This is a genomic window from Acidimicrobiia bacterium (genome assembly GCA_035651955.1).
In the GTDB taxonomy this organism is placed as follows: Bacteria; Actinomycetota; Acidimicrobiia; order IMCC26256; family JAMXLJ01; genus JAMXLJ01.
The window spans coordinates 1-47,474 of sequence record DASRES010000004.1; the positions used below are offsets into that span (position 1 = coordinate 1).

General features: G+C 71.8%; 48 protein-coding genes. 26 read left to right on the forward strand and 22 right to left on the reverse strand.

Translation table 11 applies throughout. From position 1 onward, the window contains the following. Positions 1–186 precede the first annotated feature (186 nt). Both VFC33_01295 and VFC33_01300 read right to left on the reverse strand, forming a co-directional pair. The gene (locus VFC33_01295) at positions 187–702 is read right to left on the reverse strand and encodes a helix-turn-helix transcriptional regulator (GenBank protein ID HZR11859.1); all 516 of its coding nucleotides are present in this window, start codon (positions 700–702) and stop codon (positions 187–189) included. Next, positions 692–1,429, reverse strand: a complete 738-nt coding sequence (locus tag VFC33_01300; GenBank protein HZR11860.1) for a DUF4115 domain-containing protein — start codon at positions 1,427–1,429, stop codon at positions 692–694. Before VFC33_01300 ends, VFC33_01295 begins: the two co-directional genes overlap by 11 nt. Before the next feature lie 94 nt (positions 1,430–1,523). On the opposite strand from VFC33_01300, the gene VFC33_01305 reads away from it, so the two are divergent. The 6 genes from VFC33_01305 (at position 1,524) to VFC33_01330 (ending at position 8,930) form a co-directional block, all read left to right on the forward strand. Then, entirely contained in the window at positions 1,524–3,947 is a 2,424-nt protein-coding gene (locus VFC33_01305) for a CoA transferase (GenBank protein ID HZR11861.1), read from the forward strand. 79 nt (positions 3,948–4,026) lie between these two features. Then, the gene (locus VFC33_01310; protein ID HZR11862.1) at positions 4,027–5,211 is read left to right on the forward strand and encodes an acyl-CoA dehydrogenase family protein; all 1,185 of its coding nucleotides are present in this window, start codon (positions 4,027–4,029) and stop codon (positions 5,209–5,211) included. Positions 5,212–5,219: 8 nt separating this feature from the next. Continuing rightward, complete coding sequence (locus VFC33_01315) at positions 5,220–6,182, forward strand: bifunctional MaoC family dehydratase N-terminal/OB-fold nucleic acid binding domain-containing protein (GenBank protein ID HZR11863.1); 963 nt, start codon at positions 5,220–5,222, stop codon at positions 6,180–6,182. A gap of 2 nt (positions 6,183–6,184) precedes the next feature. Next, positions 6,185–7,312 (forward strand): acyl-CoA dehydrogenase family protein, encoded by a 1,128-nt coding sequence (locus VFC33_01320; GenBank protein HZR11864.1) that lies wholly within the window; start codon positions 6,185–6,187, stop codon positions 7,310–7,312. Next, a complete protein-coding gene (locus VFC33_01325) occupies positions 7,309–7,749 on the forward strand; it encodes a MaoC family dehydratase (protein HZR11865.1) in 441 nt (146 codons plus the stop codon). The genes VFC33_01320 and VFC33_01325 overlap by 4 nt, the downstream gene beginning before the upstream one ends. After that, positions 7,746–8,930, forward strand: coding sequence for a lipid-transfer protein (locus tag VFC33_01330; GenBank protein HZR11866.1), 1,185 nt, complete (start codon positions 7,746–7,748; stop codon positions 8,928–8,930). The genes VFC33_01325 and VFC33_01330 overlap by 4 nt, the downstream gene beginning before the upstream one ends. Positions 8,931–8,947: 17 nt before the next feature. Here VFC33_01330 and VFC33_01335 read toward each other — a convergent pair whose 3' ends face one another. Genes VFC33_01335 through VFC33_01345 form a run of 3 tightly spaced genes read right to left on the reverse strand, consistent with a single transcriptional unit; the run spans position 8,948 to position 12,484 of the window. Next, entirely contained in the window at positions 8,948–9,904 is a 957-nt protein-coding gene (locus tag VFC33_01335) for an SDR family NAD(P)-dependent oxidoreductase (protein HZR11867.1), read from the reverse strand. Beyond that, positions 9,904–11,553 (reverse strand): AMP-binding protein, encoded by a 1,650-nt coding sequence (locus VFC33_01340; GenBank protein ID HZR11868.1) that lies wholly within the window; start codon positions 11,551–11,553, stop codon positions 9,904–9,906. Before VFC33_01340 ends, VFC33_01335 begins: the two co-directional genes overlap by 1 nt. Before the next feature lie 22 nt (positions 11,554–11,575). Next, complete coding sequence (locus VFC33_01345) at positions 11,576–12,484, reverse strand: SMP-30/gluconolactonase/LRE family protein (protein HZR11869.1); 909 nt, start codon at positions 12,482–12,484, stop codon at positions 11,576–11,578. A gap of 63 nt (positions 12,485–12,547) precedes the next feature. On the opposite strand from VFC33_01345, the gene VFC33_01350 reads away from it, so the two are divergent. From VFC33_01350 to VFC33_01365, 4 genes are read left to right on the forward strand one after another with little or no spacing between them, the layout of a single operon-like run. After that, a complete protein-coding gene (locus tag VFC33_01350) occupies positions 12,548–13,477 on the forward strand; it encodes an SDR family NAD(P)-dependent oxidoreductase (GenBank protein HZR11870.1) in 930 nt (309 codons plus the stop codon). Further along, a complete protein-coding gene (locus VFC33_01355; GenBank protein ID HZR11871.1) occupies positions 13,474–14,808 on the forward strand; it encodes an MFS transporter in 1,335 nt (444 codons plus the stop codon). Before VFC33_01350 ends, VFC33_01355 begins: the two co-directional genes overlap by 4 nt. A gap of 26 nt (positions 14,809–14,834) precedes the next feature. Beyond that, the gene (locus VFC33_01360; GenBank protein HZR11872.1) at positions 14,835–15,623 is read left to right on the forward strand and encodes an SDR family NAD(P)-dependent oxidoreductase; all 789 of its coding nucleotides are present in this window, start codon (positions 14,835–14,837) and stop codon (positions 15,621–15,623) included. Beyond that, entirely contained in the window at positions 15,620–16,555 is a 936-nt protein-coding gene (locus tag VFC33_01365) for an NAD(P)-dependent oxidoreductase (GenBank protein ID HZR11873.1), read from the forward strand. Before VFC33_01360 ends, VFC33_01365 begins: the two co-directional genes overlap by 4 nt. Before the next feature lie 76 nt (positions 16,556–16,631). On the opposite strand, the gene VFC33_01370 is transcribed toward VFC33_01365, so the two are convergent. The 4 genes from VFC33_01370 to VFC33_01385 form a co-directional block, all read right to left on the reverse strand. Further along, positions 16,632–18,968, reverse strand: coding sequence for a CoA transferase (locus VFC33_01370; GenBank protein ID HZR11874.1), 2,337 nt, complete (start codon positions 18,966–18,968; stop codon positions 16,632–16,634). Between the two features lie 5 nt (positions 18,969–18,973). Beyond that, positions 18,974–20,110 carry an LLM class flavin-dependent oxidoreductase gene (locus VFC33_01375; protein ID HZR11875.1) on the reverse strand — a complete coding sequence of 379 codons (1,137 nt, stop codon included), beginning with the start codon at positions 20,108–20,110 and terminating at the stop codon, positions 18,974–18,976. A gap of 127 nt (positions 20,111–20,237) precedes the next feature. Beyond that, positions 20,238–21,335 carry a cellulase family glycosylhydrolase gene (locus VFC33_01380; protein HZR11876.1) on the reverse strand — a complete coding sequence of 366 codons (1,098 nt, stop codon included), beginning with the start codon at positions 21,333–21,335 and terminating at the stop codon, positions 20,238–20,240. Positions 21,336–21,781: 446 nt separating this feature from the next. Further along, positions 21,782–22,894: a cellulase family glycosylhydrolase gene (locus VFC33_01385; protein ID HZR11877.1), complete on the reverse strand. Its 1,113-nt coding sequence runs from the start codon at positions 22,892–22,894 to the stop codon at positions 21,782–21,784. A 175-nt stretch (positions 22,895–23,069) separates the two neighbouring features. On the opposite strand from VFC33_01385, the gene VFC33_01390 reads away from it, so the two are divergent. Beyond that, on the forward strand, positions 23,070–23,996 hold the full coding sequence (locus VFC33_01390; GenBank protein ID HZR11878.1) for a TIGR03619 family F420-dependent LLM class oxidoreductase: 927 nt from the start codon (positions 23,070–23,072) through the stop codon (positions 23,994–23,996). Between the two features lie 80 nt (positions 23,997–24,076). Beyond that, the gene (locus VFC33_01395; protein ID HZR11879.1) at positions 24,077–24,571 is read left to right on the forward strand and encodes a cupredoxin domain-containing protein; all 495 of its coding nucleotides are present in this window, start codon (positions 24,077–24,079) and stop codon (positions 24,569–24,571) included. Here VFC33_01395 and VFC33_01400 read toward each other — a convergent pair. Then, a complete protein-coding gene (locus VFC33_01400; protein HZR11880.1) occupies positions 24,565–25,197 on the reverse strand; it encodes a cysteine hydrolase in 633 nt (210 codons plus the stop codon). The genes VFC33_01395 and VFC33_01400 overlap by 7 nt on opposite strands. 87 nt (positions 25,198–25,284) lie before the next feature. Between VFC33_01400 and VFC33_01405 the strand changes: the two genes are divergently transcribed. Beyond that, a complete protein-coding gene (locus VFC33_01405) occupies positions 25,285–26,190 on the forward strand; it encodes an SDR family NAD(P)-dependent oxidoreductase (GenBank protein HZR11881.1) in 906 nt (301 codons plus the stop codon). On the opposite strand, the gene VFC33_01410 is transcribed toward VFC33_01405, so the two are convergent. Further along, positions 26,177–26,635 (reverse strand): VOC family protein, encoded by a 459-nt coding sequence (locus tag VFC33_01410; GenBank protein ID HZR11882.1) that lies wholly within the window; start codon positions 26,633–26,635, stop codon positions 26,177–26,179. The genes VFC33_01405 and VFC33_01410 overlap by 14 nt on opposite strands. 136 nt (positions 26,636–26,771) lie before the next feature. Here VFC33_01410 and VFC33_01415 point away from each other — a divergent pair, with 136 nt between their 5' ends. Together VFC33_01415 and VFC33_01420 are read left to right on the forward strand one after the other, a co-directional pair. Beyond that, a complete protein-coding gene (locus tag VFC33_01415) occupies positions 26,772–27,920 on the forward strand; it encodes an epoxide hydrolase (GenBank protein ID HZR11883.1) in 1,149 nt (382 codons plus the stop codon). Between the two features lie 2 nt (positions 27,921–27,922). After that, positions 27,923–28,744 (forward strand): SDR family NAD(P)-dependent oxidoreductase, encoded by an 822-nt coding sequence (locus tag VFC33_01420; GenBank protein ID HZR11884.1) that lies wholly within the window; start codon positions 27,923–27,925, stop codon positions 28,742–28,744. 13 nt (positions 28,745–28,757) lie between these two features. Here VFC33_01420 and VFC33_01425 read toward each other — a convergent pair whose 3' ends face one another. Both VFC33_01425 and VFC33_01430 read right to left on the reverse strand, forming a co-directional pair. After that, a complete protein-coding gene (locus VFC33_01425; GenBank protein ID HZR11885.1) occupies positions 28,758–29,933 on the reverse strand; it encodes an acyl-CoA dehydrogenase family protein in 1,176 nt (391 codons plus the stop codon). A 2-nt stretch (positions 29,934–29,935) separates the two neighbouring features. Further along, positions 29,936–31,213 (reverse strand): cytochrome P450, encoded by a 1,278-nt coding sequence (locus tag VFC33_01430; protein ID HZR11886.1) that lies wholly within the window; start codon positions 31,211–31,213, stop codon positions 29,936–29,938. A 99-nt stretch (positions 31,214–31,312) separates the two neighbouring features. Here VFC33_01430 and VFC33_01435 point away from each other — a divergent pair, with 99 nt between their 5' ends. Together VFC33_01435 and coaA are read left to right on the forward strand one after the other, a co-directional pair. Beyond that, positions 31,313–31,621, forward strand: coding sequence for a putative quinol monooxygenase (locus VFC33_01435; protein HZR11887.1), 309 nt, complete (start codon positions 31,313–31,315; stop codon positions 31,619–31,621). Between the two features lie 7 nt (positions 31,622–31,628). Beyond that, complete coding sequence (gene coaA, locus VFC33_01440; protein HZR11888.1) at positions 31,629–32,567, forward strand: type I pantothenate kinase; 939 nt, start codon at positions 31,629–31,631, stop codon at positions 32,565–32,567. A gap of 4 nt (positions 32,568–32,571) precedes the next feature. Here coaA and VFC33_01445 read toward each other — a convergent pair whose 3' ends face one another. Then, the gene (locus tag VFC33_01445) at positions 32,572–33,327 is read right to left on the reverse strand and encodes a VOC family protein (protein ID HZR11889.1); all 756 of its coding nucleotides are present in this window, start codon (positions 33,325–33,327) and stop codon (positions 32,572–32,574) included. A 24-nt stretch (positions 33,328–33,351) separates the two neighbouring features. On the opposite strand from VFC33_01445, the gene VFC33_01450 reads away from it, so the two are divergent. Further along, the gene (locus VFC33_01450; protein ID HZR11890.1) at positions 33,352–33,807 is read left to right on the forward strand and encodes a nuclear transport factor 2 family protein; all 456 of its coding nucleotides are present in this window, start codon (positions 33,352–33,354) and stop codon (positions 33,805–33,807) included. 12 nt (positions 33,808–33,819) lie between these two features. Here the strand turns inward: VFC33_01450 and VFC33_01455 are convergent, their stop codons facing one another. From VFC33_01455 to VFC33_01465, 3 genes are read right to left on the reverse strand one after another with little or no spacing between them, the layout of a single operon-like run. Next, a complete protein-coding gene (locus VFC33_01455; protein HZR11891.1) occupies positions 33,820–34,314 on the reverse strand; it encodes a GNAT family N-acetyltransferase in 495 nt (164 codons plus the stop codon). A gap of 11 nt (positions 34,315–34,325) precedes the next feature. Further along, complete coding sequence (locus tag VFC33_01460) at positions 34,326–35,033, reverse strand: NIPSNAP family containing protein (GenBank protein HZR11892.1); 708 nt, start codon at positions 35,031–35,033, stop codon at positions 34,326–34,328. Positions 35,034–35,049: 16 nt separating this feature from the next. Continuing rightward, positions 35,050–35,748 carry a cupredoxin domain-containing protein gene (locus tag VFC33_01465; GenBank protein ID HZR11893.1) on the reverse strand — a complete coding sequence of 233 codons (699 nt, stop codon included), beginning with the start codon at positions 35,746–35,748 and terminating at the stop codon, positions 35,050–35,052. A gap of 201 nt (positions 35,749–35,949) precedes the next feature. On the opposite strand from VFC33_01465, the gene VFC33_01470 reads away from it, so the two are divergent. Then, positions 35,950–36,990, forward strand: a complete 1,041-nt coding sequence (locus tag VFC33_01470; GenBank protein ID HZR11894.1) for a LacI family DNA-binding transcriptional regulator — start codon at positions 35,950–35,952, stop codon at positions 36,988–36,990. 7 nt (positions 36,991–36,997) lie between these two features. Here the strand turns inward: VFC33_01470 and VFC33_01475 are convergent, their stop codons facing one another. Next, the gene (locus VFC33_01475) at positions 36,998–37,936 is read right to left on the reverse strand and encodes a diiron oxygenase (protein HZR11895.1); all 939 of its coding nucleotides are present in this window, start codon (positions 37,934–37,936) and stop codon (positions 36,998–37,000) included. An 87-nt stretch (positions 37,937–38,023) separates the two neighbouring features. On the opposite strand from VFC33_01475, the gene VFC33_01480 reads away from it, so the two are divergent. The 4 genes from VFC33_01480 to VFC33_01495 all read left to right on the forward strand — a co-directional run bounded on the left by VFC33_01480 (position 38,024) and on the right by VFC33_01495 (position 42,186). Then, a complete protein-coding gene (locus VFC33_01480; protein ID HZR11896.1) occupies positions 38,024–38,635 on the forward strand; it encodes a helix-turn-helix domain-containing protein in 612 nt (203 codons plus the stop codon). 322 nt (positions 38,636–38,957) lie between these two features. Then, the gene (locus VFC33_01485) at positions 38,958–39,605 is read left to right on the forward strand and encodes a transglycosylase family protein (protein ID HZR11897.1); all 648 of its coding nucleotides are present in this window, start codon (positions 38,958–38,960) and stop codon (positions 39,603–39,605) included. A gap of 258 nt (positions 39,606–39,863) precedes the next feature. Then, entirely contained in the window at positions 39,864–41,345 is a 1,482-nt protein-coding gene (locus VFC33_01490) for an AarF/UbiB family protein (protein ID HZR11898.1), read from the forward strand. Positions 41,346–41,349: 4 nt separating this feature from the next. Next, the gene (locus VFC33_01495) at positions 41,350–42,186 is read left to right on the forward strand and encodes a DNA-formamidopyrimidine glycosylase family protein (protein HZR11899.1); all 837 of its coding nucleotides are present in this window, start codon (positions 41,350–41,352) and stop codon (positions 42,184–42,186) included. Between the two features lie 84 nt (positions 42,187–42,270). Here the strand turns inward: VFC33_01495 and VFC33_01500 are convergent, their stop codons facing one another. From VFC33_01500 to VFC33_01510, 3 genes are read right to left on the reverse strand one after another with little or no spacing between them, the layout of a single operon-like run. Beyond that, the gene (locus tag VFC33_01500) at positions 42,271–42,909 is read right to left on the reverse strand and encodes a DJ-1/PfpI family protein (protein HZR11900.1); all 639 of its coding nucleotides are present in this window, start codon (positions 42,907–42,909) and stop codon (positions 42,271–42,273) included. A gap of 58 nt (positions 42,910–42,967) precedes the next feature. Continuing rightward, positions 42,968–43,291, reverse strand: coding sequence for a metalloregulator ArsR/SmtB family transcription factor (locus tag VFC33_01505; GenBank protein ID HZR11901.1), 324 nt, complete (start codon positions 43,289–43,291; stop codon positions 42,968–42,970). Between the two features lie 8 nt (positions 43,292–43,299). Continuing rightward, positions 43,300–43,749: an SRPBCC domain-containing protein gene (locus tag VFC33_01510; GenBank protein HZR11902.1), complete on the reverse strand. Its 450-nt coding sequence runs from the start codon at positions 43,747–43,749 to the stop codon at positions 43,300–43,302. 73 nt (positions 43,750–43,822) lie between these two features. On the opposite strand from VFC33_01510, the gene VFC33_01515 reads away from it, so the two are divergent. Continuing rightward, the gene (locus VFC33_01515) at positions 43,823–44,470 is read left to right on the forward strand and encodes an ATP-dependent Clp protease proteolytic subunit (protein HZR11903.1); all 648 of its coding nucleotides are present in this window, start codon (positions 43,823–43,825) and stop codon (positions 44,468–44,470) included. Here VFC33_01515 and VFC33_01520 read toward each other — a convergent pair. After that, positions 44,467–45,315 (reverse strand): hypothetical protein, encoded by an 849-nt coding sequence (locus tag VFC33_01520; protein HZR11904.1) that lies wholly within the window; start codon positions 45,313–45,315, stop codon positions 44,467–44,469. The genes VFC33_01515 and VFC33_01520 overlap by 4 nt on opposite strands. Before the next feature lie 181 nt (positions 45,316–45,496). Here VFC33_01520 and lgt point away from each other — a divergent pair, with 181 nt between their 5' ends. After that, positions 45,497–46,399 carry a prolipoprotein diacylglyceryl transferase gene (lgt, locus tag VFC33_01525; protein HZR11905.1) on the forward strand — a complete coding sequence of 301 codons (903 nt, stop codon included), beginning with the start codon at positions 45,497–45,499 and terminating at the stop codon, positions 46,397–46,399. 172 nt (positions 46,400–46,571) lie between these two features. After that, the gene (locus VFC33_01530) at positions 46,572–47,327 is read left to right on the forward strand and encodes an ABC transporter ATP-binding protein (protein HZR11906.1); all 756 of its coding nucleotides are present in this window, start codon (positions 46,572–46,574) and stop codon (positions 47,325–47,327) included. Positions 47,328–47,474 lie beyond the last annotated feature (147 nt).

Genomic DNA, 47,474 nt, shown 5'->3' on the forward strand with positions numbered 1-47,474 from the left:
CATCGGCGAGCGCGTCCTCGGCCTTCCCGCGGAGGCGCGCCCCGACAAGACCCTGCCGTTCCGGGAGCTGCTCTCGAGCTGACGCCCCCGGCCGAGCTCTGATGGATTCGACACCGCTCGGGTGTCCGTTCCACCAAAGCGCAGGTTCGGCGGTCGCGCTCGCGCGCTCGCCGCGACAGCCGTCTCCTAGCTGCGCTCCAGCAGGCGGTCGACGAGCGCTTCGACGAGCTGGCGGTCGCGCTCGTCGAGCGTCGAGATGCGCTGCGCGAGCGCGACGACGCGCGCGTCGGTCGTGTCCCGTGCGTGTGACGCGTCGACGAGGTGGGGCGCGGGCCGCCCGAGCCGGCCGCGCAGCTCGTCGGGGTCCACCTCGAGCGCCGCGGCCAGGTCGTCGAGCTCGCCGGGCGCGAGGTTCGGGAGGACGCGGACGCCGCCGTACGCGGTCTGGTATCCGGCTTCGAGCGCGCGCAGCGTCGACTCGGTCAGCTTGGCCCTTTTCGCCGCAGCCCGTCGCCCGAGCCCCAGCTCCTCGCGCCGCTCGGCGACGAAGCGGCCGAACTCGGCCCAGCGCTGCGCCTCGTTGACGCCGTGCAGGTTGCCCGACCGCTTCGGCGGCACGTGCGTCCGCCCGCGATTGCGCAGCGCGGCGAGGCCGTCCGGCGTGTCGTCGCGATCCTCGTGGGCGAGGTCGTCATGCTCCATTGGTGCTCCCGGTGAAGGTGACGGAGAGGACCTGCCCGGTCTGCTTCGGCAGCGCGAGCGGTTGCCCGTCCACCGTGAGCGTCACGTTGTTCGCGGCACCGAGGCGCAGATCCAGGCCGCCGGTGACCGGGATCGCCTGCGTCTCGCCCGCTTGCAGCGTGCGTTGGAACAACGGATTCGTACCCTGCTGCGCGGGCTGCGCGCGCACCCAGCACGGCGCGCTCGCGTCGATCGCGACCGTGAACGACGGCTGGTTGACGCTGACCGTGACGCTGCCCGAGCTCTGCGACGTGATCGTCGCCAGCGCGGGTGGGGCGGTCGTGGTCGTCGTGCTGGTCGGCGGTGCGGTCGTCGTGGTCGTCGAGACGGCACGGCGGTGTGTGGCGGACGTCGCCGGCGTCGCCGACTGCTTGTTGCTGCTCGAGCGCCCGATCCACCAGACGGCGCCGACGCCGGCCAGGACGAGGGTGCCGACCAGCGCGACCGCGATCGGCGCGAACGAGCGCGGCGCCCGGAAGTCACGCGGGACGCGGCTGGGGATGACGTCGGAGGGGTTCGCGTGCTCGGCTCCGGGTCGCGTGCGGGCGCGCGACGCCGCGTGCTGCAGCGCGTCGAGCGCGCGCTGCTGGTGCTCGACGGACTCGAGTGGTGTCGGCGCCTGCCGGTACCAGCGGCGGAGCGCGAACAGCCAGAGCAAGGCCAGGAGCACCCCGATGACGACGGGCATCGAGCTCGCGACCTCCCTCCTGTTGCCGTCTCGCCCGAACGGTGTCCTCTCTATTGTCGTCAATTGTGCTGCCCCACACTGACCGGGTGTGATCGTGGATCCGGAGCGCCCGCAGGCGCTCACCGGGGTGCGCGTGATCGAGATCGGCGGCGAGATCGCGGCCGGTTACGCCACGCGGTTGCTCGCCGACCTCGGTGCGGACGTCGTCAAGGTGGAGCCGCCCGACGGCGACACGCTGCGCGCGTGGGGACCGTTTCCCGACGACGTACCCGCGCGCGAGACGGGCGGGCTGTTCCGCGCGCTGAACACGGGCAAGCGCAGCATCGTCGCCGACCTCCGGGACCCTGCCGCGGCGACGCGAGTGGAGCGGCTCGTCGCGAGCGCGGACGTCGTCGTCGAGAGTCTCGGCGCCGGTGCGCTCGAGGACGTGGGCCTCGGGCCGGACCGGCTCACCGCCGTCAACCCCGCCCTCGCGCTCGTGCGCATCTCCGCGTACGGGCAGACCGGCCCGTCACGCGATCTGCCGACGACCGAGCTCACGCTCCAGACGACGGCCGGGTGGGTCTCCGCTCACGGGGTTCCGGGGCGCGCGCCCGCGCAGGTGGGCGGTCGGCTCCCCGAGTTCGCCGTCGCGTCGTTCGCGGCGTGCTCCGCGCTCACCGCCGCGCGCGCCGCGCGGGCGCGCGAGGAGCCGGTCGTCGTCGACCTGTCGGCGTTCGAGTGCCTGGTGGGGACGCTGGCGTACCCGATGCTGTTCGACGCGAGCCTGCGCGCGCTCGGGCTGCCGCCGCCCGACCAGCGTCACTCGACGCTCCCCGGCATCGTGCGCTGCCGCGACGGCTGGGTCGGGATCAACTGCCTCACGGGGCAGCACTGGCAGGACGTGTGTGCGATGGTCGGTGCCGACGAGTTCGCGGGCCGCCAGACCGAGATCGGCTGGGGCGGACCGGAGCTCGACCGCTTCTACGCGACGTTGCAGCCGTGGCTCGACGAGCGGACGGTCGAGGAGATCGTCGAGCTGAGCCAGGCGTTCCGCATCCCCGCGGCACCGGTCGCGGACGGCCGCTCGCTCGTCGAGAACGCGCAGTTCCGCGAGCGGCGGTTCTTCGTTGACGAGCCCGGTTCGTCGCTCACGCTCCCGGGACCGGCGTGGCGCCTCGGGCGCACCCCTGCGGTGCTGCGGAACGCGGCGCCGCGACTCGGGTCCGACGACGCTGCGGAAGCCGTCCAGCCTCGACGCGCGACGGGCGAGGACCGCGCGCGTGCGACGCCGGCGCTGCCGTTCGACGGCATCCGGGTCGTCGATCTCGGGACGTTCTGGGCCGGCCCCTACGCGAGCCTCTATCTCGGCGCGCTCGGGGCCGACGTCATCAAGGTCGAGTCCGTGCAACGACCGGACGGCTTCCGGTTCTCGGGCGCCTTCCCGCAGGAGGGGGACGACTACTACGACCGGAGCGGCATCTGGCAGGCCACCAACCTGAACAAGCGAGACGTCACGCTCGATCTCACCCGTGCCGCCGGCCGCGAGCTGCTCGAACGGTTGCTGGTGACCGCCGATGTCGTCGTGGAGAACTTCTCCGCGCGTGTCGTGGAGCAGTTCGGGCTCGGCTACGAGCAGCTCCGCGCGCTTCGCGACGACGTGATCATGGTCCGCATGCCGGGCTTCGGGCTCGCCGGGCCGTGGCGCGACTACGTCGGCTGGGCGATGGGGATCGAGCAGGCGAGCGGGATGTGCGCGGTCACCGGTCGGCCCGACCGCCCGATGAACCCGGGCGGGTTCCTCGACCCGGTCATCGGGATGCACGCAGCCGTCGCGATCCAGGCCGCGCTCTCGCACCGCGAACACACCGGCGAGGGCCAGATGATCGAGATCGCGCAGCTCGAGGTGGGCGTGAACCTCACCGTCGAGCAGGTCGTCGACTGGGTGATGAACGGCCGGGTCGCGCACCGGGACGGGAACCGCGACCGGCGGTGCGCGCCGCAGGGCGTCTACCCGTGTGCGGGCGACGGCGGCGCACCCGGCGCGACGCCGTCCGACTGGGTCGCGATCTCGGTGCGTGACGACGACGACTGGACGCGGCTCGTGCGCGCGCTCGACGAGCCGGACTGGGCGGTCGACCCGGCACTGAAGACGCAGGATGGGCGCCGCGAGCGTCACGACGAGCTCGACGAGCGACTCGCGGCGTGGACCGCGACGCGTGCGGCCGCGGACGTCGTCGGCGCGCTCCGACCGCTCGGCATCCCCGTGGCGCGTCCACTCCGCGCGAACGAGCTGTACGACGAGCCGCAGCTCGTCGCGCGCGGGTACTACCAGGATCTCGACAACCCGAAGACCGGGACCCGCCGCTATCCCGGCTGGCCGATGCGGTTCTCGTTCCTCGACCGGCCGCACCGGTTCGGGCCACCGACGCTCGGCCAGCACAACGAGGAGATCCTGCGCGGCGAGCTCGGCCTCGACGACACGGAGCTCGCGCGGCTCACGGACGAGCAGGTCGTCGGCGAGAGGCTCGCACGCTGATCGACGCCGTGGCCCGCTCCGACCCGGGATGCCCGGTTCTCTGACCCGCGGTTAGATTCACGCCTCCCCGGGAGGTCTCATGTTCCTCGACTACACGCCTGAGCAGCAGGCCCTGCGCCGGGAGCTGCGCGAGTACTTCGGTCGCCTGCTCACTCCCGAGGTGCGCGCCGAGCTCGGGCCGCCGGGAGAGGGCAGCCCTCTGTTCCGCACGATCGTGAAGCAGATGGGCGCGGACGGCTGGCTCGGGGTCGGCTGGCCGAAGGAGTACGGCGGCCAGGGTCGCGACGCCACCGACCAATTCATCTTCTTCGACGAGGTGCAGCGCGCCGGAGCGCCGTTCCCCTTCGTCACGCTCAACACCGTCGGGCCGACGATCATGAAGTTCGGCTCGCAGGCGCAGAAGGACTTCTTCCTCCCCGGGATCCTGCGGGGCGAGATCAACTTCGCGATCGGGTACACGGAGCCCGAGTCGGGGACCGACCTCGCCTCGCTCCGGACGCGCGCCGTGCTCGACGGCGACGAGTGGGTCATCAACGGCAACAAGGTCTTCACGAGCGGCGCGAACCAGGCCGACTACATCTGGCTCGCGTGCCGCACCGATCCCGACGCGCCCAAGCACAAGGGCATCTCGATGATCATCGTCCCGACCGCGTCGGACGGGTTCAAGTGCACACCGATCGTGACGGTCGGCGACGTCGTCACGACGGCGACCTACTACGACGACGTGCGCGTCCCGAAGGACAACGTGGTCGGCGAGGTCAACGGCGGCTGGCGGCTCATCACCAACCAGCTCAACCACGAGCGCGTCGGGCTCGCCGCGCTCGGCGGGCTGACCCATCGCCTGTGGGACGACACCGAGCGCTGGTGCCGGGAGACCGAGTCGGGCCGCGGCGACGGGCTGAACATGATCGACCTGCCGTGGGTGCAGATGGACCTCGCGCGCACGCACGCGCGGCTCGAGGCCATGAAGCTCCTCAACTGGCGGATGGCGAGCGCGGTCGCGAACGACACGCTGACGCCGGCGGAGTCCTCCGCGGTCAAGGTGTACGGCACCGAGTGCCTCATCGACGTGTACCGCACGTTGCTCGGCATCCTCGGCGCCGCGTCCTACCTTCCGGACCGGTCGCCGGGTGCGGTGCTGCACGGTGAGCTCGAGCGCGCCGCGCGCGCCGCGCAGATCAACACGTTCGGCGGCGGCGTGAACGAGGTGCAGCGCGAGATCGTCGCCGCCGTCGGGCTGGGCATGGCCCGCACCGCGCGATAGGAGGTCGAGTGGCGACGGTCGCCGAGGACGAGAAGGAAGCGTTCCTCGCCGAGCTGAGGTCGTTCGAGGGGCGAGAGTACGGCCCGCCCGAACGGGGCGCGGATCCCGTGAACCAGGCGATGATCCGGCACTGGGTCGAGGCGATCGGTGACGCCAACCCGGTCTACGTCGACGCGGAGGCGGCCGCCCGCTCCGTGCACGGCGGTGTCATCGCGCCGCCGGTCAGCCTGCAGGCGTGGGTGATGCGCGGTTTCCGGCCGACCGCGGGCGGCAGCGCGGTGCAGCAGGAGCTCATGGGCCTGCTCGACGGCGCGGGGTTCACGTCGGTCGTCGCGACGAACTGCGAGCAGGAGTACTTCCAGGAGCTCCACCTCGGCCTGCATCTCTCGACGACGACGACCGTCGAGTCCGTCAGCGAGGAGAAGCAGACCGGTCTCGGCGTGGGGCACTTCGTGACGACGCTCGTTCGCTACACCGACCCCGACGGCAACCTCGTCGGGACGATGCGCTTCCGCATCCTCAAGTTCAAGCCGGGCACGGGCCGGCAGGCGGCGAAGCCGGCCGCCGAGCGTCCGCCGCGACCGCGTCCCGCGATCACCCAGGACAACGCGTTCTTCTTCGACGGCGCGAAGGAGCACAAGCTCCTGATCCAGCGGTGCGCGAGCTGCCACACCCTCCGGCACCCGCCCCGGCCGGTGTGCCCGCACTGCGGCTCGTACGAGTGGGACACCGTCGAGGCGAGCGGACAAGCGACCGTCTACAGCTTCGTCGTCAACCACTACCCGCAGGTGCCCGCGTTCGACTACCCGCTGCCGGTCGGGTTGTTCGAGCTCGCGGAGGGCACGCGCCTCGTCGCCGACTTCGTCGGTGTCGAACCGGGTGACATCGCGATCGGCATGCCGGTGCAGGTCGAGTTCGTCGCGTACGACGACGAGCTCACGCTGCCCGCGTTCAGGCCCGCGGGGAAGTAGCGGTGGATTTCAGCTTCGGCGAAGAGCAGCAGGCGGTACGTGACCTCGCGGAGCAGATCTTCGCAGGGCACGCGACCGTCGAGCGCGTGAAGGAGGTCGAGCGCAGCGACGAGCGTGTCGACCGAGCGTTGTGGCAGGCGCTCGCCGACGCGAACCTGCTCGGCATCGCGCTCCCGGAGGACACCGGGGGCAGCGGGTTCGGGATCGTCGAGCTGTGCCTGCTCCTCGAGCAGCAGGGTCGGGCCGTCGCGCCCGTCCCGCTGTGGCCCACGCTCGTACTCGGCGCGCTGCCGGTCGCGCAGTTCGGGTCGCCGGAGCAGCGCGAGCGCATCCTGCCGGGCGTCGTCGCGGGCGACACGATCCTGACCGCGGCGCTCTCGGAGCCGGGTGCCAACGACCCGTTCTCGCCGGCCGCGGTCGCGTCACGCAGCGGCGACGGCTGGCGCCTCGACGGCCGCAAGCCGTCCGTCCCCGCGGGCCACGTGGCGCGTTGGATGCTCGTCCCCGCGTTGATGGAGGACGAGCCCGGTGCCGTCGGCGTGTTCCTGGTCGACGCGCGCGGGCGCGGGGTCGACGTGACGCCTGCCGTCACGACGAACCGCGAGCGCGTCGCGCACCTGAAGCTGACTGCCGCGCCGGCGGAGATCCTCGGCGGTGACGACGCCCGTGACGGCACGACGGTCCTCGAGTGGGTCGTCGATCGCGCGCTCGTCGGATTGTGTGCGCTGCAGGTCGGCGTCGCGGAGACCGCGGTCCGGATGGCGGCCGAGTACACGTCGAACCGGCACCAGTTCGGCAAGCCGTTGTCGACGTTCCAGGGCGTCGCGCTCAAGGCCGCGGACGCGTACATCGACACCGAGGCGATGCGCGTCACGATGTGGCAGGCCGCGTGGAAGCTGTCCGAGGGGATGGACGCCACCCGCGAGGTGCTCGTCGCGAAGTGGTGGGCGTCCGACGCCGGGCAGCGTGTCGTGCACACGACGCAGCACCTGCACGGCGGGCTCGGCGCGGACGTCGATTACCCGATCCACCGGTACTTCCTCTGGGGCAAGCAGATCGAGGACACGCTCGGCGGCGCGAGCGTCACGCTCGCGCGCCTCGGGCGGACGATCGCGGCGACGGGAGCATGACGATGACGTTCAACGCGACCGGGCTCCGTTACGACGACGTCAGCGTGGGTGACGAGCTGCCGCCGCTGGACGTCGAGCTCACGCGCTCGCTCATCGTCGCGACCGCGATCGCGTCCCGCGACTACCAGGACGTGCACCACGATCCCGGGCTCGCCCAGATGCGCGGCTCGAAGGACATCTTCATGAACATCCTGTCGACGAACGGGTTCGTCGGCCGGTTCGTCACCGACTGGGCCGGCCCGGACGCAGTGCTGAAGAAGGTGTCGATCCGGCTCGGCGCGCCCAACTACCCGGGCGACACGATGCACATGACGGGCACCGTGACCAAGAAGGAGGACGGCGTCGTCGAGGTCGCGGTGCGCGGCGCGAACGAGCTCGGTGACCACGTCTCGGGCACCGTGACGCTGACGCTCCCGCGCGCAGGAGGCGATGCGTGAGCGAGCGGAACTCGTTGAAGGACGCGGGCGCGATCGTCGGCATCGGCGCGACCGAGTTCTCGAAGAATTCCGAGCGCAGCGAGCTGCGGCTCGCGTGCGAGGCCGTGCAGGCCGCGATCGAGGACGCCGGGCTGCGGCCCGACCAGGTCGACGGCATGGTGACGTACACGGCCGACACCAATCCCGAGATCGAGATCGCGCGCAGCCTGGGCATCGGTGAGCTCACCTTCTTCTCGCGGGTCCACCACGGCGGCGGCGCGGCGTGCGGGACCGTGCAGCAGGCCGTCCTCGCGGTCAACGCCGGTGTCGCCGACTACGTCGTGTGCTACCGCGCGTTCAACGAGCGTTCCGGGAACCGCTTCGGGGCGGGCGTGCAGGGCCGCGCGCCCGTCGCCAACGCCGAGATGGCGCACTTCTCGTGGTACTCGCCGTTCGGGCTCCTGACACCCGCGCAATGGGTCGCGATGTTCGCCCGTCGCTACATGCACGAGTTCGGCGCCACGAGCGAGGACTTCGGGCGCATCGCGGTCGCGGACCGCAAGCACGCCGCGACCAACCCGAAGGCGTGGTTCTACGAGCAGCCGATCACGCTCGAGGACCACCAGGCGTCGCGCTGGATCGTCGAGCCGCTGCACCTGCTCGACTGCTGCCAGGAGAGCGACGGCGCGCAGGCGCTGCTGGTGACGACGCCCGAACGCGCGCGTGACCTCCCGCACCCGCCCGCGATCGTGAACAGCGCCGCGCAGGGCGCGGGCGACGACCAGGACATGATGACGAGCTACTACCGCCCGTCGATCACGGGCCTGCCCGAGATGGGGCTCGTCGCGCGGCAGCTGTGGAACACCACCGGTCTCGGCCCCGAGGACATCCAGACCGCGGTCATCTACGACCACTTCACGCCGCTCGCGCTCCCGCAGCTGGAGGAGTTCGGGTTCTGCGCGCGCGGCGAGGCGAAGGACTTCGTCGCCAACGGCAACATCGAGCTCGGCGGCCGCCTCCCCGTCAACACGCACGGTGGGCAGCTCGGCGAGGCGTACATCCACGGGATGAACGGCATCGCCGAAGGGGTGCGCCAGGTGCGCGGCACGTCGGTGAACCAGGTGCCCGACGTCGAGCACGTCCTCGTCACCGCGGGCACGATGGTCCCGACCAGCGCGCTGATCCTCGGCGTCGACCGGTAGCCGCCGGCCGCCGACAATCAGGAGGGCGGCGCGGTCGCCGACGTGCCGCGGGACCGGTACTGGTCCTGCCACTCCTTCGGCGGCGGGTCGGCCCGCTTGGCGCCGGCACCGAACATGCGGGGGATCTCGTGCGCGAGGTCGGCGACGGTCCAGCCGGCGTCGTGCCGTTCGACGTGCGTGTCCACCTCCCACGTGCGCACGTGCTCGACGGTCCCGCCCCGGACCTGGAACGTCTGACCGCTGATCCACGCCGCCGCGGGTGACGCGAGGTAGCACACGAACTCGGCGACGTGGTTCGGGTCGGTCGGGTCGAACGCTTCCTCACGCTCACGGGACCGGTCGATGCGCCAGCCGATCGCAGCCAACCGGGTCCGGGCCGACGGCATGACCGCGTTCGCGGTGACGGCGTACGGCGCCATCTCCGTCGCGACCGCCTCCGTGAACGCGATCACGCCCGCCTTTGCAGCGACGTAGTTCGACTGCCCGGCGCCGCCGTACAGCAACAGACCGGTCGACGTGTTCACGACGCGGCCGCCCTCGCCCCGTCCGGCCTTGGCCTCGCTCCGCCACCAGCGGCACGCGGCCCGGGTCACCGCGAACGTGCCGCCGAGATGGACGCGCAGCACGTCGTCCCACTCGGACGGCTCCATGTTGAACACCATGTGCGGGCGGCCGATCCCCGCGTTGTTCACGACGACGTCGACGCGCCCCCAGCGATCGAGCGCGGCCTGCACCACACCCTCGCCGCCGTCCACACGCGAGATGTCACTGGCGTCCGCGATCGCGTCACCGCCCGCGGCGCGGATCTCCCCGACCACCTCGTCGGCGGGCGTCTCACTCGTCGTGCTCCCGTCGGTCGCCACACCGAGATCGTTGACGACGACCCGCGCTCCGTACGCCGCGAGACGCAGCGCCTCCGCGCGCCCGATGCCTCGCCCCGCGCCCGTCACGACCGCGACCCGCCCGTCCAGCATCACACCGCCTCGAGCGCGTCGCTCCGGCCGCGGCGCGCGAACTCGTCGCGCAACGCGGCCACGTCTTCGTGCGTCATCCGGCGGTACGGTCCGTGCTTGTCGGCACGCCACCAGACCTCGTCGCCCGTCTCCCAACGATCCCGGCGGAGGGCACGCTTCAGGACCTTGCTCGTCTGCGTGACGGGCAGCTCCTCCATCAGGCGCACGAACCGCGGCGCCCACTTCGTCCCGAGGTCTTCCTGCGCGTCGAGGAACGCGAGGAACGCGTCGGGGTCGAACGTCGCGCGGGGGCGGAGCTGCAGCGCGGCCATCACCTCGTCGCCGACGTCGACGGCCGGGACCGCGTACACGGCGGCGAGGACGACGTCGGGATGGCGTTCGAGGATGCGCTCGATGGGCGCCGCGGCGAAGTTCTCACCGTCGACGCGCAGCCACTCGAAGTCGCGGCCCGCGAAGTAGAACCAGCCGTCCGCGTCGCGATACGCGAGGTCGCCCGTCCAGTACCAACCGTCCCGCACGCGCGCCGCGTTGGCGTCGTCGTTCTTCCAGTAGCCCTCGAACCCGAGCGCGCCGAGCTTGTTGACGAGCTCGCCGATCGCCTCGTCGGGGTTCAGGAGGTGGCCGGCGTCGTCGAAGCGCGCGGGCGGGCACTCCCGGCCCGTCTGCGGGTCGAGCACGACCGTGCCTTCGGGCGCCTTGCCGAGCGAGCCCGGCGGCTGACCGGGGACGCGCTGCACGACCGCGCCACCCTCCGTGCTGCCGTACGAGTCCGTGACGTGGCAACCGAACCGCTTCGCGAAGCGCTCGATGTCGCGCTCGGCCCCCTCGTTGCCGAACACGCGCCGGAGCGTGTTGTCGGCGTCGTCCGGTCGTTCCGGCGTCGCGAGGATGTACGAGAGCGGCTTGCCCACGTAGTTGAAGTACGTGACGCCGAAGTTGCGCACGTCGGGGAGGAAGCCGGACGCCGAGAACCTCCGCCGGAGCGCGACGGTGCAGGCGCCCGCGAGCGCCGGCGCCCAGCCGGCCATCAGCGCGTTCGAGTGGAACATCGGCATCGCCTCGTAGACGACGTCGTCGGCCTCGAGCGCGTAGTTCTTGGCGACGATCTGGCCGATGCGGGCGAGGCGGCCCTGCGAGCACAGGCACGCCTTCGGCGCGCCGGACGTGCCCGACGTGAACAAGAGCAGGTAGAGGTCGCCGGGATCGGCGTCGTCACCGCCGACGGGTGCACCTGCGTGCGACCCGAGTTGCGCGCGGTACTCGCTCGTGTCGACCACGAGGATGCGCTCGTCGCCGAGCCCGAGGTCGAGCCCGTCGAGCAGCGGCCGGTACGCGGCCTCGGTGACGACGAGCTGGCAGTCGGCGTGGCGGATGTCGCGCGCGAGCTCGGCGCCGCGTCGCGTCGGGTTGATCCCGACGACGGTGGCGCGGGCGAGCGCGGCCGCGCCCAGCCACATCGGGAACTCGGGAACGTTGTCGAGGAGCACGCCGACGTGCGGCGGGCCCGGACGCAGCACGGCACGAAGCAACGACGCCCGCTCCGCCGCGGCTCTGACGAGCTCCTCGTACGTCCACGAGTCGTCCTCGAAGAGCATGGCGGTGTGCTCGTCGCGGGCACGGTCGCGGAACAGCTCTGCCATCGTCGGCATGCGGGACACTCCGTGGCGTCGGTCAGGCGTCGAACGCGAGCCGCAGACCGGGACGCGGCCAGTCGATGGCGACGAGCCGCCCCGACCCGGACAACGTGACGTACGCCGTGCGCGCGTCGTCGCCCGCGAAGCAGATGTTCGTCGTCAGCGGGTCGGGGAGCGCGGTGTACTCGACGCGCGCGCCGTCGGGAGTGATCGCACACAGCCCGTCCGGTAGCGCGGCAGCCACCACCGTGCCGTCGGCCTCGACTGCGAGCGAGTCGAAGTGCGAACGCGTCGCGGCGACGCACGTGCCGCGCCGGTCGCGGGCGCGGCCCGGCCCGTCGAGGTCCCACGCGACCAGCCGGCCCGTGAAGCTCTCCGCGACGTACACGCGGTCACCGCCGGGAGAGAGGCCGACGCCGTTCGGCCCCCACAGGCCGTACGCGACCTCGACGATCGACGACCCGTCGGGCTGCGCGTAGTAGAGCCCGCCGCGGTCGACGTCGCGCGCGCGGGTCTTGCCGAGGTCGGTGAACCAGAACCCGCCGGTCTCGTCGAACACGATGTCGTTCGGGCTCCGCAGCCGGTGACCGCCGCACTCGCGGTAGAGCACCGTCGTCGCGCCCGTCGCGAGGTCGACGCGCTCGATCCAGCCGCCGGCGAACTCGGGTGGCTCGTTGCTCCCCGTCTTCAGGTCGAGGGGGACGTGGATATCGCCGAGCTGGGTCCACGTGAACCCGCCGTTGTTGCAGACGTAGACCGCGCCGTCGGGTCCGATCGCGGCGCCGTTGGGTCCGCCGCCCAGGTCCGCGACGACGTCGACGCCGCCGTCGGGTGTCACCCGGGTGAGCGTCCCGCGGCGGATCTCCACGACGAGGACGCTGCCGTCGGTCAGCGCCACGGGTCCCTCGGGGAACGCCAGCCCGGTCGCGATCTCGCGTACGTCCACGGCCCAACGTTCTACAGCCTGAGGCCTCGGCCCGCCTCCGGCGGCATGGGGTAGACCAGGGTGATGGACGAGCTGCGGTGGGACGGCCGGGTCGCCATCGTCACCGGCGCCGGCCGGAACCTCGGCCGTGCGTACGCGCGCCTGCTCGCCGCGCGTGGCGCGCGGGTCGTCGTGAACGACGTCGGCGTGGCGATCAGCGACACCGACGGGTCGGGTGCCGCGCCGGTAACGAATCCCGCGCACGAGGTCGTCGACGAGATCGGGCGCACCGAGGGCCCGGGTGTCGCCGTCGCCAGCACCGAGTCGGTCGCGACGCCCGAGGGCGGCGAGGCGATCGTCGCGACCGCGCTCGACGCGTTCGGCCGCGTCGACGTCGTCGTGAACAACGCCGGCGTCGTGCGCCAGGCCCCGTTCGAGGACTACGGCCCCGAGCTCGTCGACGCCGTGTTCGCGTCACAGCTCGGCGGGCACTTCAACGTCACTCGCGCTGCGTGGCCGCACATGCAGGCGCAGGGCTTCGGGCGGGTCGTCAACGTGTCGTCGGGCGCGGGTCTGTGGGGCGTGCCGAACATGGCCGCGTACGCGACCGCGAAGATGGGCGTCGTCGGGCTGACCCGTGTGCTCGCGCTGGAAGGGCGCGCGCACGGGATCAACGTGAACGTCGTCGCACCGAACGCGAAGACGCGACCCGGTGGCTTCGGCCCGATCCCGGCGTCGCCCGCGCTCTTCGACTGGCTGTCGCCCGACATGATCTCGCCGCTCGTCGCGTGGCTCGTGCACGAGTCGTGCGGCGTGACGGGCGAGTGCTTCAGCGTGGGCGGCGGCTACATCGGGCGTGTCGTGCTGGCGGTGACCGACGGCCGGCGCGACCGCGCCATGACGCCCGAGTCGGTGCGCGACCACTTCGACGAGGTGATGGACGACGGCGTGCTGACGCCGATGCCCGCCGGCACGGGCGACGTGGCGCGGATGCTGGAGGGCTTCGGCGCGTGACGACGGCGGCCGCGGCGGGCGCCCGGGACGCGGAGGAGCGCCCCTTCGGTCTCCGTCACGCGTTCCTCGCCTTCCGGTACCGCGACTTCGCGCTGTTCTGGACCGCCGCGATCGTCTCGAACACGGGCAGCTGGATGCAGAGCATCACGGTGCCGTACGTCCTGTACCGGATGACGAGCTCCGGCGCGTGGCTCGGCATCGCCGCGTTCGCGAACTTCTTCCCCGCGCTCGTCGTCGGTCCGTGGTCGGGCTCGCTCGCCGACCGCTTCTCGCGCCGGGCGATCATCCTCGTGACCCAGAGCGCGCAGATGGTCGTCGCGTTCTCGCTCTGGGCCGTGTGGGTCGCGGGTGTCGCGTCGCCGTGGGTGCTCCTCGTGCACCTGCTCGTCTACGGCGTCGCGTCGGGCGTGAACATCACGTCGTGGCAGTCGTTCGTCCCGCAGCTCGTGCCACGTGACACGATGCTCGGAGCGGTCCGGCTGAACTCGATGCAGTTCACCGGTGCGCGGGCGTTCGGACCGATGCTCGCCGGCCTCGTGCTCGCCGCGTTCGGTCCCGCGACGAGCTTCATGGCGAACGCGCTGTCGTTCCTGCTCGTGATCGGCGCGCTGCTGCTCGTGCATCCTCGCCCCGCCCCGGTCGAGGCACCGACCGCCAGCTACCTGGAGCACTTCCGGGCCGGGCTCGCGTACGTGCGGGCGCGCATCTCGCTCCTGCTCGCCGTCGTGACGATCTCCGTCGTGTCCTTCTTCGGCAGCGCGATCATCCAGCTCGCGCCGGCCATCGCGGACCAGCAGTTCCACGTCGGCAAGGCCGAGTACGGGCTCCTGGTCGGCATGTTTGGAGCCGGCGCGGTCCTCGGCGCGTTGATCATGTCGGTGTACGGCGACCGCGTGCTGCGCTCGCGCATGGCGATGACCGGCCTCGCCGTCTACACCGCGTCGGTGTTCGCGCTCGCCGGGACGCCGCTGTACGGGCTCGGTCTCGCCGCGCTGTTCTTCATGGGCGTCGCGTACCTCATGATCTCGGTGTCGCTCAACACGTCGACACAGATCCGCGTCGCCGAGACGTACCGCGGTCGCGTGCTGTCGATCTACCTGATGGGACTGCTCGCGGGCGTGCCGTTCGGCGCGTTGATCGAGGGTTGGCTCGCGGACCTCGTCGGGCTGCGGGTGACGATCGGCGGTGCGGGCGTCGTGCTCGTCGCGTACGGGCTGGTGATGCTGGCGCGCTTCGGCGCGCTCGCGCCGCTCGATCAGGGTCTCGAGCATCTCGACGCGGAGCTCGCCGCGGATCCCAACGTCGGCGCCGGGCCGCACGTCCCGGACTGACCGTCGCGTCGGTAGTCTGCCCGGCCATGGGGCAACTGGATGGCAAGGTCGCGCTCGTGACGGGCGCGGCGTCGGGGATCGGGAACGCGTGCGCGACGCGCTTCGCGTCCGAGGGTGCCACCCTCGCGGGGTTCGACGTGAACGAGCCGCCGGCCGAGCAGTGGCGCGCCGTCGAGCAGGCCGCGCCGAAGTCCGCGTGCTGGACCGGCGACGTGCGCGACGAGGACGCGGTCTCCGCGATGGCGCGCGACGTCGTCGCGCGCTTCGGCCGGATCGACGTGCTCGTGAACGCGGCGGGTGTCGCGACCGCCGGCTCTGTCGACATGATCGACGCGGCCGAGTGGGAGCGCGTCATCGGCATCAACCTGACGGGCACGTTCCTCGTGTCGAAGCACGTCGTGCCCACGATGCTCGAGCAGCGCTCGGGCAGCATCGTGAACCTCGCGAGCATCGAGGGGATCGAGGGGTTCCAGGGGCAGGCCGCGTACAACGCGTCGAAGGGCGGCGTGATCCTGCTCACGCGCAACATGGCCGTCGACTTCGCGCCGTCCGGCGTGCGGGTCAACTGCCTGTGCCCGGGCCTCATCGACACCCCGCTCACCGCGATGCTCCACGACCCCGGTCTCCAGCACGTGCTCGACCGGTTCACGAACTGGCACCCCATGGGCCGGCGCGGCCGAGCGGACGAGGTCGCGGCGGCCGCGCTGTTCCTGGCCAGTGACGACGCCTCGTTCGTGACCGGCGTGGCGCTGCCCGTCGACGGTGGGTTCACCGCGGGGCGCCGGCTGCTCGACCCGCCGGGCGTCGAGCGGTGAACGTCCTCTGCCAGCTCGGTGACGACATCGCGCGCCGGATCGAGCGCGCGGTTCCGGGTGTGACGACGACCGTGGTCCCCGGCACGGGACCGGTCCCCGACGAGGCGCAGGGCGAGGTCCTCCTCACCGCGGCGCGCGGGAGCGACAACATCGCCGACGTGCTCGGGCACGGCGTGCGCTGGGTCCACGCGTTCGGCACGGGCGTGGACCACTTCCCGCTCGACACGCTCGACGGCCGGCTGCTCACGTGCTCACGCGGCGCGAGCGCGATCCCGATCTCCGAGTGGGTCCTCGCCGTCATGCTCGCGTTCGAGAAGCGGTTGCCGGACGCGTGGATCACGGAGAAGCCGCAGCACTGGAACTTCCCGGTCGGCGGTCAGCTCGGCACGCTCTACCGCCGGACGCTCGCGCTGATCGGTCTCGGCGGCATCGGCACCGCGGTCGCGGAGCGCGCGCTGGCGTTCGGGATGCGCGTGCGCGCGCTGCGGCGCACGGATTCGCCGTCGCCGGTCGAGGGCGTCGACGTCGTCGGGTCGTTGGAGGACGTTTTGCGCGACGCCGATCACGTCGTCGTCACCGCGCCGGCGACGCCCGAGACGCACCACCTCCTCGACCCGGCCGCGTTCGCGGCGATGAAGCCCGGCGTGCACTTGGTGAACATCGCGCGTGGCGCGCTCGTCGACCAGGACGCGCTGCGGGTCGCGCTGGACGACGGCACGGTCGCCCGCGCGTCGCTCGACACGGTCGATCCCGAGCCGCTGCCCGAGGGGCACTGGCTCTACTCGCACCCGAAGGTGCGCCTCAGCGCGCACATCTCGTGGAGCATGCCGGACGCCGCCGATCTGCTCCTCGGCGTGTTCACGGAGAACCTGCAGCGGTACCAGCAGCGCGCGCCGATGCTCGGCGTCGTCGACGTCGCGGCCGGCTACTGACGCGCGCCACGCATTCTGTGAATCGTCATGCACACGATGTGTGTCTGACGCTTCACAGAACCGTGGGGCGGACGGGTCAGACGCCGAGCGGGCGGTCGCCGATCAGCTTCTCGTCGCGCAGGCGCGCGCGCTCGGCGTCGTCGAGGCCGAGCAGCTCGCCGAGGACCTCGTCGTTGTGCTGGCCGACGACGGGCGGTGGGCGTCGCATCCACGGCTCGTCGCCGCGACTCGCGAAGCGGAAGGGCACGGTCGGGATCTCGTAGCTGCCGACGACGGGATGCTCGATCGTCTCGAAGAAGCGGCGTGCCTGGAGCTGCGGGTTGTGCTGGATCTCCCGCGGGTGCAGGACGGGCGCGGCGGGGACGCCGGCGTCGAGCAGCGCCGCGACCGTGTCGTCGCGGTCGCGTCCTGCGAACCAACGGGCGAGCTCGTCGTCCACGAGATGCTGGGACCGGCGGCGCCCGTCCATCGTGTCGAGCGCCGGGTCGCGCGCCCATTCCGGATCGCCGAGCACGGTGCGCAGCGCGTGCCACTGCTCGTCGTCCGCGATCGCGAGCGCGACCCACTCGTCCTCCCCCGCGACGGCGTAGAGGTTTTGTGGCGCGGCGCCCGGGCCGTGGTTGCCCTCGCGGCCGAGCAGCACGCCGTACGCGCCGTGCTCGACGACCTGCTCGGCTGCGACGTTCAGCGCGGCCTCGACCATCGTCACCTCGACGAGATGGCCCTCGCCCGTGCGCTCGCGGTCGCGTAGCGCGAGCAGGAACGCGAGCACCGCGTGCATGCCCGCGAGCGGGTCGCATGCGCCCCGGGGGATCAGCGGCGCGCCGTCCGGGAACCCGGTCACCCACGCCATCCCGCTGATCTGCTCCATCGTCTGGGCGAAGCCGGGGCGGTCGCGCCACGGACCGCCCAGGCCGAACGCGGGCATCCGGACCATCACCGCGCGCGGGTTCGTCGCGTGCACGACGTCCCACGTCAGGCCGAACCCGTCCATGACGCGCGGCGTGAAATTCTCGACGACGGCGTCGCACTGCTCGATCAGCCGCTTCGCGAGCGCGACTCCCTCGTCGCGTCCCAGGTCGAGCGTGATCGCGCGCTTGTTGACGTTCGCGCCGTGGAAGACGGGCCCGTACTCCCACCACTGGTCGACGTTCGGTGGACGCGTCGACGAGAACCGCATGCCGTCGACACGCTGGATCGACTCGACCTTCACGATGTCCGCACCCAGCGCCGCGAGCATGTGCGTCGCCGACGGCCCCGCCCAGAACGCGGTGAAGTCGAGCACTCGGACTCCGTCGAGCGGGAGGCGGCGGTCGCGCGCGTCGCTCTCCTCCGGTGCGCGCGGTGGCCAGGGCGCGTCATTGTCGTGCTCGCCGACTCGTGGCGGCTCCGTGAACGGGCGCGGCTCGAGGCCGCTGATCCGGTATGGCACGCGCGGCTGCAGCCACGTGCGCCCGGGGTGGCGCACGAACGTGCCGCGCTCGACGAAGTGGTCGAAGCGCGTGACGTTCTCGCCGTTGCCGATCGGGGCGACGGGGATCCGCATCAGCGACGCGTGGTCGATGATCTCGGCGGTCGTGTGCTTGGTGGTCCACGCGTGGATCGTCGTGAGTGCCTCGTCCATGCGCCGGGTCCGGCCCGCGAACGACGCGAAGTCGGTGTCGTCGAGCAGGTCGGGGCGCTCGATGAGCACGAGGAAGTCCTGGAACTGCTGCGCGGTGATCGTGCAGAAGCCGACGTAGCCGTCCGCGGTCGGCTCGATCGACGGGATCTCGATCGTGCGCGCCGGCCCGCGGATGTCGGGCCAGCCGAGGAACTCCGCGAACACCGATGCGTACGTGTTCATCGTGACGGACATCGCCTCGAGCATCGAGACGTCGGCGTGGTCGCCGCGGCCCGTGCGCTCACGCACGCGCACGAGCGCCGCCGCCGCGACGGCGGCGTACGTCCCGGCGACGAACTCGCCGATGCGCCCGCCCGCGGACAACGGCGGTTCGTCGAACCGGCCGCGCGCTCCCGTCGAGCCACACCAGGCCTGCAGCGTGAACTCGGTCGCAGCACGGCCCGCCCACGGACCGCGGCGCCCGAACGGCGTGATCGAGACGACGACGAGGTCCGGACGCGCGCGCCGCAGCGCGTCGACGTCGAGGTCGCCGCTCTCGACGACGAGGTCGGCGCCGTCGAGCCAGCCGCCGGCCGCGGTCACCGAGCGCTTGGAGGTGTGCAGGAACCGGAACAGCGCGCCGTCGTCGCCGTCGGCCAGGCCGACGTGCGACGCGGTCCAGTGCCGCAAGGGGTCGCCGCCGTCGGGCTCGACCTTGACGACGTCGGCACCCGCGTCCGCGAGCAGCTTGGTGCAGTACGCACCCGGGATCCCGCGCGTGCAGTCGAGGACGCGGACGCCGTCGAGCATGCCGGCTACGCGTGACGCGCCGCGAGCTGCGCCTCGCGTTGCCGCCGCGTGCTGTGCACCGGGTCCCGGTCGTGCTCGGGCAGGACCTGACGTCCGAACGTCTCGACGGCCTCGATCGCGATGTCGAGTGGCATCGTCGTCGACAGCATGCCGAACACGAGCTGGTCGGCACCCGCGGCCTCGTACGTGGAGACCGCGCGGTCGACCTCCTCCGGCGTGCCGATGCAGACCGTCCCCGCGCGGATGCCCTGCTCGAGCCGCTCCGGGGTCGGCTCGGGGATCAGCTCGGGCCAGGTCGGGATGCCGGGCGGCTTCGGGAACGTGTCGAGATACCGGAACACGAGGCTGTTCTGGTACCCGGACGTCATGTTGCACGCGATGTCACGCGCGCGTTGCCCGTCCTCCAGGCACAGCATCTGGCTCGTCACCATGATGTTGTCGTTGACGTAGTCGCCGACGGGCTCCGCGTGCTCGATCTCGCGCTTGTAGACCTCGATCAGCGGCTTCAGCTGCTCTGGCGAGCCCATCGTGAAGCACAGGACGCCGACACCCATGCGGGCCGCCTTCTCGAAGGTCGACGGGTTGCCGGCCGCCATCCAGATCGGTGGGTGCGGATCGGTGTACGGCTTCGGCAGCACGTTGCGCGCCGGCATCGAGAAGAAGCGACCGTCGAACGAGTAGCTCGTCTCGCGCCACATCCGCGCGAACTGCGGGAGGACCTCGTCGACCATCGCCTTCGTCAGCTCGGGGTCCTCGATGCCGAACCCGCGCTGCTCCGTCGTCGACGAGCCGCGGCCGACGCCGAACTCGAACCGTCCACCGCTGAGGTGGTCCAGGACCGCGACGCGCTCCGCGACACGCGCGGGGTGGTTGACGGGCGGCGTGATGTTGAAGATGCCCGAGCCGACGTGGATCCGGTTGGTCACGCCCGCGACGTACGCGAGGAACGACTCGTTCGCGGACAGGTGCGAGTACTCCTCGAGGAAGTGGTGCTCGGTCGCCCACGCGTACTTGAACCCGGCGCGGTCGGCGGCCTTCGTCCACTCGATCTCGTCGCGCAACCGGTTGTGCTCCGCGTGCTGCGGGTCGGCGTCGCGCAGGTGATGCGGGAGGTAGAGGCTGTTGAAGATCCCGAACTCCATCCGGGGCCGTGTCTAGTGGGCCCGGTCGTGCGATGGCAACCAGGCCTCTCCCTCGTCTCGCGCCGGACGCGGAACGGCGCGCCCGCGAGGGACGCGCCGTTCCGATGCGCTGGGGGTCGGGCGGGAGCTAGTGCTGGATGACCGACGACATCGCGCCGAGCGCCGGCTTCGGCACGAAGTTCTGGTAGAGCATCCCCATGTTGTCGTGCCAGTCGTCGTAGCGCTGCGTCGGCGCGTCGCGCACGTTGTCGATGAACAACGGGCCCGTGTACGGCAGGCTCGACCAGTACCGGAGGCCCGTCACGATGTACTGGGCCTGCGTGTTGGGCGCGACGGTGAACGTGTAGCCCGCGGGTCCGGTCGGTGCGCCGTACTCGGTCCCCCAGATCTGCTTGTTCCCGTCACCGTTGCTGCTCATGATGCTGTGGAGCCAGGTCGTCTGGAGCAGCGCGTTCCAGTCGATCTTGCCGCTGAGCGGGTCGTGGGGCAGCGGCGGGTAGGGGTGCGTGCCCAAGACGTCGAAGTATCCGTGGGCGCCTGCGGCGTACATCGCCTTCACGTAGTTGACCGGGCTCTGCGGGTCCCACGGCGTCGCACCGAGATCACCGTGCGGTGCGACGCCACCCGTGACGACCGTCGCGTACGGGTCCGAGCTCTTGATCGCGACGTACGCGGGCTTCAGCAGCGCGACGTAGTCGGCTGCGTTGGTGCCGCTCGCCCACCACGCGGGCAGGTTCGGCTCGTTCCAGATCTCCCAGTCGTGCACGCCGAACCGGGCGTACCGCGCGGCGGCGTTGCGCGCGAAGTTCGCGTAGTCCGCGGGATTGGCGGGCGGGCAGTACATCGAACCCGCGCACGACGATCGCCGCGCCCACCCCGGCGTGTACGTGAGCGTGCCGAGGATCTTCATGCCCCGCGCGTTCAACTGGCTCACCATGCGGTCGAGGTAGTCCCAACGCCACCAGTTCGGTCCACCGGACTGGATGGCGTTCCAGTTGACCTCGACGCGCACCCACTTGGCGCCGGTCGAGCGCGCGGCGTCGAGGTCGCGCGCGAGAGCGGCGTCGTTCTCCCACACCATCGCACCGCCGGGGGAGAACCCGGCACGCGTGCCTGGGATCCTTCCCGCCGAGCTCGACGCGTTGCGCGACGCGCAACCGACGGCGGCCATGGCGAGGACGAGCGAGACGGACAGGACGGAGAGGCGCGCGCGCCTCGACATCACGTTCGACAAGATTCCGCACCCTTGCGTGGTCGACGACTTCGTGGAGGCCCGCGTTCTGCGCTCCTCCCGGCTGTGACCGCGCTCGTCGTTGAGCGCCCCCCGATGCCTCTGTCGTCCGTGCACGTCCGCGCGCGGAACGGTCAGCAGACATCTGGGAGTGCCGCCCACCCAGGCGCATCGGTGCACCGGAGGCGTAGACGACGGGTCGACCCTAACGAAGACCCGCGAGGGCTGCCAGCATCGGAAACGTGCGGAAAACGTGTTCAGCGCGAGCGGGAATCGTTCGCTCCCCGCGTTGACGTGGGGCAACACGGGACGAAAAAAAATCCTGGTGACACGGCGCGCGCGTCCGTCGCATGCACGGCGCGACGCGTGACGTGAACGCGCCACGCGCGGACGTCCCGAGCGCGCTCCCGGAACGTCCGCGCGCAGCGTGAAGGTTCTCGCTAGTTGTTCGAGACGAGCTGCTGCAGTGCGGTGACCGCGGGCTTCGGCGCCCGATCCGTCGTCTCGACGCCCATGTTGTCGTGCCAGTCGTCAAACGACGTCGTCGGCCAGTCGTGCACGGTGTCGATGAACAGCGGGCCGGCGAACGACAGGCTGTTCCAGTAGCGGATCCCCGTCTGCAGGTACTGCGCCTGCGTCTGCGGGCTGACGGTGAACGTGTACCCCGTCGGTCCGGTCGGTGCGCCGTACTCGGTGGCCCAGATCTGCGCGCCGCCGTCACCGTTGCTGGTCATGATGTCGTGGATCCACGACGCCTGGAGGAGCGCGTTCCAGCCGATCTTGCCGCTGAGCGGGTCGTACGGCAACGGCGGGTACGGGTGCAGACCGAGCGCGTCGAAGTAGCCGTGGGCGCCGGCGGTGTACATCGCCTGCACGTAGTTGACCGGGCTCTGCGGGTCGGTCGGCGTCGCGCCGAGGTCACCGTGCGGCGCGAGCCCACCGGTGATCACGGTCGCGTTCGGGTCCACACCGTGGATCGCGACGTAGGCCGGCTTGAGGATTCCCACGTACGCCGCTGCGTTGGCAGGCTGACCCCACCACTGCGGCAGGTTGGGCTCGTTCCAGATCTCCCAGTCGTGCACGCCGAGCGGGGCGTAGCGCGCCGCCGCCGCGCGCGCGAAGTTCGCGTAGTCGGCCGGGTTGTTCGGTGGGCAGAACATCGAGCTGCTGCAGGCGGCCATGCGGGCCCACGTCGGCGTGTACGCGATGACGCCGAGGATGCTCAGGCCGCGGGCCTGTGCCGCGCTCACGATCCGGTCGGTGTTGGCCCACGCCCACGACGTCGGTCCGCCGGCCTGGACGGACTTCCAGTCCCAGTCCATCCGGACCCACTTGGCGCCCGTCGAGGCGACGAGGTCGAGGTCGTGACCGAGGTCGGCGTCGTTCTCCCAGATCGTCTGGCCGCCGACCGAGAAGCCGACCTTGCTCCCCGGCACGGTCGTCGGCGCCTGCGACGAGCTGGGCACGACGCACCCGAGCCCGGCGACGACGAGGATCGCGGCGATCGACAACAGGAGGAGCCGCGGCAGCGGCCGGCGCGTCTTCTGAAGCATGGAACAACACCTTCAGTGGTCGACTGCTGCCCTCGACCCCGGTTTTCGTCACGCGGCGTGCCGAATCTTGAGCGCCCCGCCTCGAATCTCGGGCCGACGGGGCGGACGTCCCGCCGCTCATGAAGTGCGCGATCGCCGTGAAACAGACAGCACGGGCGCGCCGTAGGCTCCGGGGATGAGGCTCTCCGTCGGGCTCCCGACGCACCGGGTCGACCGGGCCGACGAGTTCGTGACCGCGGACGCCGTCGCGCAGCTCGCCGCCGCGGCCGAGGCGGCCGGGTTCGACGCCGTGTTCGTGACCGACCACCCGTTCCCGGCGGACGGCTGGCTCGCGCACGGCGGGCACCACGCGCTCGACCCGCTCGTCGCGCTCGCGTTCGCGGCCGCCGCGACCCGCACGCTCCGGCTCCACACGAACCTCTTCGTGCTCGCCTACCGCAATCCGTTCGTCAGCGCGAAGGCGATCGCCACGCTCGACGTGCTCTCGGGCGGTCGCGTGATCCTCGGGGTCGGCGCGGGATACCTCGAAGGAGAGTTCGACGCGCTCGGCGCGCCCTTCGACGAGCGCAACGACGCGACGGACGAGGCGATCCTCGCGATACGCGCCGCGTGGAGCGGCGAGAGCGTGACGATGAAGGGTCGCGCGTTCGATGCGCGCGCGAACACGATGCTGCCGCGCCCGGTGCAACGGCCCGGGCCGCCGATCTGGATCGGTGGCAACAGCAAGCGCGCGATCCGTCGCGCGGTCGAGCTCGCGGACGGCTGGTCGCCGATGCCGAGTCCCGCGCGCGCGGCGTCGCGGCTGCGCACGCCGGGGCTCGAGACGCTCGACGACCTGCGTGTGCGGTTGGCGTACGCCGCCGAGCACGCGGCGGCCGTCGGACGCGACGCGCCGCTCGACGTCGCGTTCATGCCCGCGGGGCTCGACATGTTCACGAACGCCGGTCTCGACGCAGACCGCGTCGTGGACGGGATCGCGGAGGCCGCCGACGCCGGCGTGACCTACGGCGTCGTGACGCTTCCCGGCGAGACACGCGACGAGCTCGTCGCCAATCTCACGGAGTTCGGCGAGCGCGTCATCCCGCGCGTCGCATCACTCTGAGGACGCCGCGATCGCACGTTTCACCCCCTCCGGAGCCGGGCAAGCGGGAAGGGACACACGGGCGCGACAGGGGAGGAGACGTGCGCAAGGTTGTCGCGGTGCTCACCGGCGCGCTCGCGGCGGTCTCGCTCCTGACCGCGTGCCACGGCGACTTCACCGAGAAGGCGTCGCCGCCGCCCGTGCAGCTGCCCGGCCGCGTCGACAACCAGGGGACGCTCGACGTCACCGCGACCGGGAACGCGGAGCTCGAGCTGTTCGACGACAAGTTCAAGCCCACGTTCCTCAAGGCGCTCCCGGGCGAGAGGCTCTCGCTCGTGCTCTCCAACCCGACCGACCACGAGCACTCGTTCACCGTCGACGCCGCGGGTGGGCCCGACGTGACGGTGCGGCCGCACACGAAGGCCCACGTCGACGTGACGGCGCCGACGAGCGGGTTCATCCGCTTCTACTGCCGCTTCCACGTCGACCGCGGCATGCAGGGCGCGGTGTACGTCGACCCCGGCACGCCGGTACAGGGCGCGCCCGGCGGCGTGACGAGCACGACGACGCCGTACCCGTCGGGGTGGGGCTACTGACGATCGCGCGACCACGCGCGCGCGATCTCGTCGACCGTGGCGCGTGTCGCGAGCAACGCGATCGTGTTGCGCATGACGGCGTCGGCGTAGTCCCGCGGGACGCCCGCGACCGCGTCGGTCGCGACGACGACGCGGTAGCCGAGGTTGACCGCCTCGATCGCGAGGCCGAGGATCCCGAGGTTCACGGACACGCCCGTCGCGACGACCGTGGTCACGCCGAGGTTCCGCAGCATCGCGTCGAGCGTCGTCCCGGTGAACGGCGACAGACCGTGGAGGCGTGAGGAGACGAGGTCGCGATCGTCGGGCCCGAGCGCGTCGACCAGCTGCGCGGCCTCGGAGCCAGTGACCAGATGGCCGGGGAGCTTCGCCATCGCGGCCAGCAACGGCGAGTTCGCCGCGCTGCCGGCCCGGTCGGCGCGGAACTCGGCGAGGCAGTGCACGATCCGCACGCCCGCGTCGCGCGCCGTGTGCAGCAGCCGCGCCGCGTGCTCGACGACGTGCTCGCGCTCCACCTCGGCCGCGAGGTCGGGGATCGCCGCACGGTCGCCGACGACGCCGCGCTGCATCTCCATCGTGAGCACAGCCGTGTGCGACGGGGCGGCCAGCTCCACGAGGTCGACGGGCACGGACGCCGAGAGTACGAGACGCGGGACACGCTACGGTGCCGCCCGCACCCGGTTGGGACGTTCCGCAGGCGTCGAGGAGGGTTGGGCGTGCTCGAGGGCATGGAGGGCAAGGTCGCGATCGTGACGGGCGCCGGCCGCGGACTGGGCCGGGCCGAGGCGCTCGAGCTGGCGCGCCAGGGCGTGCGTGTCGTCGTCAACGACTTCGGGACGTCGCTCACCGGCGAGAAGGAGGACAACCCCGCCGCCGCCGTCGTCGAGGAGATCAAGGCCGCCGGTGGCGACGCGGTCGCGCACCTGGGCGACGTCGCCGACTGGGACGACGCCAAGGCGATGATCCAGCTCGCGGTCGACACGTGGGGGTCCCTCGACATCCTCGTCAACAACGCGGGCCTGCTGCGCGACCGGATGATCTTCAACATGAGCGAGGAGGACTTCGACCTCGTCGTCCGCGTGCACCTGAAGGGCCACTTCGCGACGATGCGACACGCGTGCGTCTACTGGCGCGAGCGGTCCAAGGCGGCCGGCGGCCCCGTGTACGGACGGATCGTGAACACGACGTCGGAGGCGGCGCTGCTCGCGAGTGCCGGTCAGCCGAACTACGCGCCCGCGAAGGCGGCGATCATCGCGTTGACCGTGTCCACCGCGCAGGCGATGGCACGCGCCGGTGTCACCGCGAACGCGATCGCGCCGCGCGCGCGGACGCGCATGACCGAGACCGTCGGTTCGTTCGACGTCAAGGAGGGCGAGTTCGACGTCTTCGCACCGGAGAACGTGTCGCCGCTCGTCGCGTACCTCGCGTCGCCGGCAGCCGCGAAGGTGTCCGGGCAGGTGTTCATCGTCTGGGGGAAGCAGATCACCGTCGTCCAGGGGCCGGGCATCGACCGCGTGTTCGACGCGTCGGACGCGTGGACGCCCGATTCCGTCGCGAAGACGCTGACGCCGTTCTACGACGAGCGGACGCCCGTCACGCAGGGCTACCTCATCCGGATGTGACCCACGCGTCGAAACCGGCGCGCATCGCGACGTCGCACAGCTCGACGCGTACGCCGTGCGCGCTCTCGTGGAACGTGACACGCGCGGGACGGTTGCCGTCGTCGTCGACGCCCGCGGCCGCGAGCTCGAAGCCGTCGCGCGCGAGCTGCTCGGCCGCGGCCGCGAGGTCGTCGACCCACATGCCGACGTGGTGCAGCTGCGTGCGCGCACCGGGCACCGGCTCGTAGAACGTCCCGGGCTGCGCCTCGATCAGCTCGACGAGCGGATAGGGGGCGAGCGAGTACGCGTAGCGCAGCACGAGGCGCTGCTCGCCGCTCGGCCGCCACTGACGCATCGGGTGCTCCTGCACCTCCGTGAACTGCAGCCCGAGCGCGCGCGACAGGTCGTCGATCGCCCGCTCCACGTCCGCGACCACCACACCGGTGTGGAACAGCTCCCCGATCACGACGCGCAGCGTACGGCGGTCGCTGCAGCGGCGCGGTTGGTACACAAGTCGCGGCTCTGACCGCGAGTTGTGTACCAACCGGGAGCCGACGGCGACGGCGGGCGCCGCCCGCAGAGGGGGCGGTAGCGTCGAGCTCGTGGCTCCGATCGAACGGTTCACGGTCGACGTCCCCGAAGCAATTCTCGACGACCTGCGCGAGCGCCTCGCGCGCACGCGGTTTCCCGAGCAGATCCCGGGCGCGGGCTGGGACTACGGCACGGAGCTCGGCTACCTGCGCGAGCTCGTCGAGTACTGGCGGGACGGGTACGACTGGCGCAAGCAGGAGGCGCGGCTCAACTCGTTCGACCAGTTCGTCACGGAGATCGACGGCCAGCGCATCCACTTCCTCCACGTGCGGTCGCCCGAGCCGGACGCGTTCCCGCTCGTCATCACGCACGGCTGGCCCGGCTCGATCGTCGAGTTCCTCGACGTCGTCGGTCCGCTGACCGACCCGCGCGCGCACGGCGGCGACCCGGCCGACGCGTTCCACGTCGTGTGCCCGTCGATGCCCGGCTACGCGTTCTCGGGCCCGACGCACGAGCGCGGCTGGGATCCGCAGCGCATCGCGCGCGCGTTCGCGGCGTTGATGGACGGGCTCGGCTACGCGCGCTACGGCGCGCAGGGTGGCGACTGGGGCTCGATGGTGTCGACCCAGCTCGGGCTGGTCGACGCCGAGCACGTCGCCGGCATCCACCTCAACATGCTGATCGCGCTGCCGCCGGACGGCTTCGACTTCTCGACGTTGACGGAGAAGGAGATGGCCGGTCTCGCCGCGGCGGGCGACTACATGGAGAACGACAGCGGCTACGCCAAGATCCAGGGCACGAAGCCGCAGACGATCGGCTACCTCCTCGACGACTCGCCTGCCGGCCTCGCCGCGTGGATCGTCGAGAAGTTCCGCACGTGGAGCGACTGCGACGGCGACGTCGAGCGCCGCTTCACGAAGGACCAGTTGCTGACGAACATCATGCTGTACTGGGTCACCGCGACGGGCCACTCCGCCGGACGGCTGTACTACGAGGCCACCAAGGCGGGGCGCTTCGGGCCACAGGGCGAGCGCGTCGAGGTCCCGACCGGCGCCGCGATCTTCCCGAAGGAGATCGTGCGGCCGCCGCGCGCGTGGGCCGAGCACTCGTACAACATCACGCGCTGGACCGAGATGCCGTCGGGCGGGCACTTCGCCGCGTTCGAGGAGCCCGCGTTGTTCGTCGACGACGTACGCGCGTTCTTCCGGACCGTTCGCTGACCGTGCGCGACCTCCCGGGGAAGGTCGCGGTCGTGACCGGGGCGGGCAGTGGCATCGGCCGCGCACTCGCGCGCCGGTTCGTGCAGGAGGACATGCGCGTCGTCGTCGCGGACGTGGAGCAGGGCGCGCTCGACGAGACCGTGTCGTTGCTGTCCGGCGAGGTTCTCGCCCGACGGGTCGACGTGTCGCGCGCGGACGAGGTCGAGGCGCTCGCGGCCGAGACGTACGAGCGGTTCGGAGCGACGCACCTCCTGTGCAACAACGCGGGCGTCTTCCAGGGCGGCGTGGTGTGGGAGCGCACCGACGCCGACTGGGACTGGACGCTCGGCGTCAACCTCTACGGCATCGTCTACGGCATCCGCGCGTTCGTGCCCCGCATGATCGAGCAGGGCGACGATGGACACGTGGTCAACACCGCTTCGTACGCCGGGCTCGTGAGCGCGGCGTACTGCGCGCCGTACACGGTGTCGAAGTTCGCGGCCGTCGCGTTGTCCGAATGCCTGGCCCACGACCTGCGTGCTGCGGGCGCGCGAATCGGGGTGTCGGTGCTCTGCCCCAGCGCGGTCGACACGCGGATCGCGGACTCGGACCGCAACCGGCCGGGCGACGTTCCCGTGCCGGACGACGCCCGCTTCGTCGCCGACGCGCTCCGCGAGCTCGCGTCACACGGTCTCGACCCGGACGACGTCGCGGGCATGGTCGTCGACGCGGTCCGGGCCGACCGGTTCTACGTGCCGACCAACGCGACGTACGACGGGCTCGTGCGCGGCCGCTGCGAGGACATGCTCGCCCGCACGACACCGCGCTCCGTCGTGTACGACTGAGCGAGACGTCGCCTCACCGCGGTGCGCGCGGCATGCCGAGGCCGACCATCGAGATGATGTCGCGCTGGATCTCGTTGGTGCCTCCGCCGAACGTCAGGATGAGGTTCCCGGCGTAGGCGCGTTCGAGCCGTCCGCGCAGCACGGCGCCCGGGGCGTCGCGCTTCAGGTACGCGGCCGGCCCGATCACCTCCATCAGGAGTCGGTAGACCTCGAGGTTCAGCTCGGTGCCGAAGACCTTCGTGACCGACGCGTCGGTCGGCGCGATCGCGCCGGTCGTCAGGCCCCACGCCACCTTCCAGTTCATGAGCTTCAGGAACTCGACGCGCGCGGCGACGCGCGCCAGGTTCACCTGGACCCACTCGTGGTCGATGACGCGCGAGCCGTCCGGGCGACGCGTCTGAGCCGCCCACCGCCGGACGTCGTGCAGGTTGCGGGTCAGCATCCCCGCGTTGCACAAGGCGACGCGCTCGTGGTTCAGCTGCGTCGTGATCAGCTTCCAACCCTCGTTCTCGTCACCGACCCGTGCGGAGACGGGCACGCGGACGTTGTCGTAGAACGTCATGTTCGTGCGGCCGCCCCCGACGATGCGGATGGGGCTGAGCGAGAAGCCCTCCGCGGTGGTCGGCACGATCAGGATCGAGATGCCCTTGTGCTTGGGCGCGTCCGGATCCGTGCGCACCGCCAGCCACACGTAGTCCGACAGGTCGGCGAGGCTGGTGAAGATCTTCTGCCCGTTGATCACGTACTCGTCGCCGTCACGTACCGCGCGGGTCTTCAACGACGCCAGGTCGGTTCCCGCGCCCGGCTCCGAGTACCCGATCGCGAACTGGATCTCGCCGCCGAGGATCTGGGGGAGGAACTCGCGCTTCTGCTCGTCGGAGCCGTAGCGCATGATCGTCGGACCGACGCTGTTGATCGTCAGCAGCGGGACGGGCGCGCCGGCGCGTGACGCCTCGTCGAAGAACACCAGCTGCTCGAGCGGCGAGCGGTCCTGCCCGCCGTACTCCTTCGGCCAGCCGACACCGAGCCAGCCGTCCGCGCCCATCTTGCGGGCGAGCTCGCGGCTGAGGGGACCGCCCATCTCGTGTCGGGCCATCTCGGCCTCGACCTCGGGTGTCATCATCGCCGTGAAGTAGTCGCGCAGCTCGCGCCGCAACGCGTCCTGCTCCGGCGTGAACGCGAGCTCCATCGTTACTTCCTCGCGCTCGACGCCGTGTACTCCACCGGCATCCGCTTGATGCCGTGGATGAAGATCGACTGCAACATGTCGGGCTCGCCCGTCACGCGGATGTCGGGCAGACGGCGGAAGAGCTCCTCGAACATCACCCGGATCTCGCGCCGCGCGAGGTTCGCGCCGAGGCAGAAGTGCGGACCGCCGCCGCCGAAGCCGACATGATCGTTCGGGCGGCGCGTCACGTCGAACCGGTACGGGTCGTCGAACACGGCCTCGTCCCGATTCGCGGAGTTGTAGAACATCACGACCTTGTCGCCCTCCGCGATGCGGGTGCCGCCGATCTCGGTGTCGCGCGTCGCCGTCCGCCGGAAGTGGATGACGGGTGTCGCCCAGCGCACGATCTCCTCGACCGCGGTCGGCGACACGCCGTCGAGATCGGACATCCACCTGGCGCGCTCGTCCGGGTTCTGCGTCAGCGCGTGCATGCCGTGGCTGATCGCGGTGCGCGTCGTCTCGTTGCCCGCCACGACGAGCAGCACGAAGAACGAGCCCAGCTCGTGCGGTGTGAGCCGCTCGCCGTCGACCTCCGCCTCCATCAGCGCGGTGACGATGTCGTCGCGTGGCGTGCGGCGCCGGTCCTCGGCGAGGTCGAGCCCGTACTGGTACAGCCCGTAGCCCGCGGCCATCAGCTCCTCGAGGCTCCCGACGTACTCCGGGTCGCCGACGCCGAGGATCACGTTCGTGTAGTCGAAGATCTGCTGCTCGTCCGACGCGGGGATGCCCATCATGTCGCAGATGATCTGCAGCGGGAGCGGCGCCGCGATCTCCGCGACGAAGTCGCACCCGCCCTTCTCCGCGACGGCGTCGACGACCGCCCCGGCGCGGTCGCGCACGCTCTGCTCGAGCCGCGCGATCTGCTTCGGTGTGAAGCCGGTGCTCACCAGGCGCCGGAGCTTGGTGTGCCGCGGCGCGTCCATGTTGATGATCGAGCCGAGGAACTCGGCGAGCTCGGGCGGGATGTCACCGATGTTCGTGCCGCCCCGGCTCGACACGAACACGTCGGGCGAGCGGCTGACGTGCATCACGTCGGCGTAGCGCGCCAGCGCCCAGAACCCCGGACCGCGCGGCATGTTCTCCAGCTCGGGCTCGGCGTGGAACGACACCGGACGCTCTGCGCGCAGCTTGGCGAAGATCCCCTCGCGGTCGGGTCGCAGCCACGTCTCCAGGTCGCCGAGCGCGATCTCGTCGACGTCGAGCTCGGTCGTCGGTGTCGGGATGCGGTCGTCGGTGCTCACGTGTCGCTCCTCGGCCGGTGTGCTCTGCGAGTGCAGCACGCGACCGCGGACGCCGCAACGTAGGCTCCCGCCGCCCGCACGAGAAGAGAGGACGCGGAGATGGCGAAGGTGTCGATGCTCGCACGGCTGGTGACGCAGGACGGCAAGGGCGACGAGCTGGTCGCCGCGTTCGACGGTCTCTTCCGTCAGGTTGAGGACGAGCCGGGCACCGAGCTGTACGTGCTGAACCGCTCGACGAGCGACTCGAACGTGTTCTGGTTCTACGAGCTCTACCGCGACGCCGACGCGCTCGGTGCGCACGGCAGCAGCGAGGCGATGCAGAAGGCGGCGACCGCGTTCGGTCCTCTGATCGCGGAGAGCGAGCTGGTCATGGGTGCGCCGGTGCGCGCGAAGGGGATCGAGGTCTGACACCGCGGTGGTCGACCTGTCGCGCTACGTCTCGTTCACCCGCGAGGAGTGGGCGCGGCTGCGCGCGGCGACACCGCTGACGCTCGACGAGGGCGACGTCGAGCGGATGCGCGGCATCAACGAGCAGATGTCGCTCGACGAGGTCGTCGACGTCTATCTCCCGATGTCCCGCCTGCTCAACCTGCAGGTCGCCGCGGCACGGGGCCTGACGGAGACGGTCGACGTGTTCCTCGGCCGTCCCGCGCAGCCGCGCCCGTACGTCATCGCGATCGCGGGCAGCGTCGCGGTCGGCAAGAGCACGACCGCGCGCATCCTGCAGGCGTTGCTCTCGCGCTGGCCGGACCACCCGCGTGTGGATCTCGTCACGACGGACGGCTTCCTGCTCCCGAACCGTGTGCTCGAGGAGCGTGGCCTCATGTCGCGCAAGGGCTTTCCGGAGAGCTACGACCTGCGCCGCCTGGTGGAGTTCGTCGCGGACGTGAAGGCCGGCAAGCCCGAGGTGCGCGCGCCCGTGTACTCGCACATCACCTACGACGTGCTGACGGGTGAGGAGGCCGTCGTCCGCCGGCCCGACATCCTCATCCTCGAAGGTCTCAACGTGCTCCAGACCGGTGAGACGAGCCCGCGGCGGGCGTCGCGGACGGTCGTGTCCGACTTCTTCGACTTCTCGATCTACGTCGACGCCGACGAGTCGCACATCGAGCAGTGGTACGTCGAGCGGTTCCTCACGTTGCGCGAGACCGCGTTCCGCGACGAGCGGTCGTTCTTCCGTCACTTCGCCGGCCTCTCGCACGACGACGCGGTCGCGACCGCGCGCAGCATCTGGGCCGAGATCAACGCGGTGAACCTGCGCGAGAACATCGAGCCGACGCTCGACCGGGCCCGCCTCGTCCTCCACAAGGGGCCCGATCACTCCGTCGAGTGGGTGCGGTTGCGACGGCTGTGAGCCCTCAGGCGCGCGGCGTCTCGATGAGCTCGAACGTCGCGCCGTCGGGATCGGCGAAGAAGAGCGCGGTGAGCTCGGGAAGGCCGGGGCCCATGTCGAGCCGCGCCGGCGGGGAGTAGCAGCGCACGCGCGCGTCGCGCAGGACTCCGTAGTCGTGCACGAGATCGTCCGTCATCAGCGCGACGCGGAAGATTCCCAGACGGTTCGCGGCCGGAGGCGGCTCGTCGCCGACGGACCGGGCGCCGAGCTCGACGAGCTCGACCTCGAACGTGCCGGCGCGGTCGGTCGCGTGCGTACCGGTTCCCGAGAAGCCGAGCACGTCGACGAGGAACCGGAGCGTGCGATCGGCGTCCGAGCACCCGAGTGTCACGCCGGTGACCGCGACGCCGGATCCCTCGGTCACGGCGACGAGCGTGCCGTCGGGATCGCGCACGGTGGATGTGCCGCCCGCGCCGGGTGTCGTCACGTGCAGCGCCGAGAACCCGGGCGCGACCGCGGTCGCGGGTGGCTGCCCGACCGGGCCGGGCACCTTCCACTCGAGGAGGTCGACGACGGGCGCGAGCATCCCGTCCGAGCCGGTCATCATGAACGCGTCCCACTGCACCCGGTCGAGCCCGAACGGGCCGCCGGGCTGCGGCGCGGCCGGTGTCGTGCGCGCGCCCGGGACGAAGCCGAGGGTGTCGCGGTAGAACGCGAGCGAGCGTTCGAGCGACGCGCAGTTGACGTTCACGTGGAACACACGGCTCGCGGCGATCGCCATCGGCGAGACGGTATCGTCCGGCCCGTGCCCGACGCGACCGACGCCGTCCGGAAGCTGATCTACGAGTACGCCGCGCGCGTCGACGCCGGCGACTTCGAGGGCGTCGCCGCGCTGTTCGCGCACGCGACCTACCGCGGCGTCGTGGACGAGAGCACCACGTCCGTGTTCCGTGGCCGCGACGAGGTGCTCGCGTGCTTCGAGGGCATGGTGATGCGCTACGAGGACGGCACTCCACGCACCAAGCACGTCACGACGAACGTGACGGTCGACGTCGACGAAGCCGCCGGGACGGCGCGCTCGCGCTCGTACTTCTCCGTGCTCCAGCAGCCGCCCGGCGGCCCGCTCCAGGTGATCGTCGCGGGCCGCTACTTCGACGAGTTCGGGCGCGTCGACGGTGAGTGGCGCTTCACCGACCGGCTCATCCACTCCGACCTGGTCGGCGACCTCAGCAGCCACCTGACGACGAACCCGCTCGAGTAGACGGATCACGTGTCACAGCTCGAGGACGTACGCGAGGAGCGACCCGCCCGGCCACGGTGACCAGTCGCGCTCGGGTGTGCGGACGAACCCGAGCCCTTCGTAGAGGCGGTGCGCGTCAGTCATCTCGGGCTCCGTCGACAACCGGATGCGGCGCGCGCCTGCTGCGCGCGCGAGGCCGACGCACGCATCGACGAGCGCGGTCCCGGCGCCTCGGCGGCGTGCGGCCGGCGCGACGGCGAGCATCCGGATCTCCGCCTCGCCCGGGCCCGCGACGTGCGCGTCCGGCGCGCCGTGCTCCGCGTATGTGACGGTGCCGACGACGCGATCGTCGTCGGTGATCGCGACGAGCACCTCGGCGCGCGCCGCACGCCCGGCGACGTCGCGAAGCGTCTCACGGTACGGCGAGTCGGGCCCCGTGAACCCGCCGCCGACGTACACGTCGTCGACGAGCGCGGCGATCGCGTCGTACTGATCCGGGTGTGCGCGCGCGACGGTGACGTGCGCCACGCGTCCCTGACCTAGAGGATCTGGCCGGTCTTGAGCGGGTTGAGCTCGGAGTCGACGAGCAGCTTGCCGCGCCAGTCGACGACCACGTCCGCGATGCGCCGGCGCCAGCGACCCACGCTCGTGTCGTCGTCGTACGCGGCCGCGATGTCCGCCCATCGCTCCCAGGTGTCGATCGCGGAGATCACGATGACCTCGGAGTCGTTCACCATCGCGGTGCGATACGCGCCGAGGAGCTGGAGGCCGAGCCGGCTCGCGACCGGCATCCAGTCCTGCTCAAGCATGGAGAGATAGGTGCGCGCCTGCCCCGGCACGACCTGCACGACCTCGTGCGAGTACACCTCGCCGTGGATCCCGCGCTCGAGCGCCTCCTCGATGGTCGGCGTGTAGGGCGCGGGTACGAGGATGCGGTCGTAGCCGCCCCGGCGGTAGTTTGCGGCCTCCGCCCACCAGCGCTGCAGCGACGGGTCCTGCAGCTTCGGACCCGTGAACTCGTGGCGGAAGTTCGCGGCGAGCCCGTGCCACCCGTCGAGCTCCCAGAGGTTGACCGTCTCGGGCCAGCGTTCCGTGCTCCCGACCGTCGCCCACACGCCGACGCACAGCATGTTCCGCTCGGTGCGACCGATCGGGCCCCAGTTCGCGGTCATGTGGTGCATGTACGCCGCGCGGTTGTGCCCCGTGATCTCGATCAGCTCGTGGATGTACACCTTGGGGTTGGTCACCGGGGCAACGTACCGCTCAGCGCGCGCGTCGCCGCGCCGGGAGGAACTCGCTGCGGCAGCGACGCGCGCGCTCGATCGTGTGCGCGGTCTCGCGGTCGACGCGGAACGGCGCGGCGACGAGCGCGTGGCGCCGGGCCAGCGTCCAACCGAACGCGAGGACGATCGCGCCGACGGCTGCGAGCACGTAGTCGCCCGCGCCCGTGAACGCCATGGTCGGTCCTCCCGCCGGGTTCGTCGCCGCGGCGCCCGGTGCCGGGGCCGCGGGCGTCGCGGGTGCGGCGGGCGCGGCGGGCGCGGTCGCGGTTCCCTGCACGTTGCCGGCGACGACCGTGACCGTGCCGACGGCACCGGTGTGGATGTCGCGGTACTGGAAGGTGCCGGCCTGCGTGAACTGGAACGGGAACGTCGAGCCCGGCGCGAGCTCGTCGGACGCGAACGAGCCGTCGGACGCGGTCACCGTGTGCGTTCCCGCGCCCTCGTTCGTCCACACGACGACCGTTCCCGCGGGCACGTCGATCGTGGGCGGGGAGAAGCCGGTGTCCGTGATCGCGACGGTGACCGTCGTCGCCGGCGCGGCGACGCGTCCCGTCGTCGTCGCGGACGCGGGCGACGACGCGATCGCCGTGACGGACGTGAGCGACGCGAGCACCGTGACGACGCCGAACGCGAACACCCGCGCGAGCGCGAACACGCGCGCGCGACGAACCCGACCCATCTGGATCCTCCCCCGGTGGGCGCCGCGCGGCGCCCGCCCGCGGCGGCGACGTTATCGCCGGCCCGCGAGCGTTGTCCCTGCGGGCCGGGCCCGTCGCCTGAGCGCGCTCCGTGCTCACCTCGTATCCTGCTGCGTCCGAGGAGGTTCCGAGCCGCGCTGACGGGGGGACGGGTGGATGGAACCGGGGGCGGGGGACAGGTGGTGGACGCGTCGCGGCGGAGGCTGACCTCGCTCGCCGACGTCGCGCGGCGTGCCGGGGTGTCCGTCACGACCGCCTCGCGGGTGATGAGCGCGAGCTCGCACCCGGTCGCGGAGCGGACGCGGCGCAAGGTCATCCAGGCGGCCGAGGAGCTGGACTTCGAGCCGAACCTCGTCGCGCGCGGGCTCGTGGCCCAGCGGACGAGCATCGTCGGGCTCCTCGTCGGCGATGTCGCGGACCCCGCGGCCGCGCTCGTCGTCCGAGGTGCGGAAGACGTCGCGTTCGAGCACGGCTTCTCGGTGCTCGTCGCGGACACCGACGGCGATCCGGACAAGGAGCTCGCGTACGTCCGCAAGCTGCGCGCGCTCCGCGCCGACGCGGTGATCCTCGCGGGATCGAGCGTGGCCGGGAACGGCGGGCTCGACGAGCTCGCGCGCCAGCTCCAACTCGTCGAGGAGGCGAACGGCGTCATCGTCCGCCTCGTCCCCGAGCCGGGGATCGCCGCCGACGTCACCTGGTCGCGCGACGACGCGTACCGGTTGCTCCTCGAGCATCTCGTGGCCCTGGGTCACGAGACCTTCGCGCTGGTGACCGGCCCGCCGTCACGCGCGACCGACGCCGCGGTCGCGGCCTGCACCGCGGCTGCGCGCGCGTTCGGTGCGGACCTGCGGCCCGAGCACGTCATCGCGGTCGACGACGCCCCGGAGCGCGCGGGCGCGATCGCCGATCCGCTCGTCTGCGTCGGTCCCAGGCCGACCGCGGTGCTCGCGGCGAGCGACGCGATCGCGGCCGGGGTCGCGCTCGGCCTCCGCCGCGCCGGCCGCCGCGTGCCCGAGGACGTGTCGGTCGCGGGCATCGGCGACCTGCCGATCGCGGAGTTCGGGCCCGTCCCGTTGACGACGGTGCGCGCCCCCTATCGAGAGCTCGGCGCGGCCGCGATGCGGCGCGCGAGGGACGCGCTCGAGGACCCGGGCCCGCGCGGCGTGGACGTCCTTCCCGTCGAGCTCGTGGTGCGTGCCTCGACGGGGCCCGCGCCCGCCTGACGCCCGGTCACGGGCTCCCGGGGAGCGGGACGTCGCCGGGGACCGGCCGGCCGTCGCGGTCGACGCCGCACAGCGCCCGCCAGGCGGCCGGGACGCGGCCCCGCCGTACCGCACCGGCCTCGAGCAGCGCGTCCAGGATCGGTCGCGTCCCGGCGTGACGCAGCGCGACCCGCGTGGGGGACCGGCGCACGGCCCGCCAGGTCGGCCACGCCGGCAGCCCGACGGCCTCGTACACGCCCGGGTGGACCATCGTGTCGAACAGCATCCCGACGATCCGCGGCGCGACGTGGTGGACCAGGCGTCGCTCGCGGGCCGGTGCCGCGGCCCACAGCTCGGGCAGCACGGCGTGCGCGAACGAGAGGTGCCGCGCCTCCTCTTGGCGGTGGTACCGGTTCAGCGCGGCGAGCAGCGGTGCGGTCCCGGGATGCTCGGACGCGATGCGCTGCAGGAGATCGGGGATCTCCTCGCCCGCGAGCACGAGCGTCATGAGCAGCGCGGGCTGCTTCACGACCCACCTGATCATCCGGCGTCCGACCCAGCGCGCCACGCCGTCGTCGAGCGGGTTGCGCGCCCGCGGGCGCAGCTCGGCGATCAGCCGGGCGAACGCGCGCGAGTGGCGGGTCTCCTCGCCGATCTCGTGCAGCATGTACGTGACGCGCGGATCGACGACGTCGGCCGCGCCGGCGATCTGCAGCGCGAACCCCGCGGTCAGCGCGGCCTCGAACCGGATGCCCGCGTCGAGCATCGACGCGGCTTCCTCCCGTGAGAGGCGCGCGCGTGCCTCCTCGGCGAGGGGGAGGCCGAGGTCCCGCACGGAGAGCAACTCGTCGTCGAGGACGCGTCCCTCGCCGAGCGAGCCCCAGGGAAGGACGTCGTCCGGCTCGAGCACGCGCCGCGCCGACACCGTGTTGAGGCGCTCGACGCGCTCGTCGGTGGTCGTCGTCATGGCTCCAGCATGGGCGCGCGAAATCAACGAGTCAAGGAGTCCTTTCAGATCGTCGGAACACCTCGTCGGACGGGCTAGGATGCCGGCGTGACGGCCACGACCACCGGCCTCGCGGCGCGGTCCCCGAAGGGTGAGCGGACCCGGGCGCGCCTGCTCGACGGGGCGATCCGCCGGTTCGCGGCCGAGGGCTACCGGGGCGCCTCCGTGTCCGACATCGCGCGCGACGCCGGCCTGACCCCGGCCGCCGCGTACGCGTACTTCGCCGGCAAGGAGGCGCTGTTCGAGGCGGCCGTCGACGCGGACGCCGCGGCGTTGATCGACGTCGCGCGCGGCGCCGCCGGTGAGGGACCCGTACGCGAGCGCGAGCTCGCGTTCGTCGGCGCGCTCGTCGAGCACGTGGACGAGCACCCGCTCGCGCGTCGCGTCCTCGCAGGGCTCGAGCCCGACGTCGTGCACCGCCTGCTCGACCTCCCGTCGCTCCATGCCGTGCGCGAGGAGTGCGCGCGCGACATCGCAGACGCGCAGCGCGCGGGTGAGGTACGTGCCGACGTCGACCCCGGCGCGCTCGCGTCGGGACTCGAGTCGATCGTCCTCGCGTTGCTGATGGGTCACGTCCAGACCGGCGCCGCGGACGACCCGGCGCGCGCGCAGGGCGTCATCGCGCTGCTCGACGCCGCGTTGCGAGCGCCCGCGCGCTGACGCGCGGCGCGCACGCACACGCGCGTACCGACCGCGGCGCGGCGGTCTCGAGCAGGTCGGTCCCGCACGTCGCAGCGATCGTCGCCACGGACCGCAGCAGCGGGGGGCCCGCTCCCCACGATTGGTGGTCGCGCGCGCTCCGTCACTACGGTGGAACGCCGGAAGCCATTTCGGGCTTTCGTCCCATTCCGCGTAGGTGGTCCTCGCGCGCCCGATGCGCCACGGAAGGCGTGACGGGAGCGGGGACGGGCGGAACAGCGAAGCGAAGCGCACACGAAAGGACACGTCCCATGACGCGCGAAGCGCTGAGGAGAAGACGACGATGCGACGAGCCCTCACGGGCGGGGTCGCCGTCGCGATGCTCTTGGTCGCGATGGTCGGAGTGGCGTCGATGACATCGGCCCAGTCCGCTCGCGGGAACGAGCACGCGACCGCGACGAACCTCGACAAGCTCCATGCGGCGCGGCCGGTCGCCGCACACATCGCTCCCACCCGGTTCGACATGCCGGACGGGACCTCACTCCCTTCGTCGACGGTCGACCAGATCGCCGACTACCTCGTCATCCGTTACGTCGGTACGACGGTCGCGGCCCAGCAGGAGGCCGTGCTCCAGTACCTCAACGCCCTCTTCACGGCGCTCGCGCCCGAGGAGACGCGAACACGACCGGCGCCACCTCGACGACGTGCCGCGACGACGCAGCAGTCGTCCTCGGGTGGAGGTGACTTCTTCGCCTGCGTCCGCCATCACGAGAGCCGTGGCAACTACGGCGTCGTGAACACCAGTTCGGGCGCTGCAGGCGCGTACCAGTTCATGCCCACGACGTGGAACAACGCGGCACGCGACGCGGGCCGCAACGACCTCGTCGGCGTGAACCCGGCTGCGGCGAGCCCGGCCGACCAGGACGCGATCGCGCACTACGTCTACTCGACGCAGGGCGGACGTCCGTGGGCCGGGTCCGGCTGCGGCTGATCGCACTCGCCGTCGGTTCGGCCCGCGTCCGCGCGGGCCGAACCGGACGGTGTGTGATGCGCCGTCTACCTTCGGGGCATCGACGCTCGACCTCCGGATCTCGACTGGGGCGCGTTCAGTGACGACCCCCCGTGGATCGTCGAGCCCGACCGCCTCGCGTGGCGGACCGGGCTCGACGACGTCCGTCGCCGCGTCCATCACGAGGTCCCCGACCTCCTCCGGGCCCGCCGCGTCCCGCCCCTCGGTCGCCTGACCCGCGTGGTCACGTCGGTCGGGCTCGCGCTCGGCGCGTGGTACGTCAAGGAGCGGGGGCGGCCCGTCTCACGGCGCGCGCTGTCGCGGCGGCTGCGCGAGTCGTTCGAAGGCCTGGGCTCGACGTACGTGAAGCTCGGCCAGATCGTCTCGTCCGGGGACGGGCTGTTCCCCGAGGAGCTGGTCGGCGAGTTCAAGCTGCTCCGTGACCGGGTCCCGGCCGAGCCGTTCGAGGACGTCCGCGTGCTCGTCGAGCGAGAGCTGGGCCGCTCGCTGCGTGACGTGTTCACACGCTTCGACGACGAGCCGCTCGCGGCGGCGTCGATCGCGCAGGTCCACGCGGCGACCCTGCGGACGGGCGAGGACGTCGTCGTGAAGGTGCAACGACCGCACGTGGCGAGCCTCGTGCGGGCCGACGTCATGGCGCTCGGCTGGCTCGGGCCACGTCTCGTCGGTCGCATCCCCGTCACCGCGCTCGCGAACCCGCCCGCCCTGATCGAGCTGTTCGCCGAGACGATCGTCGAGGAGCTCGACTTCCGGCTCGAGGCCGAGAACATGCTCGACATCGCCCGCGTGCTCGCCACCACCGGGCAGCGTGCGATCGTCGTCCCCCGTCCCCACCCGACGCTCGTGACTCGGCGCGTCCTCGTCATGGAGCGCCTGCGCGGGTTCGCGTTCGACGACGTGGCGGCGATGAAGGCGGCGGGGATCGACACGAGCGCGCTCCTGCGTGCCGGCCTGATCGCGTTCCTCGAGGGTGCGCTCCTGTTCGGCGTCTTCCACGGCGACCTGCACGGCGGGAACCTCTTCGTCATGCCGGACGGGCGGACCGCCTTGCTCGACTACGGCATCACCGGCCGCCTCGACGAGCGCAAGCGCGTCGCGTTCCTGCGCCTCCTCGTCATGGGGACGGGCGGCGACGTCCGGGGCCAGCTCTCCGCGCTGCGCGACATGGGCGCGTTCCCGCCCGACACGGATCTCGAGGCGGTCATCGCGGACCTCGACCTCGAGGGACCCGTGAAGGACCCGACCCTGATGACCGCGGACGAGCTCACCGCGGAGCTGCGCGAGGTCACGAAGAAGCTGCTCGGGTACGGGGCCCGCGCACCGAAGGAGCTCATGCTGTTCGTGAAGAACATGCTGTTCCTCGACAGCGCGACGGGCGCGCTCGCGCCGGACCTCGACATCCTCGGCGAGATCGCGCACGTCTACACGTACTTCGCCGAGCACTACGGCGACCGCATCGCGCAGGAGCTCGGCCTCGACCCGTCCGCGCCGGTCGAGCTCGACCTCGATGCCGTGCGGGCCTCGTTCGGCATCGCGGAGGACGTCGACCGCCTCACGTACCAGGACGTGCGCCGCCGCCGCGAGACGATCCGCCGCCGCATGGGACAGCGGACTGGCGGAAGCCATGGCGACCAGCGGGAGCGCCGGTACGGCGAAGGACAACGCGGCGACGAGCGCGGCACCGGTACGGCGGTACCGTGACGCCGTGCCCGAGCTCCCCGAGGTCCAGGCGTTGGCCGAACGGCTCGACGCGACGTTCGCGGGTGCGCGCGTCGCGGGCATCGACGTGCTCGGCTTCAGCGGGCTGAAGACCGTCCTGCCGTCACCCGACACGCTCGTCGGTCGCGAGGTCGCCTCGGTGGGCCGGCGCGGCAAGTACGTCGTGCTCGACCTCCGCGGGCCGCGCGTGCTGGTGCACCTGTCACAGGCCGGCCGGCTGGACGTCGAGGAGCAGGCGAAGAAGACGCGTCCCAAGGGCGCGGTGATGCGCATGCGCTTCGAGGACGGGCGCGCGCTCCTCGTCCGCGAGCACGGGACCGAGCGCAAGGCCGGGTGGTGGGTCCTCGGCGAGGGCGACGACGGTCCGCTCGAGAAGCTCGGCCCCGAGCCGGGCTCGGAGGGGTTCGACGACGTCATCCGCAACGGCACCGACCGGCGCCGCGTGCACACCGTGCTGCGCGACCAGCGGACGGTGTCCGGCGTCGGGCGCGGCTACGCCGACGACGCGCTGCACCGCGCCGGGATCTCGCCGACGGCGACGCTCGCGTCGCTGTCCGCGGAGCAGCGCGAGACGCTCCTCGGCGCGCTGCACGAGATCCTCGACGCCGCGCTCGAAGGGGAGCGCCGGCGTGAGGGCGGCCTGTCGGCCGCGAAGCTCGGAGACCGCTTCAGCGTCCACGGCCGCTACGGCCAGCCGTGCCCGGTGTGCGGCGACGGGTTGCGCCGCATCTCGTACGACTCCTACGAGATCACGTACTGCCCGAAGTGCCAGACGCGCGGGAAGGTCCTGGCCGACCGCCGTCTCTCCCGCCTGGTGAAGTAGCGCTCACCCCAGCGTTCGTGCGTCGCTCGTTGTCGTATGGCGACGTTCAACGACGCACAAAGGTTCGACGACGCACAAAGATCGTCAGGCGCGTGCGCGCGCGAAGCGTGACTTCGCGCGTGCGAGCTCGACGACGACCGGCGGCGCGACGTCGGGTGACCCTGCGTTGAACGGGGGTCGCGGGTCGTACTCGAGCGAGAGCTGGATGCCCTGGGCGACGAGGTCGCCCTCGAGCATCGAGGCGAGCAGCAGCGCCATGTCGATGCCCGCGGACACGCCCGCCGCGGTGATGATCCGACCGTCGACGACGACACGCGCCGACACCGGGTCCGCGCCGAGGCGCGCGAGCTCCTCCCGCGCGAGCCAGTGGGACGTCGCGGGCACGCCGTCGAGCAGGCCTGCGGCCGCGAGGACGAGCGACCCGGTGCACACCGACGCCGTCCACGTCGTCGTCTCGTGCACCGCGCGCAACCAGGAGAGCACGTGGTCGTTCGTGCGCACGGCGACCTCGCCCGGCCCGCCCGGCACGACGACGACGTCGGGCGCGACGACGTCGTCGATCACCCGGTCCGCGACGATGCCGGCACCGCACATGTCGCGGTGGACGCGCGCCTCGGCCGCGACGAACGACACCTCGGCGCGCGGCACGCGGGTCAGCACCTCGTACGGTCCGATCGCGTCGAGCGCGGTGAAGCCGTCGAACAGCAGGATCGCGATCTCCACGGGCCGGGAGGCTACTGGCGCGACCGTCACGCGTCTCGCGTGATTCCGCTGCGCGACGTCAGCGGCGCTCGAGCTGTGCCTTCAAGCGTTGCAGGCGCCGGTCCCAGCGGCCGCCGACGTCCGCGATCCACGCGACCGCGTCGTGCAACGGCTCCGGTTGCACGTGGAACCGGACCTCGCGTCCCGCGCGCTCGGCTTCCACGAGGCCGGCATCGGCGAGGACCTGGAGGTGCTTCACGACGGCCTGACGGCTGACGGGCAGCGGGCGGGCCAGCTCGCTCGCCGTGGTGCCGGCTGCCCGGCCGGCGAGCTCGCCGAGCACGGCGCGGCGCGTGGGGTCGGCGAGGGCCTGGAACACGGCGTCGGCGGACGTCGTGCGCACGCGATCGCTCATCGCGACGCGAGCGCGCGTGCCCGTGCGCGACGCGCATGCGTTGGGCGCGTGTACGCGCGTGTCGCGAGCGCGACCGCCTCCTCGGTGACCCGGACACGGCTGCCGTCCTCGGTCGGCTCGATGTCGATCGTCACGCGGCTGTGGTCCGGGTCGGGGCCGCGTGCCGCGCCACCGACCGGCCACCACGTGAAGACGACGTGACGGGGGGCGTCGACCTCCTCGACCACCGCGAGACGCGTCTCGCCGTCCTCGGTGACGAACCGCCCGGTCCCGGCGGGGCGCAGGTCGAGGCGGGCCTCGGCGTCGAACCACGCCGACAGCGCGTCGGGATCCGCGAGCGCGTCCCACACCTCGGCGGGTGCGGCCGCGATCTGCACCTCGCGTGTGGTCACGAGCGGTTCCGGCATGTCGGCCTCCTCGACCTCCTCGACGGTGTGCAACCCCATGGTTGCACATTCCGCGCCGGTCGGGTACGGTGCAACCAGCCGGTTGCACATCTACGAACAGGAGCTGCGAGCCGTGGCGCACGTCCTCGTCCCGACCGTGATCGAGCAGAGTCCCCGCGGCGAGCGCGCGTTCGATGTCTACTCCCGCCTGCTGCAGGAACGGGTCGTGTTCCTCGGCACCGAGATCGACGGCGACAGCGCCAACCTCGTCGTCGCGCAGCTCCTGCACCTCGAGGCGGCGAACCCGGAACGCGACATCAACCTGTACGTGAACAGCCCGGGCGGCGAGATGACCGCGCTGTTCGCGATCTACGACACGATGCAGCACGTCGCACCGGACGTCGCGACCACGTGCGTCGGTCAAGCGGCGTCCGCGGCCGCCGTCATCCTCGCCGCCGGCGCCCCGGGCAAGCGGGCGATCCTCCCGCACGCACGGGTCCTGATGCACCAGCCGCACGGTGGCGTCCAGGGGCAGTCCACCGACATCGAGATCGCCGCGCGCGAGGTCGCGGCGCAGAGGGGCGCGATGGTCGACGCGCTCGCGCGTCACACTGGCCAGACGCGCGACCAGGTTGAGCGCGACATCGATCGCGACTTCATCCTGCGCGGCGAGGACGCGGTCGCGTACGGCGTCGTCGACTACGTGCTCGAGCAGCGCGTGCTCACGGCCGCCGCGACGGCGACGCCCTCGACGAACGGCCACGCGCGCGTAACGCGCTAGTGCAGGATCGGTCCGGTGTCGACCGCCTCGAACGCCGACCCCGGGACCGTCTTCAACTGGTTCAGGTCGTCGTCGTTCCAGCGCGCGTCGGCGGCGCCCGTGACGTACCAGTTGCTCCCGTTGTCGGCGACGATCATCCCGTAGCGCTTCAGCGCGTCGACGATGACGCGCGCCTCCCCGTGGTACGGCGTGACGTCGAAGCTCGCCTTCAGCCGCAGCCGCAGCCCCATCGGCGGCAACGACGGATCGGTCGAGGACGACGCGTCGTGCGTCGCGGGATGGATGTAGCCGCGCTGCGTCCGTGCCACGGTGAACCGGAGCGCGTGATGGATCGCGCCCGACGCGACCTCGTCGTAGCGCGCGAGGCCGGGGAGGATCGGCAGGCCGGCCGCGTCGGCGGACGTCCACCCGTCGGGACGGAGCGCATCCGACCGGAGGTCGAACACCGCGCCCGAGTCGGCGTTCCAGTGGTCCCCCTCGGGGAACGCCCGGTACATCTCGTAGAGCCGGCAGTGGTCGACGTCGACAGCGAGGACGTGTCGGTCGCCGTCACTCGACGCGCCGCCCTCGACCGGCGCGGCGAGCGGCACCGGATACGGCCCGGGGTCGCTCTCGTCGCCGTACGCCGTGAAGTCGACGGGCACGCCGGGCTGCGCGTGGACCGCGACGTACGGGATGCCGTACGCGCCGCCACCACCGAAGTCGGCGTGCAGGTGTCCGGTCAGCCCGATGCTCGCGACGTACGCGTCCGAGCCCGCCGCGACGGGCAACGACGACACGTCCGTGTTCCACGCGTTGTCCGCGGGGAAGACCGGGCACCCGCCGAGCGACCCGTTCTCGACCATCGCCGGCGAACCCGCGGTGGGCGGCTGCGCGACCGTCGCGCACGCGCTGAGCGCGGACACGAGGATCACGACCGACACGAGCACGATCCGTCGCACGTCTGGTCATCGGCGCGCGCGGGCCGCGTTCTTGAACCGGGGGCGCAGCCGCCGGGGCGACGGTCGACGCCTACAGTGACGGCCGGTGCCCTCACCGCTCACGCTGCTGCTCGGCTCGATCCCCAGCCCGTCGAAGGGGATCCTCCACCTCGGCCCGATCCCGCTGCACGCCTACGGGCTCTGCCTCGCGATCGGCGTCCTCGTCGCGGTCTGGCTGGCGGAGAAGCGGTGGGGCCGCATGGGTCACGACCCGAAGGACATCACCGAGATCGCGGTGTGGGTCGTCATCGCGGGCGTCGTCGGGGCGCGCCTGTACCACCTCGCGACGGACTACGAGCTGTACACGCACGACTGGCTGAAGGCGTTCAAGATCTGGGACGGCGGCCTCGGGATCTGGGGCGCGGTCGGCGGCGGGATGCTCGCGGTGATCGTCCTCACCCGGCACCGGCACCTCGACACGCTCGGGATCATGGACGCGATGGCGCCCGGCCTCGTCCTCGCGCAGGCGATCGGGCGGTGGGGCAACTGGTTCAACCAGGAGCTCTTCGGCAAGCCGACGACTCTGCCGTGGGGCCTCGAGATCTCACCCGCGAAGCGGCCGGCCGGCTACACGCAGTACTCGACGTTCCAGCCGACGTTCCTGTACGAGTCGCTGTGGTGCCTCGCGATCTTCGGCATCCTGCTGTGGGTCGAGCGCCGCTACCGGCTCCGCAAGAGCCAGCTGTTCGCGCTCTACGTCGCGCTGTACACGTTCGGCCGCTTCTGGTTCGAGAACATGCGGATCGATCCCGCGCACCACATCGCGGGGCTGCGGCTGAACGCGTGGGTCAGCATCGCGATCTGCCTCGTCGGCATCACCTGGTTCGTCGTCGCCGGCCGTCGCGCCGCGCCGGCCGACCGCCCGGACGGGTCGGCGAACGCCCGGACGGCGGACGCCTCGCCACGCAGCGAGCGCGATCACGAGCAGGAGATGGTGAGCCCGGATTGACCGGCGTCACGCGCGTCCTCCCCCGGTAGGACGCGCCGTCGTCGCCAGGACGACGCACGATCACGATTTTCGGCGACGACGGGACCAGCGCGAGCACGTATCGTCGTCCGCGCCGGCCGTCCCCCGCGGCCGCTCGCATTCCTGTCTCCGCCGACCCCCGCCTGGAGGCGATGTGACCTCGACAACGCAGCCCTCGACGACGACCGGCGTCGCGTCCCGCTCGGTCGACGCCCGCAAGATCTACGGCGCCGGCGAGGCCGCGGTGCGCGCGCTCGACGGCATCACGGTGTCGTTCGAGAGCGGCGCGTTCACGGCGATCATGGGCCCGTCCGGCTCGGGCAAGTCCACGCTGCTGCACTGCCTCGCCGGTCTCGACCGCTTGACGTCCGGCCAGGTGTTCCTCGGCGACATCGACATCAGCTCGCTGTCGGAGAAGCAGCTCACGCTCGTACGCCGCGACCGCATCGGCTTCGTCTTCCAGGCGTACAACCTGATCCCGACGCTGAGCGCGATCGAGAACATCACGTTGCCGATGTCGCTCGCCGGGCGGAAGCCCGACCAGGCGTGGCTCGACACCGTGATCGACACCGTCGGGTTGCGCGACCGCCTGTCGCACCGTCCGCACGAGCTGTCCGGTGGTCAGCAGCAGCGGGTCGCGGTCGCGCGCGCGCTCGTCAGCCGGCCGCACGTGATCTTCGCCGACGAGCCGACCGGGAACCTCGACTCGCGCAGCGGCGCGGAGATCCTGAGCTTCATGCGCAGCGCCGTGCGCGAGCTCGGCCAGACGATCGTGATGGTGACGCACGACCCGGGCGCGGCGAGCTACGCGAGCCGCGCGGTGTTCCTCGCGGACGGTCGCATCGTCGACGAGATGGCCGACCCGACACCGGAAGCGATCCTCGACCGGATGAAGGGCCTCGGGGAGTAGCGCGCCATGTGGAAGCTGACGATCAAGAACGTCCTCGCGCGCAAGGTCCGGTTCCTGCTGACCGGCGTCGCGGTCATGCTCGGGGTCGCGTTCGTCTCCGGCACCCTCGTGCTGACCGCGACGATCTCGCACACGTTCGACAACCTG

What these genes read in the sequence shown, in the direction of transcription:
- VFC33_01295 (HZR11859.1), bottom strand. Translation starts at nt 702, where the DNA reads ATGGAGCATGACGACCTCGCCCACGAGGATCGCGACGACACGCCGGAC.
- VFC33_01300 (HZR11860.1), bottom strand. Translation starts at nt 1,429, where the DNA reads ATGCCCGTCGTCATCGGGGTGCTCCTGGCCTTGCTCTGGCTGTTCGCG.
- VFC33_01310 (HZR11862.1), top strand. Translation starts at nt 4,027, where the DNA reads ATGTTCCTCGACTACACGCCTGAGCAGCAGGCCCTGCGCCGGGAGCTG.
- VFC33_01325 (HZR11865.1), top strand. Translation starts at nt 7,309, where the DNA reads ATGACGATGACGTTCAACGCGACCGGGCTCCGTTACGACGACGTCAGC.
- VFC33_01335 (HZR11867.1), bottom strand. Translation starts at nt 9,904, where the DNA reads ATGCTGGACGGGCGGGTCGCGGTCGTGACGGGCGCGGGGCGAGGCATC.
- VFC33_01340 (HZR11868.1), bottom strand. Translation starts at nt 11,553, where the DNA reads ATGCCGACGATGGCAGAGCTGTTCCGCGACCGTGCCCGCGACGAGCAC.
- VFC33_01350 (HZR11870.1), top strand. Translation starts at nt 12,548, where the DNA reads ATGGACGAGCTGCGGTGGGACGGCCGGGTCGCCATCGTCACCGGCGCC.
- VFC33_01360 (HZR11872.1), top strand. Translation starts at nt 14,835, where the DNA reads ATGGGGCAACTGGATGGCAAGGTCGCGCTCGTGACGGGCGCGGCGTCG.
- VFC33_01370 (HZR11874.1), bottom strand. Translation starts at nt 18,968, where the DNA reads ATGCTCGACGGCGTCCGCGTCCTCGACTGCACGCGCGGGATCCCGGGT.
- VFC33_01375 (HZR11875.1), bottom strand. Translation starts at nt 20,110, where the DNA reads ATGGAGTTCGGGATCTTCAACAGCCTCTACCTCCCGCATCACCTGCGC.
- VFC33_01385 (HZR11877.1), bottom strand. Translation starts at nt 22,894, where the DNA reads ATGCTTCAGAAGACGCGCCGGCCGCTGCCGCGGCTCCTCCTGTTGTCG.
- VFC33_01390 (HZR11878.1), top strand. Translation starts at nt 23,070, where the DNA reads ATGAGGCTCTCCGTCGGGCTCCCGACGCACCGGGTCGACCGGGCCGAC.
- VFC33_01425 (HZR11885.1), bottom strand. Translation starts at nt 29,933, where the DNA reads ATGGAGCTCGCGTTCACGCCGGAGCAGGACGCGTTGCGGCGCGAGCTG.
- VFC33_01435 (HZR11887.1), top strand. Translation starts at nt 31,313, where the DNA reads ATGGCGAAGGTGTCGATGCTCGCACGGCTGGTGACGCAGGACGGCAAG.
- VFC33_01445 (HZR11889.1), bottom strand. Translation starts at nt 33,327, where the DNA reads ATGGCGATCGCCGCGAGCCGTGTGTTCCACGTGAACGTCAACTGCGCG.
- VFC33_01465 (HZR11893.1), bottom strand. Translation starts at nt 35,748, where the DNA reads ATGGGTCGGGTTCGTCGCGCGCGCGTGTTCGCGCTCGCGCGGGTGTTC.
- VFC33_01475 (HZR11895.1), bottom strand. Translation starts at nt 37,936, where the DNA reads ATGACGACGACCACCGACGAGCGCGTCGAGCGCCTCAACACGGTGTCG.
- VFC33_01485 (HZR11897.1), top strand. Translation starts at nt 38,958, where the DNA reads ATGCGACGAGCCCTCACGGGCGGGGTCGCCGTCGCGATGCTCTTGGTC.
- VFC33_01510 (HZR11902.1), bottom strand. Translation starts at nt 43,749, where the DNA reads ATGGGGTTGCACACCGTCGAGGAGGTCGAGGAGGCCGACATGCCGGAA.
- VFC33_01520 (HZR11904.1), bottom strand. Translation starts at nt 45,315, where the DNA reads ATGGTCGAGAACGGGTCGCTCGGCGGGTGCCCGGTCTTCCCCGCGGAC.